Source organism: Pseudomonas sp. BW16M2, assembly GCF_014268865.1.
Lineage (GTDB): Bacteria > Pseudomonadota > Gammaproteobacteria > Pseudomonadales > Pseudomonadaceae > Aquipseudomonas > Aquipseudomonas peradeniyensis.
This window is the reverse complement of the sequence record NZ_JABWRI010000039.1, coordinates 1-50749: the sequence shown is the minus strand read 5'-3', so window position 1 is coordinate 50749 and position 50749 is coordinate 1. Positions and strand designations below refer to the sequence as shown.

Sequence of the window (50749 nt, the reverse complement as noted above, 5' to 3'; positions counted from 1 at the left end):
AAGTCGCGAAAGTACGGGCGGCGCCTGGGCTGACGCAGCTGTCGCTAGTTGGCTGTGGGGTTAATCTTCTGATCGCCGAAGCCGAAGCCGAAGCCGAAGCCGAAGCCGAAGCCGAAGCCGAAGCCGAAGCCGAAGCCGAAGCCGAAGCCGAAGCCAAAGCCAAAGCCAAAGCCGTCGGTCTGGTTTCAGGTCCTGGCGATCTGGGCACGCCTGCAAGGCTTAAAGATTGAACCGCCCCACCATGCCCCGCAACTGCTGCCCCAACTGCCCCAACTGCTCCAACTCCCCACTCGAAACCGCCGTCTGCTCACTGGCCGCCCGCGTCTGCTCCGACACATCCCGCACATTGATCACGCTACGGTTGATCTGCTCGGCCACCACGCTCTGCTGTTCACTGGCCGTGGCAATCTGCTGGTTCATCCCCTGGATCGTCGAAACCGTCTCGGTAATCTGCCCCAACGCGGCGCCGGCCTTGCGGCTGAGCTCGACGCTTTGCCCGGTCAGGCGCTTGCTGTCGTCCAACAGACCGGTCACCTCATCGGTGCCACGGTGCAGGTTGTCGATCAGCAACTCGATCTCCTCGGTCGACTGCTGCGTACGCTGGGCCAGGCCGCGCACCTCGTCGGCCACCACGGCGAAACCGCGCCCGGCCTCACCGGCCCGGGCCGCCTCGATGGCAGCGTTGAGCGCCAGCAGGTTGGTCTGCTCGGACACCGACTTGATCACATCGAGAATCGAACCGATGCGCTGGCTTTCACCGGCCAGGTGACCCATGGCCGCCAGGCAATGGTCCATCTGCCCGGCCAGCTGCTCGATGCGGGCAATCGCCTCGGCCACCACCTCGTCACCCAGCTGTGCCTGGCGGTCGGCGGTGGTGGCCGCCTGCGAGGCCTGCTCGGCGTTCTGCGCGACCTCCTGCACCGTGGCGCTCATCTGGTTCATGGCCGTGGCCACCTGGTCGGTCTCCTCTTGTTGCTGGCCAATGCGCTCGCGGGTGTCCACGCTGGCGCCGGCCAGCGCCGTCGCGGCCCGGGACAGGTGACCGACGCCCTGGTCGATGCCGCCGAGCAGCTCGCGCAAGCTCAAGGTCATCTCGCGCATGCTCGCCTGCAACTGGCCCATCTCGTCGCGGCGCTGCACCGTCTGTACTTGGCTGAGGTCGCCACGGGCGATGCGCTCCGCCTGGGCCAGCACCTGGCGCAGGGGCTGGGTGACCTGCCGGGTGATCAGCCAGGCGGCGAGGATGCCGAACAGCAGCGCCAGCACGGCCACGCTGGTCAGCAGCGAACGGTCGGCCAGGGCCTCGTTGTCGCGCTGCTCGACCTTGCGCTCGCTCAGTTCACGGCTCACGGCCTGCAGCTCGTCGCCCATTTTCTCCATGCCGTCCTGCAACTGCTCGACCTTGAGCGCGGTGTCGCGGTATTGGCGCAGGGTGTCGCTGTAGCGGTCCAGTTCCACCTGCGGGCGTTGGGTCAGCGTGCCGGGCAGCTCCAGCGGGGCGATAGCCCGCAGCAACTGACCCAGGCTGGTGTCCGCCGCCTGCAGCGCGGCATCGCCCATGCTGGCGAAGCTGTCCCGGGGCGAGAAGGCATAGGCCGGCACCAGGCTCTGCTGGCTGGCGGACTCGATATGGCGGCCCAGGGTATCCATGAGCCCGACCACGCTACCCTGCCGGCCATCGCCCGGCAGCTTCAGCAAGGCCTGGGTCTGCAGTTCGTCGATCACGCTTTCGAGCACGCCTGCCTGCGCCTGCATCGCCGCACGCAAGCCTTCGCGGCTGTCCACGGTGCCTTGCAGGATGGCGAAGTCGGCTTTCAGGCGCTGCAGCAACTGCAGTTTCTGGCTCAGCATCTGTCGCGACGAATCGACGCCGCTGCGTTGCTGCAGCAGGGTCAGGCGGTCGTGCAACTGCTCCAGGATAGTCGCGATGCGGGTCTTGCTGACGTCGTCGGCGAGTACCCGGTAGGTGATGCGCTCGGCGCGCAGGTCACGGGTCAGGTCGTTGAGTTGGCCGATGTCGCCGAGCTGCTCCGAGCGCTCGATGGCACCGTCCAGTGCGCTCCAGCCGCTAAGGGTGGTGGCCAGGGTGAGCAGCAGCACCACGGCGAAACCCAGGGCGAGCTTGAGCCCGACGCCGAGGTTGCCGAGCTGGCGGTCAAGGTATCCGAACATGGCAGGTCTCCGTCCAATTGAGAAAAGGCCGTGGCGGCAGAATGCCGCCATGGCCCTTGCTCATCGGCCGGAAGTCCGTCGGACTGGACCTGCAAATCGAGTAGGAAAATTCTCTGCGGGTTGAAGGGTAAGGCCTACAGCCCGCAAGCCGCGAATTAGAGCCTGAAACGCCCCACCAAACCCTGCAGATGCGTCCCCAGGCGGGCCAGCTCGACGCTGGAACTGGCGGTCTCCTCGCTCGCCGCCGAGGTCTGGTCGGAGATGTCGCGTACGTTCATCACGCTGCGGTTGATCTCTTCGGCCACGGCGCTCTGTTGCTCGGCGGCGGTGGCGATCTGCTGGTTCATCGACTGGATCGACGACACGGTGCGGGTGATGGTACCCAGCGAGTCGCCGGCGCGGCGGGTCAGTTCGACGCTGCTGTCGGTCAGGGCGCGGCTGCTGTCCATGACGCTGGCCACGCGCTCGGTGCCGTTCTGCAGGCTGGCGATCAGCTCCTCGATCTCCTCGGTGGACTGCTGGGTGCGCTGGGCCAGGCTGCGCACCTCGTCGGCGACCACGGCGAAGCCACGGCCCGCTTCGCCGGCGCGGGCGGCCTCGATGGCGGCGTTGAGCGCCAGCAGGTTGGTCTGCTGGGCCACCGACTTGATCACATCGAGCACGCTGCCGATCTTGTCGCTCTCGGCCTTGAGCTGGCTCATCGCTTCGCTGGAATTGACCACCTCGCCGGCCAGGCGCTCGATCTGGCTGATCGCCTCGCCCACCACCTTGTCGCCCTCGCGGGCCTGCTGGTCGGCCATCAGCGCCGCTTCCGAGGCCTGCTCGGCGTTGCGCGCCACTTCCTGGACGGTGGCGGTCATCTCGTTCATGGCGGTGGCAACCTGGTCGGTCTCGACCTTCTGGTTGTTGACCCCGGCGCTGGTCTGCTCGGTGACCGCCGACAGTTCCTCGGCGGCGCTGGCGATCTGCGTCACGCCGTCGCCGATGCCGCCGATCAGCTCGCGCAGGCCCTGGGTCATGCGCTGCATGCTGGCCTGCAACTGGCCCAGTTCGTCGCGTCGATCAGCCTTGAGGTCCTGGCGCAGGTCGCCGCCGGCCACGCGCTCGGCGGCGGCGAGGGTCTGGCGCAGCGGCACGATGATCTGCCGAGTGATGGCGAAGGCCGCCAGCACCCCCAGCAGCAGCGCCAGTGCGGTGGCGCCGGCCAGCAGGGTCTTGGCCTGCTGGGTGCCCTGGTCGCGCACGGTGGTTTGCGAAACGCTCATTTCCTGGCTGGTAACCAGCAGCAGTTGGCCTTGCGCGGACATGCGCGTCAGCGCCTGCTCGCTGGCGGCCTGGGCGTTGCCGAACTGGTTCACCGCGTCGCGGTAGGCGGCCAATGCGCTGGCGGCGTCGTCGAGGCTGGCGGCGAACTCGGCCGGAAGCTTGCCCGGCAGCGCCTTGAGCATGGTCATGGCCTGGTCGATGGCGCCGAGGGCGGTCTGCTGGAACTCGGCCTTGCCGCTGTAGGTGTAGCCGCGCACCTGGAAGCGTGCCTGCTGCAACAGGGCGGCGACCTGCACCACCTCCTGGTACTGCTGGATATCACCGCCCTGCAGCAGGCGCTGCTGGACCTTGCCGATCAGCTCGGCGGCCTTGTCGGCGCTGTCGCCCAGGGTGGCCCGGCTGGCCTCGCGGCGCTGGCCGGCCTGCTTGAGTTCGGCGAAGGCCTGCTGGTACTGGCGCACGGCGTCCTGCTGCTTGTCCAGGCGCTGGCGGTCGGCGGGGAGCTCGATCTGGCCGAGCATGAACTGAATCTGGCGCTCGAGATTGCCCAGGGCCTTTTCCAGTTCCGCCACGGCGGCGTCGTCACGGTTGCGCTCATAGCCCAGGCGGGCCAGGCGCAGGTCCTGGGTGTACTGGTGGATCACCGAGATGTTGCCGAGCTTGTCGCCACGGCTGGTGACGCTGTCGATGCCCAGCCAGCCGGTGAAGGTGATGCCGAGCGTGAGCAGCAGCACCAGGCCGAAGCCGATCCCCAACTTGCGATTGACGCTTACATTTCCCAGTGACTGGGCAAACCAACGGTACATAGACGACTCCCCGGCGCGTGGCAGTGCGGATTATTGTTCTGTTGCACAGGCCATCGGCGCGGGGCGGGGAAACTTGATGGTAAAAACCTGACCTTTGCGTCAGAAAATTCGCGAGAGCAGGGCGGTGACCGCCGTTTCCACCCGCAGGATACGATCGCCCAGTTGCACCGGGGCCAGGCCGGCCTTGCCGAGCAACTCGACCTCGTAGGGGATCCAGCCGCCTTCGGGGCCGATCGCCAGGGTCACCGGGCCTTCCACGGCGCGCGGGCAGGCAGGGTAGGGGCCGGGATGGCCGACCAGGCCCAGGGTGCCTTCGGCGATGGCGGGCAGGCGGTCTTCGACGAAGGGCTTGAAGCGCTTCTCGATGATCACTTCCGGCAGCACCGTGTCGCGGGCCTGCTCCAGGCCGAGAATGAGGTTTTCGCGGATGGTCTCGGGCTGCAGAAACGGCGTCTGCCAGAAGCTCTTCTCGACCTTGTAGCTGTTGACTAGGATCAGCCGCGGCACGCCCAGGGTGGCGACCGTCTGGAACAGCCGGCGCAGCATTTTCGGGCGGGGCACGGCCAGCACCAGGGTCAGCGGCAGCTTGGCGGGTGGCAGCTGGTCGAAGGCCACTTGCAGTTCGGCCTCATGGCCTTCGAGGCGGATGACCTCGGCCTTGCCCATCAGGCCGCCGATGCGCCCGACGCGCAGGCTGTCGCCCACCGCCACGCGGTGGATCTCCTGCATGTGGGTGAAGCGGCGATCGGCCAGGACGACACGGTCGGCCGACACGAAGTCGGCTTCTTCAAGAAGCAACAGGTTCACGGTTGGGTCGCTGGCGGCTGGTCGTTGTGGTCGTTGCTCGCTTCGTCCGGCTCGTGGCTGCGCTTGCGGATCAGGCTGCCGCACAGCACGCCGACCTCGAACAGCAGCCACATGGGCACGGCCAGCAGGGTCTGGGAGAAGATGTCCGGCGGGGTGAGGATCATGCCGACCACGAAGCAGCCGATGATCACGTACGGGCGGATCTTCTTCAGGTACTGCACGTCGACCACGCCGATCCACACCAGCAGCACCACCGCCACCGGGATCTCGAAGGCGACGCCGAAGGCGAAGAACAGGGTCATGACGAAGTCGAGGTAGCTGGAAATGTCAGTCATCATCGACACGCCCTCGGGGGTGGCGCTGGCGAAGAAGCCGAAGATCAGCGGGAACACCAGGAAGTAGGCGAAGGCCATGCCGGCATAGAACAGGAAAATGCTCGATACCAGCAGCGGGATGGCAATGCGCTTTTCGTGGCGGTACAGGCCCGGGGCGATGAACCCCCAGATCTGCTGCAGGATGAACGGGATCGCCAGGAACAGCGAGACGATCATGGTCAGCTTGAACGGCGTCAGGAACGGCGAGGCCACGTCGGTGGCGATCATCGTCGCGTTGGCCGGCAGGTGCGCGCGCAGCGGCGCCGAGACCAGGGTGTAGATCTGCTGGGCGAAGGAGAACAGCCCGGCGAAGATAAGGAAGATGGCGGCGACGCAGCGCAGCAGGCGGGTGCGCAGTTCGGTCAGGTGCGAGACCAGCGGCATCGGCTGGTCATGTTCCGGATTCTCGCTCATGGGGCTCGTGGCGGTTGGGGCGGCTCGGAGGGTGGCGTCGCGGTCGGCTGCGCGGGGGCGGCTTCGACGGCGGGTGTGGCGGGCGTTTCAGCGCTGGCCGTGGGCTGCGCCGGTGGCGTCAGCGGATTGAGGATGCGCTTGGCCTCCTGCTCCATCTGCAGGATGTGCTCGTTGTGCAGCTGGCGGCGGATGTCGTCGGCGCCGATCTCGCGCTCGACCTCCATCTTGATCGCGTTGAAGCTGCGCTTGAGGCGGCCGATCCACAGGCCCGCGGTGCGCGCGGCCCCCGGCAGGCGCTCGGGGCCGAGCACCAGCAGGGCGACCAGGCCGACGAGCAGCAGCTCGCTGAAACTGATGCCGAACATGGGTCAGTCTTTCCGCTGCGGCTCTTGGACCGGCTGGGCCTGGCCCTCGATGGTGTGGCCCTGGGCCTGCTGCGCGGTGTTCTGCACCGGCGGAACCGGTTGCGCCGGCGGCGGGGTCTGCTCGGCGGGCTTGGTTTCTTCTTCGTTCATGGCCTTGCGGAAGCCCTTGATCGATTCGCCCAGGTCGCTGCCGAAGTTCTTCAGTTTCTTGGTGCCGAACACCAGCACCACGACGACCAGCAGGACGATCCAGTGTTTCCAGTCAAAAATGCCCATTTCGTACTCCTGAAAAATGTGTGTCGGTCTATCGGGCCCCGGGGCTGCCTTGCAGCCCATCACAGGGTTCAGCGAATCGTTCAGGCGACGCGGCCCCCTGTAGGAGCGGCCTTGTGTCGCGAAAGGGGCGCAACGCGCCCCCGGCAATCTTCAGGCAGAAGGCTGACGCGCAGCCTTCTCGTCATGCCCGGACAACCCGAACCGACGCTCCAGCTCGTCAAGCACCGCCTGCGGATGCTGGCCCAGCGCGCTGAGCATGACCAGGCTATGAAACCACAGGTCTGCGGTTTCATAGATGACATCGCTGTAATCCTTGCTGGAGGCGGCATCCTTGGCGGCGATGATGGTCTCGATGGACTCTTCGCCGAGCTTCTCGAGAATCTTGTTCAGGCCCTTGTGATACAGGCTGGCCACGTAGCTGCTGTCCGGCGCCGCGTGCTTGCGTTCTTCCAGCACCTCGGCGAGGCGGTTCAGGGTGTCGCTCATGTCAGTGTCCTGCGCTGTAGATGGCGTCCGGATCCTTCAGGACCGGGTCGACGATTTTCCACTGGTCGTCCTCGAAGACGCGGTAGAAGCAGCTTTCGCGGCCGGTATGGCAGGCGATATGACCCAGTTGCTCGACCATCAGGATGATCACGTCGGCGTCGCAGTCCAGGCGCATTTCATGCAGTTTCTGCACATGGCCCGACTCTTCGCCCTTGCGCCACAGCTTGCCCCGCGAGCGCGACCAGTAGATGGCGCGATGCTCGGCGGCGGTCAGGGCGAGGGATTCACGGTTCATCCAGGCCATCATCAGCACGCGCCCGGTCTTGTGGTCCTGGGCGATCGCCGGCACCAGGCCATCGCTGTTCCACTTGATCTCGTCCAGCCAGTCTTTCATCGTCGACTCCAAACCGGGCCCGCTCCCGTACCGGGCCCCTTTGCGCTAGTGTGCCAGCCGGCGGCGCGGCTGGCTATCGGCGCACGATCAGGTACAGGCCGGCGGCCAGCATCAGCCACGCCGGCCAGGCGGCCGGGGCGCTGAGGCTGACGGCACCGGCGGCCAGGGTGGCGCCGCCGCCGAGCAGGCCGGCGCCGAGCAGGCGCAGCGCCCAGTTGTCGCCGGCGCGGCGCCGCTCGGGCAGTTGCGCATCGTGCAGGTGCGGTTGCGACAGGCGTTCGAGCAGGTCGCGGGTCATGTCGGCCAGGTGCGGCAGTTGCTCGGCCTGGCTGTACAGGTTGCCGATCACCGCCTTCGGGCTCATGCGCTCGCGCATCCAGCGCTCGAGGAACGGCTTGGCGGTGCTCCACAGGTCCAGGTCCGGATACAACTGACGGCCCAGGCCTTCGATGTTGAGCAGGGTCTTCTGCAGTAGCACCAGCTGCGGCTGGACTTCCATGTTGAAGCGCCGGGCGGTCTGGAACAGGCGCATCAGCACCTGGCCGAAGGAGATGTCCTTGAGCGGCTTCTCGAAGATCGGCTCGCACACGGTGCGGATCGCCGCCTCGAACTCGGTGACCTTGGTCTGCGCCGGCACCCAGCCCGAATCGATGTGCAGCTGGGCCACGCGGCGGTAATCGCGCTTGAAGAAGGCGATCAGGTTGCGGGCCAGGTAGTCCTGGTCCTCGGCCGTCAGGCTGCCGACGATGCCGCAGTCGATGGCGATGTACTGCGGGCTCCACGGCTTGACCGTGCTGACGAAGATGTTGCCCGGGTGCATGTCGGCGTGGAAGAAGCTGTCGCGGAACACCTGGGTGAAGAACACTTCCACCCCCCGCTCGGCGAGCATCTTCATGTCGGTGCGCTGGTCGGCCAGGGTGGCCATGTCAGTGACCGGCACGCCGTAGATGCGCTCCATCACCAGCACCTTGGGCCGGCAGAAGTCCCAGTACACCTGGGGTACGTACATCAGCTCGGAGCCTTCGAAGTTGCGTCGCAGCTGGCTGGCGTTGGCCGCCTCGCGCAGCAGGTCGAGCTCGTCGTAGATGGTCTTCTCGTAGTCGCCGACGATCTCCACCGGGTGCAGGCGGCGGGCATCGGCCGAGGCGCGCTCGGCGGCCTTGGCGATCAGGAACAGCCAGGCCAGGTCCTGGGCGATGACCGGCTTGAGGCCTGGGCGCACCACCTTGACCACCACTTCCTCGCCGCTCTTCAGGCGCGCGGCGTGGACCTGGGCCACCGAGGCCGAGGCCAGCGGCTCGACGTCGAAGCGGCTGAACACCTCGCCCACCTTCGCCCCGAGCTGTTCCTCGATCAGCGCCACGGCGTGCTGCGGGTCAAATGGCGGTACCCGGTCCTGCAGCAGCATCAGCTCGTCGGCGATGTCGGTGGGCAGCAGGTCGCGGCGGGTGGAGAGCAACTGGCCGAACTTGATGAAGATCGGCCCCAGGTCCTGCAGCGCCAGGCGCAGGCGCGCGCCGCGGCTCAGCTCCAGGGGCTTGCGCGGCAGCCAGCGCCAGGGCATCAGCAGGCGCAGGCTGGCCAGCCACCAGGGCAGCAGGGGCTGTTCGAACAGCAGGTCATCGAGGCGGTAGCGGATCACGACGCGCTGGATGCGCAACAGACGGCGGACGGCGAGCAGCTTCATGCGTTATCGCTGGTATCAAGAATGTGGGCGAGGCGGCGCAGGCGCGCCTCGAGACGTTCGATGTCGACCTTCAGCGCATCGAGCTCGCTGAACGCCGCTTCGGCTTCGCGTTTGCCGACCAGGGTGCGGGATTCCTCGGCCAGGTACTCGGAGAGGTTCTCGCCGAAGCGGGCCAGGCCCTGGCGGGTCCAGCGCGCGCGCAGGCGCAGGTGGCCGGCGATCAGCGCGGTGGGCACCGGGCCCAGCCAGCGCTGCAGCTCGTATTCCCAGTCCAGCTCCAGGTCCTGCACGATGCCGAACAGGTCGAGCAGCACGGCGCTGTCGCCATGCAGTTCGACCTGGGGGCTGTGCAGCACGGCGGTCTTGTCCTTGGCCAGGGCCAGCTGCGCCAGGCGCCCGGCGGGGGCGCGCAGGGTGCAGTCGACCTCGCCCTCCCAGTGGACGGCGAGCATCAGGCCTTCCTCGTCGGGCAGCACGAACAGCTTCAGGGCCGGCTGCACGCAGTCGATCTCGATCACCCGCCCTTCCAGCGCCGCCAGGCGCGGGAGGGCGGTGCTGTCCAGGCGCAGGACACGGTTGAGCCCGTGCTCGGCGCTGGCGAGCAGGCCGGCCAGGAGCATCAGGGCTTGATCCCCCGGTGCACGGCGACGATTCCGCTGGTCATGTTGTGGTAGGTGACGCGGTCGAAGCCGGCCTCGACCATCATGCTCTTGAGCGTTTCCTGGTCGGGGTGCATGCGGATCGATTCGGCCAGGTAACGGTAGCTTTCCGAGTCATTGGTGATCAGCTTGCCAGCCAGCGGCATGAAGGCGAACGAGTAGGCGTCGTAGGCCTTGGACATCAGCTTGTTGGTCGGCTTGGAGAACTCCAGGATCAACAGGCGGCCACCGGGCTTGAGCACCCGCAGCATGGAGCGGATGGCTTCGTCCTTGTGGGTCACGTTGCGCAGGCCGAAGGCGATGGTCACGCAGTCGAAGTGGTTGTCCGGGAACGGCAGCTTCTCGGCGTCGGCCTGGACGAACTCGATGTTGCCGGCCACGCCGCGGTCGAGCAGGCGGTCACGGCCGACCTTGAGCATCGAATCGTTGATGTCGGCCAGTACCACCTGGCCGGTCGGGCCGACCAGGCGCGAGAACTTGGCGGCCAGATCGCCCGTGCCACCGGCGATGTCCAGCACCCGGTTGCCGCTGCGCACGCCGGACAGCTCGATGGTGAAGCGCTTCCACAGGCGGTGCATGCCGCCGGACAGCACGTCGTTCATCAGGTCGTACTTGGCGGCCACCGAGTGGAACACCTCGGCGACTTTCTTCGCCTTCTGGCTCTCGGGCACGTCCTGGTAGCCGAAGTGGGTAGTGGGTTCGGCGTGGTCGCCTTTGCGCTGGTCGGTCATATCGCTTCACCAGAAAAAAATTACGGCCATTCTAGGGGCTGCGGGCGGATTTGTCTTGGCGGGGTGTGTCATGCAGAGGGGGCGGGCATAATGGCGATTATGTCTTCATATCCAGGATCACCCGCATGACCCAGATCAGCGTTGAACGCAAACACTCCCTCGGCCGTGACGCCGCCCGTGCCAAGGCCGAGGCGCTGGTCGACAGGCTCAGCCGCGAATACGACCTCAAGGCCACCTGGAATGGCGACCGCGTCGATGTGACGCGCAGCGGCGCCAACGGCAGCGTGCACATTGGCGAGGACACCATCCGCGTCGAGCTGAAGCTGGGCATGATGCTGTCGATGATGAGCGGTAGCATCAAGGGCGAGATCGAGCGGGCGCTGGACAAGGCCCTGGCCTGACACTGCGCGCTCATTGTTGTTTGCGGGCGCGGGCCTTGTGGGAGCAGGTATTGTGGGAGCGGGCTTGCCCCGCGATAGCGCCAGCCCGGGCAATAGCTATCGCGGGGCAAGCCCGCTCCCACGCAAACGCAAACGCTGCATGACCCCACCTTAGGGTGAGGATTCTAATTTTTCCGCCTACCTTCACGCTCAAGCCCTGCCTCCCAGGGCAGTTCCTCCCTCCCCTTGAACGAGCATGAGGTGCAGAGCATGGCCAAAGTGAATCTCAAGCAGAAAGACGACGCCCAAGGCAGTACCCTGGGCGAGGTGCGCGGCTACGCCCGCAAGATCTGGCTGGCGGGCATCGGTGCCTACGCCCGCGTCGGCCAGGAAGGTTCCGACTACTTCAAGGAGCTGGTGAAGGCCGGCGAAGGCGTCGAGAAACGCGGCAAGAAGCGCCTGGATAAAGAGATCGAGGCCGCCAACGGCCATCTCGATGAAGCCACCCAGGAAGTCAGCCGGGTACGCGGCAAGGTCGAGGTCCAACTGGACAAAATCGAGAAAGCCTTCGATGCCCGTGTCGGTCGCGCCTTGAATCGCCTCGGCATTCCGTCTAAACATGACGTTGAGGCGTTGTCCATCAAGCTTGAACAGCTGCACGAGCTGCTCGAGCGCGTCGCGCACAAACCATAAGGAGAGCAGGATGGCTGGCAAGAAGAACACCGAGAAAGAAGGCAGCTCCTGGATCGGCGGAATCGAGAAGTACTCCCGCAAGATCTGGTTGGCTGGCCTGGGTATCTACTCCAAGGTCGACCAGGATGGTCCGAAGCTGTTCGATTCGCTGGTGAAGGATGGCGAAAAGGCCGAGAAGCAGGCGAAGAAAACCGCCGAAGACGTGGCCGAAAGCGCCAAGTCGTCGACCAACTCCCGGGTATCTGGCGTGAAGGACCGTGCGCTGGGCAAGTGGAGCGAGCTGGAAGAGGCCTTCGACAAGCGCCTGAACAGCGCCATCTCGCGCCTGGGCGTGCCCAGCCGCAATGAGATCAAGGCCCTGCACCAGCAGGTCGACTCGCTGACCAAGCAGATCGAGAAACTGACCGGTGCGTCGGTGACTCCGATCTCCAAGGCCAGTGCCAGCAAGACCGCGGCCAAGCCCCTGGCCAAGGCGGCAGCCAAGCCTGCGGCCAAGACCGCCGCGGCAAAACCGGCGGCCAAGCCTGCGGCGAAAACCGCAGCGGCCAAACCGGCAGCCAAGCCAGCGGCGGCCAAACCAGCGGTCAAAACCGCTGCGGCCAAGAAACCGGCCGTGAAAAAAGCCGCCCCGGCCAAGCCTGTGGCAGCCAAGCCGGCAGCTCCAACGCCCGCCGCCACCGCGGCTCCGGCCCCGAGCGCGGCCCCGGCCAGCAGCACGCCGTCGGCACCGGTGAACGCGGCCACCCAGGCCTGACACCGCGTCGCCCTGATCGCGGGGCAAGCCCGCTCCCACGAAGCCTGTACAGGACGCGTGGGGGTGGGCTTGCCCCGTGATCGTTTCAGCCTTCCAGATACCGCATCGCCAACTGCTCCGCCGCGCTGCGCGCCGGTGCCTGCAGATGCGGCGCCACCAGCATCATCACCTGGTATACCACCACCCCCACGTCGCCCTCGCGCCCCAGCACCCGCTGGTAGTCCAGCGAGCACATCAGGGTCAGGGTGATCTGCTCCACCAGTTGCCCCAGCGCCTGGGTCTCACTGGTCACCTGGCCCTGGCCCTTGAGGCTGGCCAGCAACGCGGCCAAGGTGCGCTTGAGGGCGTTGATCAGGCTGCGCATGCCCCGCGCCAGCTTGGGCAGGCGCCCGGTGAGGTTGGACAGGTCCTGGAACAAAAAGCGGTACTGGGCCATGCGCTCGACGATCAGGTGCAGGAACAGCCAGTAGTCCTCGGCGTCCAGGCGCACATCCAGGGGCGGATCGAGCAGTGGCATCAGCTCCTCTTCGAAGCGCTCGAACAGGCCGATCACCAGTGGCTCCTTGCCGTGGAAGTGGTAGTACAGGTTGCCGGGGCTGATCCCCAGTTCGTTGGCGATCTCCAGGGTCGAGACGTTCGGTTCGCCCTGGCGGTTGAACAGCTGCAAGGCACATTCGAGGATACGGTCGCGGGTCTTCATCCGGTCAGCGCGCCAATACGTAGCTGCCCGGCGCGGGGCCCAGCGGCGGATAGGTGGCGTTGCCCAGTTCCTCGCGGGGTGTCTTCAGCGTACCCGAGCGCTCGGTGATCCATTCCAGCCACAGTGGCCACCAACTGCCGTCGCGGCGCTGGGCATCGTGGAACCAGGCCCGTGGGTCGCTGGAGAGCTTGGGGTTTTCCAGGTAGTAGGCCTTGGGGTTGCCGGGCGGGTTGATGATGCTCTGGATATGGCCGCTGTTGGCCAGGATGAATCGCCGATCGCCGCCGAGCAGCAGGGCCGAGCGGTAAACGGCGTCCCACGGGGTGATGTGGTCGTTGCTGCCGGCCACGGTGAAGCTGTCCAGCCCGACCTGCTTGAGGTCGATCGGCGTACCGCACACTTCCAGCCCTTCGGGGAAGGTCAGCGGGTTGAGTTTGAAGAAGTCCAGCAGGTCGCCGTGCAGGGCGGCGGGCAGGCGGGTGTTGTCGGCGTTCCAGTAGAGAATGTCGAACGCCGGCGGGGTCTTGCCCATCAGGTAGTTGTTGACCCAGTAGTTCCAGATCAGGTCGTTGGGGCGCATCCAGGCGAAGATCCGCGCCACTTCGCCGCCGTCGAGCACGCCGCGCTGGTACGAGCGGCGCTTGGCCGCCTCCACGGTCTGCTCGTCGGCGAACAGGCTGGCTGGGCTGTCGAACTGGCTGTCGAGCAGGCTCACCAGGTAAGTGGCGCTGCGCACCTTGCGCAGCTGTTTCTTGGCATGCAGGTGGCCTTGCAGGGCGGCCATGGTCAGGCCGCCGGCGCAGGCGCCCATCAGGTTGGGATCGCGGCTGCCGCTGATGCTGCGGCAGGCATTGAGCGCTTCCTCCAGGGCCTGCACGTAGCTGGACAGGCCCCATTCGCGGTGGCGCGGGTCAGGGTTGCGCCAGCTGACCATGAACACCTGCAGGCCCTGCTTGAGCATGTACTGGACGAAACTGTTGGTCGGGCCCAGGTCGAAGATGTAGAACTTGTTGATCTGCGGCGGTACCACCAGCAACGGCCGGGCGTACTGTTTCTCGCTCATGGGCTTGTACTGGATCAGCTCCAGCAGCTCGTTGCGAAACACCACCGCGCCGGGGGTGGCGGCCAGGTTGCCGCCGACCTCGAAGGCCCGTTCGTCCACCTGGCGCGGCAGGCCGTCGTTGTGGCGCAGGTCGTCGAGCAGGTGGCTGGCCCCGCGCAGCAGGCTCAGGCCGCCGGTGTTGAACAGCTCCTTGACCGCCAGGGGGTTGAGCAGCGAGTTGCTGGGGGCGAAGGCATCGCTGACCAGGTTGAACAGGAACTGTGCCCGGGCGCGATCATCGTCGGCCAGGCTGCTTTCCTCGATCCACAGGCGGGTCTGCTTCTGCCAGGCCAGGTAGGCCTGCAGGCCGCGACGGTAGAACGGGTTCTGGCTCCAGGTCGGGTCGCTGAATCGCGTGTCGCGGGGGTTAGGCTGATAGGGGCTGTCGCCGATCAACACGCGGCCCAGTTGGCCGCCCAGGCTCAGCAGGTGGTGGGCGGTGTGCAGCGGGTTGCGCAGGCTGATCCTGCCGACCTGGCGCAGGGTCGAAATGAGGTCGCGACCGCGCAGGCCGGTGATGGCGTTCTGCACGTTCATGCTGGTGACGGGCACCGGTTTGTCTTTCATGCCAACACTCCATCGTTTAGCAATCGGACCGATCGCGGGGCAAGCCCGCTCCCACGCCAGCTTTTCCGGGGCGGTGGGTGCGGGCTTGTCCCGCGATCGGCATCAGGTGCGCGCAGCGGGCCGGGGGTGCATGACCGCGCGTTGGCGTTCCTGCTCGAGGAATTTCATGATGATCGGCGCGACGGCCTCGGCCCGGGTGATCAGGAACAGGTGGCCGTCGTCGATTATGTGTAGCTGGGCATTGGGAATTCGCCAGGCCAGCAGGCGCATGTTGATCAGGGGGATCAACGGATCGTCGTCGCCGGCCAGCACCAGGGTGGGCTGGTGGATCTTGTGCAGCCAGTGGATGCTGGTCCAGCCGAGCCCGGCGAACAGCTGCCAGTAGTAGCCCAGCTTGCCGCCCGAGCGGACCTTGGCGGCATGCTGCATGGCCAGGTCCGGGTCGCGCCGGAAGCCGCCGCCGTAGATCAGCGGGGCGATGCGGATCACATGGGAGGGCTGCACGTAGCGCCGTGGGCTGGCCATCATCCACAGCACCTTGGGCTTGCCCGGTACCATCACCGCGCCGGCGGCGGTGGCGGCCAGTACCAGCTTCTTGCAGCGCTCGGGGTAGTCGTGGGCGAACTGCTGGGCCAGGGCGCCGCCCCAGGACACGCCGATGACATTGACCTGGCCGTAGTCCAGATAGTCGAGCATGCGCGCGGTCAGCTTGGCCAGGCCGGGAAAGCGGTAGGGGTGGCGGGGCGTCGACGAGCCGCCGACCCCGGGCACGTCGAAGGCGATGACCTCCAGGTCCGGGTCCAGCGCCTCGATGAACGGGAACACCAGCTCGAGGTTGGCGCCGATGCCGTTGAAGATCAGCAGCGGTGTCAGGTGTGGCTTGCCCGGGCGGACCGCGGTGCGGATGGACTGCTCGTCCAGCTCTACGGTCCTGAAGATGTACGGTTGCGGCATGCGCGTGACTCTGTGGTGAAGGTAGCGCCGCGATGCACCGACAGGCCCATCGCGGCGGTTCGGTTCAACGCTCGTGCACGTATGTTCCCGGTGCGGCCTCGCCTGCGGTATAGGTGCGGTTACCCAGCTTTGTAGGCGCCTTCTTGAGTTCGCCGGCGCGCTCGCCCAGCCAGGCCTGCCAGTGCAGCCACCAGGAGTCGGCATGCTTGATGGCGTTCTCCTGCCAGGCCACCGGATCGTCCGGGCGGTCCTCGCCGGTCATGAAGCGCGCCTTGGGGTTGCCCGGCGGGTTGAGAATGCTCTGGATATGGCCGCTGTTGGACAGCACGAACTCGATCTTGCCGCCGAACAGGTGCGCCGAGCGGTAGCACGACTGCCACGGGGTGATGTGGTCGGCGGTGCCGGCGACGCTGTAGATGTCGCAGTCGACCTTCTTCAGGTCGATGGCGGTGCCGCACACTTCGAGGGCGTCGGAGCGGGTCAGCGGGTTGTTCTTGAACATCTCGATCAGGTCGCCGTGGAAGGCGGCCGGCAGGCGGGTGGTGTCGTTGTTCCAGAACAGGATGTCGAACACCGGCGGCTCGTTGCCGAGCAGGTAGTTGTTGACCCAGTAGTTCCAGATCAGGTCGTTGGGGCGCATCCAGGCGAACACCTTGGCCATGTCGCTGCCTTCGAGCACCCCGGCCTGGTAGGAGTGGCGCTTGGCCGCCTCCAGCGTTTGCTCGTCGACGAACAGCGCGACCTGGGTGTCGACGGTGGTGTCGAGCACGCTCACCAGCAAGGTCAGGGCGTTGACCTTCTTCTCGCCGAGCGCGGCGTAGTGGCCTACCAGCGCGGTGCAGGTGATGCCGCCGGAGCAGGCGCCGAGCATGTTCAGGTCCTTGCTGCCGGTGATCGCCAGCACCGCGTCGACCGCCTCCTTGAGCGCGTCGATGTAGGTCGACAGGCCCCACTCGCGCTGGGCCTTGGTCGGGTTGCGCCAGCTGACGATGAAGGTCTGCTGCTGGGAGCGCAGGCAGAAGCGCGCCAGGCTCTTTTCCGGGCTCAGGTCGAAGACGTAGAACTTGTTGATCTGTGGCGGCACCACCAGCAGCGGACGGCTGTGCACCTGCTCGGTGATGGGGCTGTACTGGATGAGTTCCAGCACATCGTTGCGGTACACCACCGAGCCTTCGCTGGTGCCGAGGTTCTTGCCGACCTCGAAGGCCTCCATGTTCACCTGGCTGGGCATGCCGCCGTTGTTGACGATGTCCTTGGCCAGGTTGGACAGCCCGTCGAGCAGGCTCTTGCCGCCGGTCTCGAAGAAGCGCTTGACCGCGGCGGGGTTGGAGAGGGTGTTGGTGGGGGCCATGGCCTCGGTCACCAGGTTGATGACGAACTGCCCGCGGCTGATGTCCTGGGGCGACAGGTCGCTTTCGCCGATCCAGTCGTTGAGCTCCTTGCGCCAGGCCAGGTAGGTCTGCAGGTAGCGGCGGTACAGGGGGTTCTTGCTCCACGCCGGGTCGGCGAAGCGACGGTCGTCGCCTTCGGGCTGCAGGGCCGACTTGCCCAGCAGCACGTTTTTCAGCTCCAGGCCGAAATGCGCCACGTGCTTGGCGCTGTGCAGGGGCTGGCGTACCGCCTGGCGCAGCACAGTGCGCGCCGATGTCAGCAGATCCTTGCGGCGAATGCCGATGACCGGGTTCAGCCCCAGGGTGTTTTCCGAGGCCTGCCGCTGCAACTCATCGTTGTTCTTGTTACTCATCTACGACGCTCCGTTGTCCTGAGACGAGTACCGGCGTGCTGTGACAGCCCGGTACTGCTACTCGGGTGACCAGTGATAAGGAACAGCGGTGCTGCGACCGGATGCGTGCCGATGATGAGCTGCGTGGGTTTCTGCGTGTGAAGACAACCTGCTTTCGCTCGCGACCTCTACATACCGGCCTGGCCCTGCCTGCCATCAAGGCAATGCAGGGAACTTGCCAGCTCCATTGGTTACCCGACTTTCGTGTAATGCGCAAGACAGCCAATCTTTGGCAGTCATCAAGGCATTCAAGCAGATGAGATTAGAAAATGCGCTCTAAAGCTTGCGAGCCTTGAGCTAGAGCATCAATTTCACCACCGATTCGGACGGGTCGCGGGATTTGCCGGCCTTGTGCAATTCGTCGAGGTAATCGGTCCACAGCTGCTCCTGGCGCAGGCACAGCTGCTCGAGGTACTCCCAGGTGAACAATCCGGAGTCATGGCCGTCGTCGAAGGTCAGTTTCAGTGCATATTGACCGGCCGGTTCCAGGCCGCTGAGGCCGACGTTGATCTTGCCAAATTGCAGGATGGGATTGCCGTGGCCCTGGACCTCGGCGGAGGGGGAGTGCACGCGCAGGAATTCGGCGGGCAGGTGGTAGACCTCGCCGGGGGTGTAGGTGAGGGTGAGGGTCTTGGAGGCTTTGTGCAGGTTGATGGCGGTGGGCAGGCGGGCCATGGGCTTGGTCTCAGGGAAGCGGATGGAGCAAGCTTCGAGCTTCTAGCGCATGGATTCAAGGGGCATTCGCGGGGCAAGCCCGCTCCCACGCTGATCGTGGGAGCGGGCTTGCCCCGCGATGGTCTTACAGGATGTAACGCGACAGGTCTTCGTTCTGCGCCAGCTCACCCAAGTGGCTGTTCACATAGGCGGCGTCGATGTGGATCGGCGTCTCGTCGTGGGCGCTGGCCAGGTCGCCGGCGCTGAACGACACCTCTTCGAGCAGGCGCTCGAGCAGGGTATGCAGGCGGCGGGCACCGATGTTCTCGGTCTTCTCGTTGACCTGGTAGGCGATCTCGGCCAGGCGCTTGATGCCGTCGGCGGCGAACTCGATGTTCAGGCCCTCGGTCTTGAGCAGGGCGCTGTACTGTTCGGTCAGCGAGGCGTGCGGCTCCTTGAGGATGCGCTCGAAGTCTTCCGGGGTCAGCGCCTTGAGCTCGACACGGATCGGCAGGCGGCCCTGCAGCTCGGGTACCAGGTCGCTCGGCTTGCTCAGGTGGAACGCGCCGGAGGCGATGAACAGGATGTGGTCGGTCTTGACCATGCCCAGCTTGGTGTTGACGGTGCAGCCCTCGATCAGCGGCAGCAGGTCGCGCTGCACGCCTTCACGGGAGACATCGGCGCCGCCGACATTGCCACGCTTGGCCACCTTGTCGATCTCGTCGATGAACACGATGCCGTGCTGCTCGACCGCTTCCAGGGCCTTGGCCTTGAGCTCTTCCTCGTTGACCAGACGGCTCGCTTCTTCGTCGCGGACCATCTTCAGCGCTTCCTTGACCTTCAGCTTGCGGGTCTTGCGCTTGCCCTTGCCCATGTTGGCGAACAGGCTCTGCAGCTGGTTGGTCATCTCTTCCATGCCGGGCGGCGCGGCGATCTCGACGCCCATGTTCTCGGCGACTTCGATCTCGATTTCCTTGTCGTCCAGCTGGCCTTCGCGCAGGCGCTTGCGGAACAGCTGGCGGGTGTTGGAGTCGGTGCTGGACTGCTGGGCTTCCTCGCTGAAGCTGCTGACCCGCGCCTGTGGCAGCAGGGCGTCGAGAATGCGGTCTTCGGCGGCGTCCTCGGCGCGGTGGCGCACGCGGACGATTTCCTGCTCGCGCAGCATCTTCAGCGCGGCGTCGGCAAGATCGCGGATGATCGACTCGACGTCACGGCCAACGTAGCCGACTTCGGTGAACTTGGTCGCTTCGACCTTGATGAACGGCGCGTTGGCCAGCTTGGCCAGGCGACGGGCGATCTCGGTCTTGCCGACGCCGGTGGGGCCGATCATCAGGATGTTCTTGGGGGTCACTTCGGCACGCAGCTCGGCGGGGAGCTGCATGCGCCGCCAGCGGTTGCGCAGGGCAATGGCGACGGCGCGCTTGGCATCGTCCTGGCCGATGATGTGGCGGTTCAGTTCGTGAACGATTTCGCGGGGGGTCATGGACATGATCAATAGGGTCCTGGGGCGCAGTCATCAGTGTGGAAAAGTCCCGCTGTGGGCGGGACGCCAAAACAACTGATCACTCGGCCAGGTCCTGCTCCTCGATGGTCAGGTTGTGGTTGGTGAACACGCAGATGTCGCCGGCGATGTTCAGGGCGGCCTCGGTGATTTCACGGGCCGAGAGGTCGGTCTTGTTCAGCAGGGCGCGGGCAGCGGCCTGGGCGTAGCCGCCACCGGAACCCATGGCGATCAGGCCGTCCTCGGGTTCGACCACGTCGCCGTTGCCGGTGATGATCAGGGAGGCGTCCTTGTTGGCCACGGCCAGCATGGCTTCCAGGCGGCTCAGGGAGCGGTCGGTGCGCCATTCCTTGGCCAGCTCGACGGCAGCCCGCACCAGGTGGCCGGAGTGTTTCTGCAGCTGGGCTTCGAAGCGCTCGAACAGGGTGAAGGCATCGGCGGTGGCACCGGCGAAGCCGGCGATGACCTGGCCGTTGTACAGGCGACGGACTTTCTTGGCGTTGCCTTTCATCACGGTGTTGCCGAGGGAAACCTGGCCGTCGCCGCCCATGACGACTTTGCCGTTACGGCGGACAGAAACGATGGTAGTCAAGGGAGAGTCTCCACGCAGCGGGGCGAAAATGCCTGATGCAGACTCATATGGGGGGAGGGGGGAAGGATTTCAACCGCAGGGGATGAGCGGCGAGCAAGACAGGATGTTTCCGAAACGATCACGGGGCAAGCCCGCTCCCACGCGAGCGCGTGGGAGCGGGCTTGCCCCGTGATGGGCGTTACTCAGGCCTCAAAGCAGACGTGCCCGTCGACCAAGGTATAACGCACCGCGCCCGGCAGGCAGTGGCCGATGAACGGGCAGTTCGCGCCGCGAGAGAACCACTGCTCGCCGGCAACAGTGGACGCTTTCGGATCGAACAGCACCAGGTCCGCCGCGCCACCCACCTTCAGCTCGCCGGCTGGCAGGCGCATCGCAGCGGCCGGGCCGCTGCTCAGGCGCGCCAGCAGGGTCGGCAGGTCGAGCAGCCCGTCCTCGACCAGGGTCATGGCCAGCGGCAGCAGCAGTTCGACGCTGCTGATCCCCGGCTCGGTGGCACCGAACGGCGCCAGCTTGGCATCACGTTCGTGGGGCTGATGGTGGCTGGAAATCGCCTGGATCACCCCGGACTTCACCGCCTCGCGCAGGCCGTCGCGGTCGGCGGCGGTGCGCAGCGGCGGCTGCACGTGGTACAGGCTGGAGAAGTCGCGCAGCGCTTCGTCGGTGAGGATCAGCTGGTACAGCGCCACGTCGGCGGTGACCGGCAGCCCCAGCGCCTGGGCCTGGGCGATCAGCCGGGCGCCGCGGGCGCTGGTGATCTGGGTGAAGTGGGCGCGCACGCCAGTCTGCTCGACCAGCAGCAGGTTGCGGGCCAGGGCCACGGTTTCGGCGGTTTCCGGGATGCCCGGCAGGCCGAGGAAGCTGGCCATCGGGCCTTCGTGGGCCAGGCCGCCTTGCGAAAGATCGCGGTCCTGGGAGTGGAACACCACGGTCAGGTCGAAGGTCGCCGCGTATTCCAGGGCACGGGCCAGGGTGCGGTTGTTGGGGATTTCCTTGAGGCCGTTGCCGAAGGCCACGCAACCGGTGTCGCGCAGGGCCACCAGCTCGGCCAGTTGCTCGCCTTCCAGGCCCTTGGTCAGGGCGCCGATCGGGTAGACCTTGCTGTTGGCCGCCTCGCGGGCGCGGTCGAGGATCAGTTCGGCGACCGCCGAGGTGTCCAGCACCGGCTTGGTCTGCGGTGGGCAGCACAGGCTGGTGACACCGCCGGCCACGGCGGCACGGGTTTCGCTGGCGATGTTGCCCTTGCGGCTGTAGCCCGGCTCGCGCAGGGAAACACCGAGGTCGACCAGGCCCGGGGCGGCCACCAGGCCGTCGGCCTGGATCGTGCGGCTGGCGTTGAAGCCGGCCGGCGCCGCGCCGATGGCGGCTATACGGCCGCCGTCCAGGTGCAGGTCGGTGATGCGGTCCAGGCCGCTGGCAGGATCGATGACCCGGGCGCCGATAATGCTGATGGTCACTGGGCGTTCTCCTGGTCGAATTGACGTTGCGCGTTCTGCCCGCTCATGGCCATGGACAGTACGGCCATGCGCACGGCGATGCCGTAGGTGACCTGGTTGAGGATCACCGAGTGCTGGCCGTCGGCCACCGCCGATTCGATTTCCACGCCGCGGTTGATCGGGCCCGGGTGCATGACGATGGCATCCGGCTTGGCCCCGGCCAGGCGCGCGGTGGTCAGGCCGAACAGGCGGTAGAACTCGCCCTCGCTGGGCAGCAGGCCACCGGCCATGCGCTCGCGCTGCAGGCGCAGCATGATCACCACGTCGACGTCCTTGAGGCCTTCGGCGAGGTCGGTGTAGACCTTCACGCCATACTGCTCGATACCGATCGGGATCAGCGTTTTCGGGCCGATCACGCGGATGTCCGGGCAGCCCAGGGCCTTGAGCGCCAGCATGTCCGAGCGGGCCACCCGCGAGTGCAGGATGTCACCGACGATGGCCACGGAGAGGTTTTCGAAACCGCCCTTGTGCCGACGAATGGTGAGCATGTCGAGCATGCCCTGGGTCGGGTGGGCATGGCGGCCGTCACCGCCATTGATCACCGCCACGTCCGGGCACACATGCTCGGCGATGAAGTGGGCGGCGCCGGAATCGGAGTGGCGCACGACGAACATGTCGGCGGCCATGGCCTCCAGGTTGCGCAGGGTGTCGAACAGGGTCTCGCCCTTGCTGGTCGAGGAAGTCGACACGTTCAGGCTGATCACGTCGGCCGACAGGCGCTGGGCGGCCAGTTCGAAGGTGGTGCGGGTACGGGTGGAGTTCTCGAAGAACACGTTGCACACGGTCTTGCCGCGCAGCAACGGGACTTTCTTCACGGCCCGGGCGCCGACTTCGAGGAACGAGTCGGCGGTGTCGAGGATCTCGGTGAGCAGTTCGCGGGGCAAACCGTCGAGCGAGAGGAAGTGGCGCAGCTGGCCCTGGTCATTGAGCTGCAGCGGGCGCTTGGCGTCGAATGGCGTCATCGCGGGGGACTCTTAAAGGGCGGAAGCGGGAGCGAGGTCCTGGCGCTCGAGGGCGAGCGGCGTGGGTCCGGTCAATTTTACCCGTTCATGGGCAGCCAGGGACAGGGTGGCGCCGAGTACATTCGGCCGGATCGGCAGTTCGCCGGCATCCAGGTCGAGCAGGCAGGCCAGGGTCACGCTGGCCGGACGGCCATAGTCGAACAGTTCGTTGAGGGCGGCGCGGATGGTGCGCCCGCTCATCAGCACGTCGTCCACCAGCACCAGGTGCTGGCCTTCGATCTCGAACGGCAGCTCCGAGGGGCGCACCTGCGGGTGCAGGCCGTTCTGGCTGAAGTCGTCGCGGTAGAACGAGACATCCAGGGTGCCCAGCGGGCTGTCGTCGCCCAGTTCCGCTTGCAGGGCCTGGGCTACCCACACGCCGCCAGTGCGGATGCCGATGAAGCGTGGCTCGGTAATGCCACGGCGGGCCAGGTGGGCGCGAAGGTCGACGGCCATCTGCCGGATCAGGTCGGCGGGATTGGGTAGGCTCATTGCGTGCTCCTCGGAAGGCGGGCGCCGGATCGGCCCGGCGGCAAAGCGGATTTAAGTGTTGGCCTCCAGCCAGCCTTGCAGCAGCAGGGCGGCGGCGATGGCGTCGACCGGGTTGTCGCGGTAGCTGCCGTGGCGCCCGCCCCGGGCCATCTGCTCGCCCTTGGCCTCGAAGGTGGTCAGGCGTTCGTCATGGGTGTGCACTGGCAGGTTGTAGCGGCCGTGCAGGCGTCGGGCGAATTTCTCGGCGCGCTCGCTCATCTCGCTGGGCGTGCCGTCCATGTTCAGCGGCAGGCCGACGACGATGGCGTCGGGTTTCCATTCCTTGATCAGCTTCTCGACCTGGTTCCAGTCCGGCACGCCGTTCTGGGCCTTGAGCGTGCACAGCTCGCGGGCCTGGCCGGTGATCACCTGGCCGACGGCCACGCCGATCTGTCGGGTGCCATAGTCGAAGCCCAGCAGCAGACGCAGTTCGGCCATCAGGCGTGGCCCGCCTGGCTGGTCAGCAGGCTGAGGTTGATGCCCAGGCTCGCGGCGGCGGCGCCCAGGCGCTGGTCGCTGGCCAGGCCGAAGATGATCTCGGGGTCGAACGGGCAGTTGAGCCAGGCGTTGTCGGCCAGCTCCGCCTCCAGCTGGCCGGCTTCCCAACCTGCGTAGCCCAGGGTGATCAGGCTCTTGCGCGGGCCGTCGCCGGCGGCGATGGCGAACAGCACGTCCTGGGAGGTGGACAGCGACAGGCCCTCCAGCTCGACCGTGGCTTGGTAGCTGCGGTCGTTGCTGTGCAGCACGAAACCGCGGTCGGTCTGCACCGGACCGCCCTGGTAGATCGGGATGTGCAGGGTGCTGGCGGGCGGCTCGTCATTCGGGCGCAACTGCTCGAGGATGTCGGCCAGGTTCAGCTCCTGCGGGCGGTTGACCACCAGGCCCATGGCGCCGTGGGCATTGTGCTCGACGATGTAGGTGAGGGTCTGGGCAAAGTTCGGATCGGCCATGTGCGGCATGGCGATCAGGAACTGGTGCTTGAGGTAGCTGGGGGCGAGGGTCTTCATGTCCGCTAGTGTGGCGCCAGGTGGCGAGGCTGACAAGGTGCCATGGTCACCTTGTCAGCAGTGCGGCGGGTTACTGGAACAGCTTCACCACTTCGGGCGAGTACAGGCCATGGAATTTCTCGGCGGAGGCCAGCACGTCCTGGCGAACCGTTTGCTGTTCGGTGTCCGGGAAGTTCTTCATGTAAGTGGGCGAGTGGGCTGGCGCATCGGGATCGGCGCCGGCGGCAATCAGCGCAGCAACACAGTCCGGGTTGTGCGAGCGAGCAGCCTCCAGTAGCGGTGTGCCTACGGGAACAGCACCACTCTGTGGGTGGATCTCATCGGGGGAGCTGCCTTTCTTCAACAGTATCGCGATGCGCTGCGCGGCTTGCGGGTCTGGCTGATCCTGCAGTGCGAAGTTGCGTTCGCAGACAAAGTGCAGAGGGGTCGAGCCCGGCTTGGTGACCTGATACGGGTTGGCGCCCGCGTCGACCAGCAGCTTGATGACCTCCAGGCTGGTAGCGGCTCTGCCGGTCAGCGGATTGAAGTCGTTGCCCAATGTCGCCTTGGCGTCGGCCCCGGCATCCAGCAGCAGCTTGACCATCTGCGGTTGTGGCGGGGTTCTGCTGCCATCGCCCGCGGCGGCGATCTGCAGGGGAGAGGCAGTCCGTGCGCGTACGATGGCGTTCACGTCGGCCCCGGCCTTGATCAGGCTCTTGACCATGCGCACATCGGTTTGCGGATCGCCGTCCGGGCTGATGTTGCTCAGGGTATAGGTCAGCAGCGTCTCGCCGTTGCTGGAAACTGGAGCATTGATGTCGTCCACCTTGGCGATCAGCAGGTCCAGCACTTCAGGCTGGCGGCTGGAGACGGCGGCCATCATCGTCACGGCGGCAGGCTGGGCGCCCTGGGCCAGCAGCTGTTTAATCTCCGCCATGTACTCAGGCGTCTTGTAGAACCCATAGTTGCCCACGGCGTTGTACAGCGCCTTTGGCAGGTTGGGCGCTTCCTGCTGAGTTGCAGCGGCTGACAGGGAGAGCGCCGTCAGGGCGAAGGCGAGCAGGGGCGAGGTGAAGCGTTGGCGTGACATGCGAAGCGTCCTTACTTTGAGCGGGGCACGGCATCTGCGTAGACACCGTGCCTGGGGAAATCACTTGAACAGCTTGACGATCTCGGCGGGATACAGGTCCGGCTCGGCGTCGGCCTGGGACAGCACGTAGGCCTTGATCGTCTGTTGCCTGGCGGTCGGGTTCTGCGCCAGGTAGCTCGCCGGGTACACCGGGGCCTGGGGGCTGGCGCCGGCCTTGATCAGGGCGGCGATGCAGTCGGGGTTGTTGCTCATCAGCGCTTCCTTGAGCGGCGTGCCGACCGGGAAGGTGCCTTGCTGCTCGTGAATGGCATCGATGGAACTGCCCTTCTTCAGCAGCAATGCGATGCGCTGGGTCGCCTGCGGGTCCGGCTGGCCATTGAGTTCATAGGGGCGTTGGCAGACGAAGTGCAGCGGGGTGGATCCCGCGCCGGTCACCTGGTACGGGTTGGCGCCGGCCTCGACCAGCAGCTTGACCACCTCCAGGTTCGAGGCACCTTTGCCGGTCAGGGGCGTGAAGTCGTTGGCAAGGGTGGCCTTGGCATCGGCGCCGGCGGCCAGCAGCAGTTTGACCAGCTCTGGCGAGCCCTTTTCCGCCGCGGTGTTGAGGGGCGAGGCGGTGTCTTCCTGGGCCTGCACGTTCACATTGGCTTTTGCTGCGATCAGGGCCTTGACCATGCCCAGGTCGGCCTTGGAGGCCGGCTGTTCAGCCTGGTTGAGGGTGAGCAGCAGCAGGGTCTCGCCGCTTTCCTGAATCGGGGCATTGACGTTGACTTTCGGCAGGAACAGCTCGAAAGGTGCGGTTGCCTTGTAGGAGGCCGCCAGGAATACCGGTTGGCCATCAGGATCGGCGCCCTGGTCGAGCAGGGCCTTGATGGCGGCCAGGCGCTGCGGGGTTTCGTCGTAGTGGTATTCGTCCACTTCGTCGACCAGTTTCTGCGTCAGGGCGGCGGCATCGGCGCATGCCACGGCAGGCAGTGCGAAGGCGCCAAGGGCAAAGACAAAGGCAGCGGTATTGCGGGCGAAGGGGGAGCGCGCCATGGAAGAGTCCTTTCTCTGTTGGATCCAAAGGCGCGCATGATTACAGAATGGCTATTGTTTTGCCATCAGGTAAGTCCTGATATCAGTTGCTCTGCAAGCGGTCCCCGCGGGCGAAGCGCCAGGTGCGGATGATCTCCAGGCGGTCGAACTCCGCCAGGTCGCCAGTGAACGGCGCGAACGGCGCCGCCAGGCGCACGATGCGCTGGGCCGCCTGGTCCAGCACCGGCTGGCCCGAGGACTCCAGCACCAGTACTTCGTACAACGAGCCGTCGCGGTTGATCGACACCATCATCCGCAAGCTGCCATACATCTGCTGGCGCCGGGCCTCTTCGGGGTAGTTGAGGTTGCCGATGCGTTCGACCTTCTTGCGCCACTCTTCCTTGTACCAGGCGCCCTTGTCGCGCAGGGTCGAGGCGGCGTTCAGGCGATGGATGCGCGGGCGCTTGGCATACAGTTGCTGTTCATGGGACAGCTCGGCCTCGAGGCTGGCGATCTGGCTGGACAGCTGCGAGCTGTCGAAGTCCGGCACCTTGGCTTCGGGCTTGGGCTGCGGCTTGCTTTCCTTCGGCCTGGGCTCGACCTTCTGGGGTTTCGGCGCCTGGGTGGCGACCACCGACTTCGCTGGTGCAGGCGGCGTTTCCGGTTTCGCCGCCGGTGGCGGGGTGATCTTGTTGATCTTGCTGTCCTGGAACGGCGCGACCTCGGTGGTCTTGGGCACCGCCTTCTTTTCCAGGGTGCCGCTGCCCTGCTGGTTTTCCTGGGCCTGGAAATCGGCCTTCTCGGGCGCCTTCTCGCTCTTGAAGGTGGCCAGGGTGATGTCCATGGTGTGGCGGATATCAGCCGGCTTGACCACGGTGAAACCCACGCCCAGGATCAGCGCCAGGTGCACCAGGGCGGCCAGGAACAGGGTGAAGCCGAGCCGGTCCACCGGGCGAACGCGGGGTGGCAAGAGGTCGGCGGGGATGTCGGCAGGCAGCGTCATCAGGTATCCAGCAACCGCGAAACAGGGCGCAGGTCAGCGAAAAAGGACCGGCATCATACCCCACTCCGCGGGTTTGCCACGTGTCGGCGGTCAGCGCGCCTGCAACTGGCGATCAATGGCGTCCATCAAACGGCCGCCGATGTCGGTGTTGTAGGCCGCGTCGATTTCGCGGATGCAGGTCGGGCTGGTGACGTTGATCTCGGTGAGGTAGTCGCCGATCACGTCCAGGCCGACGAACAGCAGGCCCTTCTCGCGCAGGGTCGGGCCGACCTGGGCGGCGATCCAGCGGTCGCGCTCGCTCAACGGCCGGGCTTCGCCGCGTCCGCCGGCGGCCAGGTTGCCGCGGGTCTCGCCGCTGGCCGGGATGCGCGCCAGGCAGTAGTCCACCGGCTCGCCGTCGATCATCAGGATGCGCTTGTCGCCGTCCTTGATCGCCGGCAGGTAGGCCTGGGCCATGATCTGCTGGGCGCCGAGCGCGGTCAGGGTCTCGAGGATCACCGACAGGTTGGGATCACCGGCCCGGTGACGGAAGATCGAGGTGCCGCCCATGCCGTCCAGCGGCTTGAGGATCACGTCGCCATGTTCGGCGGCGAAGGCGCGGATGATGTCCGGGCGGCGGCTGACCAGGGTCGGCGGCGTGCACTGCGGGAACAGCGTGGCGAACAGCTTCTCGTTGCAGTCGCGCAGGCTCTGCGGGCGGTTGACCACCAGCACGCCTTCGGCCTCGGCCTGCTCCAGCAGGTAGGTGCTGTAGACGAACTCCATGTCGAAGGGCGGGTCCTTGCGCATCAGGATCACGTCCAGCTCGGCCAGCGGGCTGTCCTGCTCCTCGTCCAGCTCGAACCAGCGGGCCGGGTCGGCGAACACCTTGAGCGGGCGCATCCGCGCGCGGGCCTTGCCCTGGGCCTGGTACAGGTCGCGCTGTTCCATGTAGAACAGGCTCCAGCCACGGGCCTGGGCGGCCAGCAGCATGGCCAGCGAGCTGTCCTTTTTGTAGGAGATGGACGCGATGGGGTCCATGACAATCCCGAGGCGAACGCTCATGGGGTAGTTCCTCTTGGCGGCGGGTGGCCGCGATGGCACGAAAGAAAAGTGGCTCAGGGTGGCGCCGGGCGCGCCCACGGTCAAGGGGCGGGCGGATGGAATGGCCCTCGGGACTGTGTTAAAAAGGCCAGGCACATGGCCTGCACGGCCTTTTGGCGAATTCGCTCCCAGGCAGAAGCGCAACTATGGAACAACCCCTGAAGGTGATGGTGATCGACGACTCCCGCACGATCCGCCGCACCGCGCAGATGTTGCTCGGCGAGGCCGGCTGCGAGGTGATCACCGCCAGTGACGGCTTCGACGCCCTGGCCAAGATCGTCGACCACAAGCCCCGGATCATCTTCGTCGATGTGCTGATGCCGCGCCTTGACGGTTACCAGACCTGCGCCATCATCAAGCACAACAACGCATTCAAGGACACCCCGGTGATCCTGCTCTCTTCACGCGATGGCCTGTTCGACAAGGCCCGCGGCCGGGTGGTCGGCTCCGACCAGTTCCTGACCAAACCGTTCAGCAAGGAAGAACTGCTCGACGCGATCCGTGCCTGCGTGCCCGGTTTCGCCGCGCAGGACCCAAACGCACCCTGACGCCGCCCTCGCCGGACGGCGTCTCTATTTCCTGATGGGGAAACAGCATGGCCCGAATTCTGATTGTCGACGACTCGCCGACAGAGATGTACAGATTGACCGAATGGCTGGAGAAAAGCGGCTATGGGGTGCTCAAGGCCGACAATGGCGCCGACGGCGTGGCCCTGGCCCGCCAGGAAAAACCGGATGCCGTGCTGATGGACATCGTCATGCCCGGCATGAACGGCTTCCAGGCCACCCGGCAACTGAGCAAGGACCCGGAAACCAGCAGCATTCCGGTGATCGTGGTGACCACCAAGGACCAGGAAACCGACCGTATCTGGGCCCAGCGCCAGGGCGCCCGCGATTTCCTGACCAAGCCGGTGGAGGAAGAGGCGCTGATCGCCAAGCTGAAAGAAGTGCTCGGCGCTTGACCACCCGCCCCCAGGGTGCGTCGCTGACCGCCTTCGAGCTGTTGCTGGACATCGACCGGCGCTGCCGCCTGCTGGTGGCCGACCAGCCACCGCAGGACACCCGCCTGCAGCAGTGGAGCGGCATCGGCTTTCGCATTGCCGGGCAGTGGTTCGTCGCGCCCATGGGCGAGGTTGCCGAGGTGCTGCGCGAGCCCCGCAGCAGTCGGGTGCCGGGCGTGCAGCCGTGGGTTCGCGGGGTGGCCAACCTGCGTGGGCGGCTGTTGCCGGTGATGGACCTGTGCGCGTTCTTCGGCCTCGGCCCGGCGGCGACGGGCAAGCAACGGCGGGTGCTGGTGCTGGACCACGAGGAGCTGTTCGCCGGGCTGCTGGTGGACGAGGTGGTCGGCCTGCAGCACTTCGCCCTGAGCAGCCTCGAGCTGTCGCCGCCGCAGCCGCTGATTCGCGCGGCCGCGCCCTTCGTGCAGGGCCATTTCCCCCGTGAACGCAACTGGGCGATCTTCAGCCCGTTCGCCCTGGCCCAGGCCCCGGGTTTTCTCGATGTGGCGTTGTAGAGGATTTTCGACGTGAACAAGCCAGGACCTTCCGTTGCCACCGCCGGCGTCTCGCCGGCCGCCGTGGCCCAGCGCCCGCGCAGCACCGCGCAGATCACCGTGCTGTTCGTGGTGCTGATCCTGTCGATCGTCCTGCTGTTCGCCAACTTCGCCTACCTCAACACCCAGGCCAACCACGACAAGCAGTACATCGGCCATGCCGGCGAGCTGCGCGTGCTGTCCCAGCGCATCGCCAAGAACGCCACCGAGGCGGCGGCGGGCAAGGCGCTGGCGTTCAAGCTGCTCAGCGATGCGCGCAACGACTTCGAGCGGCGCTGGAGCTACCTGCGCGAGGGTGACAAGACCACCGGCCTGCCCGCCGCGCCGGTGACGGTGCGCGACGAGATGGACGCGGTGCGCCAGGATTGGGAGAACCTGCGCAAGAACACCGACACCATCCTTGCCAGCGAACAGACCGTGCTGTCGCTGCACCAGGTGGCGGCCACCCTGGCCGAAACCGTGCCGCAACTGCAGGTCGAGTACGAGAAGGTGGTGGAGATCCTGCTGCAGAGCGGCGCGCCGGCCAACCAGGTGGCCGTGGCCCAGCGCCAGTTGCTTTTGGCAGAACGCATTCTCGGCTCGGTCAACACCGTGCTCGCCGGCGACGAAACCTCGGTTCAGGCCGCCGATGCCTTTGGCCGCGATGCCAGCCGTTTCGGCCAGGTGCTTGAAGGTATGCTCGCCGGCAACCCGGCGATACAGGTCACCCGGGTCGAGGACGCCGATGCCCGGGCGCGGCTGGCCGAGATCGCCGAGCTGTTCCAGTTCGTCTCGGGCTCGGTGGACGAGATCCTCGAGACCTCGCCCGAGCTGTTCCGCGTGCGCGAGGCCGCCGGCAACATCTTCAGCCTGTCGCAGACCCTGCTCGACGAGGCCTCGCACCTGGCCAACGGCTTCGAGAACCTGGCCGGCGGGCGCACCCTGGACACCGTCGGTGGCTACGTGCTCGGCCTGCTGGCGCTGGCCTCGATCATCCTCATCGGCCTGGTGATGGTGCGTGCCACTCACCGCCAGTTGCGCGAGACCGCCGAGAAGAACGAACGCAACCAGCAGGCGATCATGCGCCTGCTCGACGAGATCGAGGAGCTGGCCGACGGCGACCTGACCGTCACCGTGTCGGTCACCGAGGACTTCACCGGTGCCATCGCCGACTCGATCAACTACTCGGTCGACCAGCTGCGCGACCTGGTCGCCACCATCAACCACAGCGCCGAGCAGGTCGCCGCCGCCGTGCAGGACACCCAGAACACCGCCCGCCAGTTGGCCAAGGCCTCCGAGCACCAGGCCGAGCAGATCAGCGAGGCCTCCGAGGCGGTGGGCGACATGGTCGAGTCGATCGACCGGGTCTCGGCCCACGCCTACGAGTCGGCCAAGGTGGCCGAGCGTTCGGTGGCCATCGCCAACAAGGGCAACGAGGTGGTGCACAACACCATCCACGGCATGGACAACATCCGCGAGCAGATCCAGGACACCGCCAAGCGGATCAAGCGCCTGGGTGAGTCCTCCCAGGAGATCGGCGACATCGTCAGCCTGATCGACGATATTGCCGAACAGACCAACATCCTCGCCCTCAACGCGGCGATCCAGGCCTCGCTGGCCGGCGAGGCCGGTCGCGGCTTCGCGGTGGTCGCCGACGAGGTGCAGCGCCTCGCCGAGCGATCCTCCTCGGCGACCCGGCAGATCGAGGCGCTGGTACGGACTATCCAGGTCGACACCAACGAGGCGGTGATTTCCATGGAACAGACCACCGCCGAAGTGGTGCGCGGCGCGCGCCTGGCGCAGGATGCCGGGGTGGCCCTGGCGGAAATCGAGGGCGTTTCGCAGACCATGGCCGAACTTATCCACAGCATCTCCGACGCCGCCCAGTTGCAGACCTCCTCGGCCGGGCAGATTTCCCACACCATGGCGGTGATCCAGCAGATCACTGCACAGACCTCCGCCGGCTCCGGCGCCACCGCCGACAGCATCCGCCACCTGGCGCGCATGGCCAGCGAGATGCGCCGCTCGGTGTCCGGCTTCACCTTGCCCAAACCGGTGGAGCGCTCGTGAACGAGGCGAACCTGAACGCGCCCGGCGAGCGTCACGACACGGTGGCCCTGGCCTGGACCAAGGCGCCGATTCTTGATTGCCTGGGTCAGGCGCGTCAGGCCCTGGAGCGCTTCTCGGCAGAGCCGGGCGACCTGTCGATGCTGGCGTTCTTCGTCGACAACCTGCACCAGGTCCACGGCTGCCTGCATATGCTCGCGCTGCCGGGCGCGATGCGCCTGGCCGAAGAGCTGGAGCTGCTCGGGCGGGCCATGGCCGACGGCCAGGTGAGCCCGCGTGGCGATTGCCTGGGCGCGCTGTTCCGCGGGCTCGAGCAATTGCCGCCGTACCTGGACCGCCTGCGCGGCGCGCGCCACGACCTGCCGCTGGTGGTCATGCCGCTGCTCAACCAGCTGCGGGTCTGCCGTGGCGCCGAACCCCTGGCCCAGGGCAGCCTGCTGGGTGACCTGGGGCAACGGCTGGCCGGTGCGGCGGACCTGGCCAACCTCGACCTGTCCCTGGGCAGCTGGCGCGAGCACATGCAGGCCGGCCCCGGGCGCGACGCGCTGCGCTCAGTGGTGATGGCCCTGTGCGACGACCTGATGCGCATCAAGGACCGCCTCGACCCCTTCGTCGGTGGCGAGCGCACGCCCAGCGAGCCACTGGAGGCGCTGCTGCCGCCCTTGCGGCACGTGGCCGATACCCTGGCGGTGCTGGGCTTCCAGCAGCCGCGACGGGTGATCATCGACCAGGTGCTGGCGTTGCAGGCACTGGTCGAAAAAGACGGCGGCGTGGACGAGGCGGTGCTGATGGATGTCGCCGGGGCACTGCTGTATGTCGAGGCCACCCTCAACGGCATGGTCGGTCCGCTGGAGGAAATCAGCCCCGGCAGCCTGCCCGGCTCGGACCTGGCCGAAATCCGCCAGCTGGTGCTCAACGAATCGCTCAACGTGCTGCAGCAGGCCAAGGACCTGATTGGCGATTGCCTGGAGTCCGACTGGTCACGCCAGCGTCTGCAAGCCCTGCCCGGGTTGCTGCAACAGGTGCGCGGGGCGCTGGCGATGCTGATGCTGCCGGCAGCCGCCGAGGTATTCGCCGGCTGCGCGGGCTATGTGCAAGGCTGGCTGGTGCACCTGGAGGATGAGCCGCAAGCGGACGAGCTGGCGCACCTGGCCGATGCCCTGAGTGCCGGCGAGGCCTGGTTGCAATGGCGGGTGGCCGATCCGCTGGCCGACGCCCAGCGCTTCATCGACATGGCCCACGCCAGCCTGGCCGCGCTGGGCGTGCAGTGCGCGCGCGACACGTCAGCCAAGGGCGGTGAGCAGGCGCTGGACGGTATCGACGATGAGTTGCGCGAGGTGTTCCTCGAAGAGGCTGGCGAGCTGCTGCCGGAAATCGAGCGCCAATGGCTGCGCTGGCGAGCCGACAACGGCCTGCGCGAGGCGTTGATCGAGGTGCGGCGGGCACTGCACACCCTCAAGGGCAGCGGGCGGATGGTCCATGCCGAAGCCGTGGCCGAGCTGGCCTGGGGCGCCGAGCACCTGCTCAATCGGGTGCTGGAAGGGCGCATCGTGCTCAGCGCCGAAGGCCTGGTGGCGCTGCAGCAGGTGTTCGTGCGCCTGCCCGACCTGCTGGCCGACTTCGCTGCCAGCCAGTTGCCGCCCACGGCCGAGATCGAGCAGCTGGCCGGGCACCTGCATGCGTTGGCGCTCAACGACACGCCGGTCAGCGCCAGTATCGATGGCCTCGATCCGCACTTGCTGGAGATCTTCCGCAACGAGGCCCAGGGCCATTTGGCCGGGCTCGATGGGTTCCTGCAGACGGCCGACGGCCGGGGCAGCGCGGTCAACGACAGCCTGCAACGCGCCCTGCACACCCTCAAGGGCAGCGCCGCCATGGCCGGCGTGATGCCGGTGGCGGAACTGGCCACCGCCCTCGACCGCCTGGTGCGTGAATACAAGGGGCACCAGTTGCCCCTGCAAGTGGCGGAGATCGAACTGCTGGAGGCGGCGCGTGCGCTGTTCCATCTGGGCCTGGCCCAGCTGGGCAGCACGCCGCTGGCGCCGATCCCAGGGGCCGCTGGGCTGATCGAACAGGTCGGGCAGACGGTTGACGCCCGGTTGGCCCAACTCCAGGCCGAGCCGCATCCGCCGCGCCGGCTCCGACGCGATCCGCAGCTGACGGCCACCTTCCTGACCATGGGCATGGATATCCTGCTCGATGCCGAGGCGCGTCTCGCCAACTGGCAGGGCGACCCCGCGCAACACCATGAGTTGCACCTGCTGCTCGAGGAGATGACCACCCTCGGTCACGGCGCGCACCAGGCCGAGTTGTGGCAGGTGGATGAGGTCTGCGAAGGGCTGCTCGACCTGTACGGTGCGGTGGAGGAGGGCAGCTTGGCGGTCACGCCGCGCTTCTTCGCCGTCGCCCGGCAAGCCCATGAGGCGCTGCTCGACCTGTTCGACGAGATAGCCGCCGGCCAGGACCCGAATCCCCGGCCCGAATGCCTGGCGGCCCTGCATGGCCTGCTCGATGATGCCCTCGACCCTGCAGCATTGGGTTTGGTCGGGGCGAACGGTGTCACGGTGCTTCCGGCGCCAGGCGAGTTGCCGGACCCGGCGGTGGTCGAGCTGTTCCTCGAAGAGGCCGGGGATATCCTTGACGGTGCCGACCAGGCCTTGCGGCAATGGAAGGCCGATCCGGACAGCCTGTCGCCGCTGTCGGCGCTGCAGCACGATGTGCTCACCCTCAAGGGCGGGGCACAGATGGCGGCGATCGGCGCCGTCGAGGTGCTGGCCCAGGAGCTGGCGCTGCTCTACGAAGGCTTGGTGGACCGCCGGCTGGGTGCCAGCCCGGCACTGTTCGAGCTGCTCCGGCGCAGCCATGACGCCCTGGCCGAAATGCTGCGCAGCCTGCGCGAGGGCCAGGCACCGCTGTCGGCGGTGGCGTTGCTGGGCGAATTGCGCGAGTTCCGCCACAGCGCCCCGCCTCCCGTCGCCTCCGAGCCGCAGGACGACAACGAAGAAACCGAGGGCGACAAGGAGCTGCTGGAGGTTTTCCTCGAAGAGAGCTCCGATATCCTCGAGAGCGCCGCCGAGTCCCTGGCGCGCTGGCAGGCCGACCCGCGCAACACGGTCGAGGTGGAGAACCTGCTGCGCGACCTGCACACGCTCAAGGGCGGCGCGCGCATGGTCGAGATCGCCGCTATCGGTGACCTTGCCCACGAACTGGAATTCCTCTACGAACTGCTGGCCGCCGGGCGCCTGCCGTCGACGCCGGCCCTGTTCAGCCTGCTGCAGAACTGCCATGACCGTCTGGCGCACATGCTCGATGCGGCGCGCCTGGGCGAGCCGCTGCATGCGGCCACGGCGCTGATCGACTACATCCGCAACTTTTCCAGCGCCGCCCTGACTGACAGCGCCGCTGGCCAGCCCCAAGCCGAAGTCGCTCCCGCCGAGACCCCGGCCGCCGCCCCCGAGCGGGCGGGTGACATGGTCAAGGTCGATGCCGAACTGCTCGATGACCTGGGCAACCTGGCCGGTGAGCACTCGGTGATCCGCGGGCGCATCGAGCAGCAGGTGAATGACGCCCAGTTTGCGCTGAACGAGATGGAAACCACGCTGGAGCGCATGCGCGACCAGCTGCTGCGCCTGGACATCGAGACCCAGGGGCGGATTTCCAGCCGTCACCAGTTCGAGGGTGACGCCTATGACGATTTCGACCCGCTGGAGATGGACCGCCATTCCCAGCTGCAGCAATTGTCGCGGGCGCTGTTCGAATCCACCTCGGACCTGCTCGACCTCAAGGAAACCCTGCTGCAGAGGGCCCAGGAAGCCTACAGCCTCCTGCAGCAGCAGGCGCGGGTCAACAGCCAGCTGCAGGAGGGCCTGACCGCCACCCTGATGGTGCCCTTCGAGCGCCTGGTGCCGCGTCTGCAGCGGGTGGTACGGCAGGTAGCCAGCGAGCTGGGCAAGCAGGTCGAACTGGTGGTTGGCAACGCCGAGGGCGAGCTCGACCGCAGCGTGCTCGAACGCATGGTCGCGCCACTGGAGCACATGCTGCGCAATGCCGTCGACCATGGCCTTGAGGCCCGCGAGGCGCGCCTGGCGGCTGGCAAGCCGGAGCAGGGCACCATTCACCTGAACCTGCTGCACGAGGGCGCCGACATCGTCATCGAGATGAGCGACGACGGCGCCGGGGTGCCGCTGGAGGCGGTGCGCAACAAGGCGATCAAGCGCGGCCTGCTCGATCCGCAGGCGCGCCTGAGCGACCATGAGATCCTGCAGTTCATCCTGCGCCCTGGCTTCTCCACGGCCGAGAAGATCACCCAGATCTCCGGGCGCGGCCTGGGCATGGACGTGGTCCACGAGGAGGTCAAGCAACTGGGCGGCTCGATGAGCATCGAGTCCAGCCCCGGCAAGGGCGCGCGTTTCCTGATCCGCCTGCCATTCACCGTGTCGGTGAACCGGGCGCTGATGGTGCATGTGGAGGAGGAGCAGTACGCCATCCCGCTGAACACCATCGAGGGCATCGTGCGTGTGCCACCGGCGGAGCTGGAGGCCTGCTACCGGCTCGACCCGCCACGCTACAGCTATGCCGGCCACGATTACGCGCTGCGCTACCTCGGCGACCTGTTGCAGGGTGGCGGCCAGCCCGGGCTGCTGGGCCAGAGCGTGCCGCTGCCGGTGCTGCTGACCCATTCCCACGAACAGTCGTTCGCCATCCATGTGGATAGCCTGTCGCCCAGCCGCGAGATCGTGGTCAAGAGCCTCGGCCCGCAGTTCGCCGCGGTGCCGGGACTGTCCGGCGCCACCCTGCTGGGGGACGGGCGGGTGGTGCTGATTCTCGACCTGCTCGGCCAGTTGCGTGGCCAGCAACGGCGCCTGGCGCGGCTGCCGGGCGTGGCCGAGGCGGCGCATGGGCTGACTGGCCCGGTGCCCCGGCGGCCATTGCTGGTGATGGTGGTGGACGACTCGGTGACCGTGCGCAAGGTCACCAGTCGCCTGCTCGAGCGGCACGGCATGAGCGTGCTGACGGCCAAGGACGGCGTCGATGCCATGGCGCTGCTCGAAGAGCACCGTCCGGATGTGTTGTTGCTGGATATCGAGATGCCGCGCATGGACGGCTTCGAGGTGGCCACGCGGATCCGTCGCGATGAGCGCCTGAGCCAGCTGCCGATCATCATGATCACCTCGCGTACCGGCCAGAAGCACCGCGACCGGGCCATGGCCATCGGCGTCAACGACTACCTCGGCAAGCCGTACCAGGAATCGGTGCTGCTGCAAAGTATCGCCCACTGGAGCCGACCCCATGCTTGAACATATTGCCGGCCAGCGCAGCAGCCTGACCGGGTTGCTGCTGCCCTTGGGCGACCGCACCCTGGTGTTGCCCAACGTGGCGGTGGCCGAACTGATCGGTCACCGTGTCATCGCCTGTGAACCGGGGGAGCCGGCCTGGCACTTGGGCTGGGTGGACTGGCGCCAGCAACGGCTGCCGCTGATCGGCTTCGAGGCGGCCTGCGGCGGGCAGACGCCCTGCGGCGAGCGGGCGCGGGTGGTGGTGCTCAACGCCCTGGGGGATACCGGGCTGCGTTACCTGGCGCTGCTGCTGCAGGGTATTCCGCGCTCGTGCAAGCTCGACAGCCAGCTCAACTACGTGGATGTGCCGCTGGCCGAGTTCGAGCTGGCGGCGGTGCAGGTGGGCGAACAGGTGGCGCGAGTGCCTGATCTGGCGGGGTTGGAAAGATTGGTGCGTGACGCGCAACTGCAACCTGTAGCCGATTAGGATGGTGTCTGGGCGGGCCCTATCGCGGGGCAAGCCCGCTCCCACGACAAGGTGTGGGAACGGCCTTTCAGGAACCCGAGCGGCGTAGCGAGGTCTTTGCTTGCATGTACCATGGTGAACGTTTCAACGCCTGGACCCACCTGGTCGGTGCGGTCCTGGCCTGCATTGGCGCGGTCTGGCTGATTGTCGTGGCCGGCCTGCAGGGTGATCCCTGGAAGATCGTCAGCTTTTCCATCTACGGCTTCACGCTGCTGTTGCTCTACAGCATTTCCACCCTCTATCACAGCACGCGAGGACGAGCGAAGCGCATCATGCGCAAGCTCGACCACCTATCGATCTACCTGCTGATCGCCGGCAGCTACACGCCATTCTGCCTGGTGAGCCTGCGTGGGCCTTGGGGCTGGAGCCTGTTCGGGGTGGTCTGGGGGCTGGCGCTGATCGGCATGCTGCAGGAGATCAAGCCGCGCTCGGAGGCGAGGATCCTGTCAATCGTCATCTATGCGCTGATGGGCTGGATCGTGCTGGTGGCGGTCAAGCCGCTGCTGCACAGCCTGGGCGGCGCCGGCTTTGCCTGGCTGGCGGCCGGCGGCGTGTTCTACACCGTCGGCATCATTTTCTTCGCCTTCGACAGCCGGTTCCGCCATTGGCATGGCATCTGGCACCTGTTCGTCATCGCCGGCAGCCTGATGCACTTCGTCGCGGTGTTCTTCTACGTGCGTTAGAAATCGCCCCACAGCTGCTGGGCCACCGACAACGCCACCACCGGCGCTGTCTCGGTGCGCAGCACCCGTGGACCGAGGCGGGCAGCGTGGTAACCGCTGGCTTTGGCCTGTTCGACTTCCGCGTCGCTGAGGCCCCCCTCCGGGCCGATCAGGAAGGCCAGCTTCGCTGGTTTTTCATGGCTGGTCAGCGGCTCGGCCACCGGGTGCAGCACCAGCTTGAGGTCGGCCTCGGTGCCCTTGAGCCATTCGACCAGGGTGACCGGCGGGTGGATCACTGGCAGGGTCGAGCGACCGCACTGTTCGCAGGCACTGATCGCCACCTGGCGCCAGTGGGCCAGGCGCTTGTCGGCGCGCTCGTCCTTCAGGCGCACTTCGCAGCGCTCGCTGACGATCGGGGTGATTTCGTTGACGCCCAGTTCGGTGGCCTTCTGGATCGCCCAGTCCATGCGCTCGCCGCGGGACAGGCCCTGGCCGAGGTGAATGTGCAGCGGCGAGTCGGCCTGGCCGGGGAGGGCCTGGTCGAGGCTGACGCGCACGCTTTTCTTGCCCACCTCGAGCAGTTGGCCGAGGTATTCCTGGCCGCTGCCGTCGAACAGCTGTACGGCGTCGCCGGCGGCCATGCGCAGCACACGGCCGATGTAGTGGGCCTGGGCTTCGGGGAGTTCATGCTCGCCAAGGCCAAGCGGGGCGTCGATGAAGAAGCGGGAGAGTCTCATGGTTCTACTCGGAATCTGAATGGGGGCAGTGTGAAGGCATGGGCCTAGCCCGGATCGCGAAAATCCGGATGGAAGTCGGCCGGCACCGCCACGCTGACGCGGTCACGGGTGGCGATGTCGATCCCTTCGCTGGCCACCTCGGCCAGGAAGTCGATCTGCTCCGGGGTGATCACGTAGGGCGGCAGGAAGTACACCACGCTGCCCAGCGGGCGCAGCAGCGCGCCACGACTCAGGGCATGCTCGAAGACCTTCAGGCCACGACGCTCCTGCCAGGGGTAGGCAGTCTTGGTGGCCTTGTCCTGGACCATCTCGATGGCCAGGGCCATGCCGGTCTGGCGGATCTCGGCGACATGGGCGTGGTCGGCCAGGTGCGCGGTGGCGCTGGCCATGCGCGCCGACAGGGCCTTGTTGGCCTCGATGACATTGTCCTGCGCGAAGATGTCCAAGGTCGCCAGGGCCGCGGCGCAGGCCAGCGGGTTGCCGGTGTAGCTGTGCGAGTGGAGGAACGCGCGCAGGGTCGGGTAGTCGTCGTAGAAGGCCTGGTACACCTTGTCGGTGGTCAGGCAGGCGGCCAGGGGCAGGTAGCCGCCGGTCAGGGCCTTGGACAGGCACAGGAAGTCCGGGCGGATGCCGGCCTGCTCGCAGGCGAACATCGTGCCGGTGCGGCCGAAGCCCACGGCGATTTCGTCGTGGATCAGGTGCACGTCGTAGCGGTCGCAGGCTTCGCGCAGCAGCTTGAGGTATACCGGGTGGTACATGCGCATGCCGCCGGCGCCCTGGATCAGCGGCTCGACGATCACCGCGGCGATGCTGGCGTGATGTTCGGCCAAGGTCTGCTCCATGGCCGCGAACATGTTCCGTGAGTGCTCCTCCCAGCCCATGCCTTCGGGGCGCAGGTAGCAGTCCGGGCTCGGCACCTTGATGGTGTCCAGCAGCAGGGCCTTGTAGGTCTCGGTGAACAGCGGCACGTCGCCCACCGACATCGCCGCGATGGTCTCGCCGTGGTAGCTGTTGGTCAGGGTGACGAAGCGTTTTTTCTGCGGTTTGCCGATGTTCTGCCAGTAGTGGAAGCTCATCTTCAGCGCCACTTCGATGCACGACGAGCCATTGTCGGCGTAGAACACCCGGTCGAGACCGGCCGGTGTCATCGCCACCAGGCGCTCGGACAGCTCGATCGCCGGCTGGTGGCTGAAGCCGGCCAGGATCACGTGCTCGAGCTGGTCGACCTGGTCCTTGATGCGCTGGTTGATGCGCGGGTTGGCATGGCCGAACACATTGACCCACCAGGAGCTGACCGCGTCCAGGTAGCGCTTGCCCTCGAAGTCCTCGAGCCATACGCCCTCGCCGCGGCGGATCGGGATCAGCGGCAGCTGCTCGTGGTCTTTCATCTGGGTGCAGGGATGCCACAGGACCTTGAGGTCGCGTTGCATCCACTGATCGTTGAGGCCCATGGGCACTTCTCCTGGCGTTACGGCTTGGTTTGACCGCGTAAGCCTAAGCAATGCCGCAGGGCAGGACAACCGCTCAGTGACGCCAGGCGGGGCGCCATTCCAGCTGGCGTATATGCACTGTGCACAGCGGCAGGGTGGAGAGGACCAGACGATCGAGGGGGCCGGGTACCTCGTGCCAGAAGGTGCCGAGCGTGGCGGGGCCAGGCATGAACTCGGTGTAGTCATGGTCGCGCAGGGTCAGCCAGTAGGCGGTCGAGGTTGCGCTGCCCAGCGCATTGATCTCTACCTCGAGCAGCAGGCAATCGACCGTCTGGCCGAAGATGATCTCGATATCGGATTGGCCCAGGACGATCAGTTCCGTGCCGCTACGCCCTTCGTCGGTCTGGTAGCGTGAACTGTAGGCGATGCCATTGGAGATGATGCTCAGGCCCGTGGGAGTGCGCCAGGTGATTTCCGGCATCGGCGCCGACGGCTGCCACCTGGCGAAGTCTTCCGTGTAGATCACCGCTGTTTCTCCGGCCTGATTCTGGTGTGCGAGCCAAGCCTGCCTGCCCTTGCGACATACGGCTACTGATAAAAATACCAGTTGCCAAAAGCACTTGATGTCACTGCGGTGGCAGGGTGGGCAGAGGTGACGTATTCTTAACGCATCTCTCCCGGGGCATTCTTCCCCGTCTCTTCTATCGCTTCTCTAACCGGAGTTCGCCATCATGGCTGCTGCTTGGGTGCGCCTGTGCGCGTTGGTATTGATCGGGGTGTCCAGCGGTGCCGCGCTGGCCAAGGACAAGACGGCGATCGTCGTCGGTGGTGGCCTGGCAGGCCTGACCGCAGCCTATGAGCTGCAGGCCAAGGGCTGGCAGGTCACCCTGCTGGAAGCCAAATCTGGCATGGGTGGGCGTTCGGGGCTGGCCACCAGCGAGTGGATTGGCAACAGCAAGACCCAGCCAGTGCTCAACCAGTACCTGGAGCGGTTCAAGGTCGGTACCCTGGCGGCGCCGGAGTTCGTGCGCACCCCGGGCTACCTGATCGATGGCGAGTACTTCAGCGCAACCGATCTGGTTGCCAAGCAACCGGCCACCGCCGAGGCCCTCAAGCGCTATGAGAAGACCCTCGACGACCTGGCCCGCTCCATCGAGGACCCGTTGAATCCGGCGGCCAACAGCACCCTGTTCGCCCTCGACCAGATGAACGTCTCCACCTGGCTGGACAAGCTGCAACTGCCGGCGACCGCCCGTCAGCTGGTCAACCAGCAGATCCGTACCCGATACGACGAACCTTCGCGCCTGTCGCTGCTGTATTTCGCCCAGCAGAGCCGCGTCTACCGCAACGTCAGCGATCGCGACCTGCGCGCCGCACGCCTGCCGGGTGGTAGCCCGGTGCTGGCCCAGGCCTTCGTCAAGCAGCTCAAGACCATCAAGACCAGCTCGCCGGTTACCGCCATCGTCCAGGACAAGGATGGTGTGACGGTGAAGGTCGGCGCCGTGGGCTACCAGGCCGATTACCTGGTCATGGCCGTGCCGCTGCGGGCCCTGGCCAAGATCCAGATGACCCCGGGCCTGGACAACCAGCACCTGGCAGCCCTCAAGGGCACCAACTACGGCTGGCGCGACCAGCTGATGCTCAAGTTCAAGAACCCGGTATGGGAAAGCCGCGCGCGCATGTCCGGCGAGATCTTCTCCAACACCGGCCTGGGCATGCTGTGGATCGAACCGGCGCTCAAGGGCGGCGCCAACGTGGTGATCAACCTGTCCGGCGACAACGCTCGCCTGCTGCAGGCCTTCGGTGACAAGCAGATGGTCGACCAGGTGCTGATCCGCCTGCACGCCTTCTACCCGCAGGCCCGTGGCGCCTTCACCGGCTACGAAGTACGTCGTTACAGCACCGATGCCGGCATGGGGGGCGCCTACCTGGCCTATGGCCCAGGGCAAATCAGCAAGTATTGGCGTCTGTGGGAGCGTCCGGTCCAGCGCATCGCCTTTGCCGGCGAGCATACCGACGCACTCTACCCGGGCACCCTCGAAGGCGCCCTGCGCAGCGGCCAACGCGCCGCGGGCCAGGTCCAGGACCTGGCTGCGGGTAAGTCCTTCGACCCGGCCAAGGCCGCGCCGGTTGCCGCCGCAGCCGCCGCCGGAGCGGCGGGCGCCGTGGCGGCAAAGGACAAGGGCGGGTTCTTCTCCAACCTGTTCGGTGGCGGCTCCGACAAGGCTCCGGCCAAGGCCGAGCCTGTGAAGGTCGAGGAAGCCAAGCAGGACAAGCCGGGCTTCTTCTCGCGCCTGTTCGGTGGTGCTGACAAGCCAGAGGTCAAGACCGCGCCGATCGCCAAGGCCGAGGAGATTGCCCCGGCGCCTGCACCCGCCCCCGCCCCGGTCGCCCCGGCGCCTGTGGCCAAGGAGGAAGCGGTTAAACCTGCCGCCACCAAGGCTGCTCCAGCCAAGCCTGCGGCCAAGCAGGCACACAAGCCTGCAGCCAAATCGGCGCCGGTGAAGAAGGCCACCGCCAAGTCGGAACCGGCCAAGAAGCCGGTGGTCAACAGCCAGGCCAAGGCCGGCTGATCCCGCTATAGCCGCCATCGCGGATCTCCGCGATGGCGTCGGCACATCCAAACGACTATCGTTAATGTTTCCTTAATAGGAACCTTGCAGACTAAATATCGGATTATTAGATAATCCGAAGCAATTTTTTACGCTTTTATTCGATGCGTTACGCGCTAGTCTTGTGCGCAGCTTTCACGGGGAATACGCCAACATGCAACTGCGCAACTCATCTTCCCGCTATGGCCTGGTCAGCATCGTCCTGCACTGGGGCGTGGCGCTGGCGGTCTTCGGCCTGTTCGGCCTGGGCCTGTGGATGGTCGGCCTCGACTACTACAGCCCGTGGCGCAAGTCCGGCCCCGACCTGCACAAGAGCATCGGCCTGGTGCTGTTGGCCGCCATGCTGCTACGCGTGCTCTGGCGTTTCATCAGCCCGCCACCGCCGGCCCCGGCCAACCATGGCAAGGTCACCCGCCTGGCCGCCAAGCTGGGCCACCTGGCGCTGTACCTGGGCCTGTTCGCGGTGATGGTCGCCGGCTACCTGATTTCCACCGCCGACGGTGTCGGCATTCCGGTGTTCGGCCTGTTCGAGGTGCCGGCGCTGATCAGCGACCTGCCTGACCAGGCCGATACCGCCGGGGTGATCCACCTCTGGCTGGCCTGGGGCCTGGTGATTTTCGCGGTGTTGCATGCCCTGGCGGCACTCAAGCACCATTTCATCGACCGTGACGCGACCCTGACCCGCATGCTGGGCCGCAAAGCTTGACTCTCAACCTCAATTGCAAAGGAAGGAAGTAAGGATGTTGAAAAAGACTTTTGCCGCTCTGGCGCTCGGTACCGCCCTGATCTCCGCCGGCCAGGCCATGGCCGCCGAATACAAGATCGACAAGGAAGGCCAGCACGCGTTCGTTGACTGGAAGATCAGCCACCTGGGCTACAGCTTCATCCACGGCACCTTCAAGGACTTCGACGGCAACTTCACCTGGGACAGCGCCAAGCCCGAGGCCAGCAAGATCAGCGTCGACCTGAAGACCGCCAGCCTGTGGTCGAACCACGCCGAGCGTGACAAGCACATCGCCAGCGCCGACTTCCTCGATGTGAAGAAGTACCCGCAGGCCAAGTTCGTCTCCACCGCCGTAAAGTCGACCGGTGAGAAGACTGCCGACGTTACCGGCGACCTGACCCTGCACGGCGTGACCAAGCCGGTCACCTTCAAGGCCGTGTTCAACGGTGAAGGCAAGGACCCGTGGGGCGGCGAGCGTGCCGGCTTCAACGCCAAGACCACGCTGAACCTGAACGACTTCGGGATCAAAGGGCCAGGTCCGACCTCCCAGACCCTGGACCTGGATATCAGCGTCGAAGGTGTGAAGCAGAAGTAATTCGCTGCGCCGGAAACAAAAACGCCGCCCAATGGGCGGCGTTTTTGTTTGGCCTTCATTCGGTCCTCATCGCGGGGCGCCGATGCGACCTGCCCCGCGATTGCACTCTCAACCCTTGCGGGTCAGCAGCGCCGGACGCTCACCGCGTGGGCGGCTCGGCAGGTCGTCCAGTTGCTCGGGCGTCGGGTAACGGTCGAGCTTGGATTCCTTGCGAATGATCACCGGCGCACTCTGCGACTCGCGCGGGTTGCGCACGGCTGGTTCCTGGCGAGCCGATTCGTCACGACGGTTACGGCCGCCGTTGTTGTCACGACGAGCACCGCCATTGCTGCCACCACCGTTGCGCGGGCGTTTTTCACCCGAGCCCTGGCCTTGGCGCTGTTGGCCATTGCCACGACCTTGACCTTGCGCCTGACCACCGCCGCTGCGTTGGCCTTGTCCTTGACCTTGTCCGCCATTGCCACCCGGGCGACGGTTGCGGCCCTGGTTCTTGGCGTTCTGGTAAGGGCTGACGTAGTCGGCGCGGTTGCCGAAGTTATCCACATCGTCGTCCAGGAACTCTTCCGGGTCACGATCGGCGGGAGCCGAAGGGATGGCCTTCTGGCCCTGCGCAGCTTGCTGCTGACGTGGTTTCTTGTCACGCGGCTTGCGCTGCTGCTGGCCTTGCTGCTGCTTGTCGCCGGCCTTTTCCTTGTCGGCCTGCTTCTCGGCCGCAGGTTTGTTGCGGCCTTTGTCCTTGCCCTTGTCCTTGCGTCCGCCACTGCCTTCCTTGCCGCCTTCGCCGCGAGGTTGCTGGTTGCGGCCACCGCGGCCAGTGTTCTGCTGGCGCTCGCGGACTTCCGGCTTCTCGGCCTCGACCTGGGAGGCGTCGAAGCCCATCAGGTCGCCATCCGGGATCTTTTGCTTGGTGACGCGCTCGATGCTCTTGAGCAGCTTCTCTTCGTCCGGGGCGACCATCGAGATGGCCTCGCCCGAGCGACCGGCACGGCCGGTGCGGCCGATGCGGTGAACGTAGTCTTCCTCGACGTTGGGCAGCTCGAAGTTGACCACGTGAGGCAACTGGTCGATGTCCAGGCCGCGGGCGGCGATGTCGGTGGCGACCAGCACGCGCACGGTGTTGGCCTTGAAGTCGGCCAGGGCCTTGGTACGGGCGTTCTGGCTCTTGTTGCCGTGGATCGCCGCGGCAGTCAGGCCGTGCTTCTCGAGGTACTCGGCCAGGCGGTTGGCGCCGTGCTTGGTGCGGGTGAACACCAGTACCTGTTCCCAGGCACCCAGGGTGATCAGGTGCGCCAGCAGGGCGCGCTTGTGGCTGGCCGGCAGGCGGTAGACGCGCTGCTCGATGCGCTCGACGGTGGTGTTCGGCGGCGTGACCTCGATGCGCTCGGGGTTGTGCAGCAGCTTGTCGGCGAGGTCGGTGATGTCCTTGGAGAACGTCGCCGAGAACAGCAGGTTCTGGCGCTTGGCCGGCAGGCGTGCCAGCACTTTCTTGACGTCGTGGATGAAGCCCATGTCGAGCATGCGGTCGGCTTCGTCCAGCACCAGGATCTCGACCCGCGAGAGGTCGACGCTGCCCTGGCCGGCCAGGTCGAGCAAACGACCCGGGCAGGCGACCAGGACGTCGACGCCCTTGGCCATGGCCTGGACCTGCGGGTTCATGCCGACGCCGCCGAAGATGCAGGCGCTGATGAAGTTCAGGTCGCGGGCATAGACCTTGAAGCTGTCATGCACCTGGGCGGCCAGCTCGCGGGTCGGAGTCAGCACCAGCACGCGCGGCTGGCGCGGGCCGTGACGTTGCGATTTGTCGGGGTGGCCACCCGGGAACAGGCGCTCGAGGATGGGGAGCGCGAAGCCGCCGGTTTTACCAGTACCTGTCTGGGCGGCGACCATCAGGTCGCGACCTTGCAACACGGCGGGAATGGCCCGCTGTTGCACCGGAGTGGGCTGGGTGTAGCCCGCTGCCTCGATAGCGCGGACAAGAGCCTCGGAGAGACCGAGGGAAGCAAAGGACATGGGCAATCCTGTTCTCGTGGGGGCTGGGCCCGATGGGGTGTTCTGCCTGGCGCGACGGGCATCGGAGGGATGCGATCGCGTCCGGTCCAGCTGGGCGTTCACGGCGCATCCTGGAGCCTGCGGGCGGCGCGCAAGGTGCGCTGCTGCGGGTCGAGATGCCTGTTGCGAGGCCGAGCGTCCGGGCGTGAGCCTGGCGGGAAGGCCCGAGTATAACAGAGCAATCAGGGTGTGCTGCGTTCCTGCTGCTCAACGGCGAAAGGAAAATCCCGATTGCCCAGGTAGCGGGCGTTGATCGCCGCATAGGCCGGCTCCTGCTTGAAGCGTCGCAGTTCATCGCTGAACGCCTGTGCCAGCTGCTCGCGGCCGGGCTTGCGGGCCAGCCCCAGGTACTGCGGGCGGCGGCTGATCACCAGGGGCAGCGCCTCGACGGTCTGTTCCAGGCCCAGCTGGCGGCTGACATAGCGGCCAACCCGGCGGTCGGTCACCAGCAGGTCGATGCGCCCGAGCGCCAGCTTGCCGAAATTGGCTTCGTGGCTGGGCGCAGGCTCCCGGCGGAACAGCGGCGATTCGGCGAAAACGCCGTCGTAGACATAGCCGGGCGAGGTACCCACGGTCAGCCCTGCCAGGTCTTCGAGGCGCTCTACCGGGTGGGGGCGTGAGCGGGCCTGGTAGAGGACGAACTCGACCTCTGACATGGGCTCGTCCGGGTAGACCAGGTAACCCTGGCGCGAGTCGACCCGGAAAATATCCATCACCGCGTCCGCCAGGCCCTGCTCGATCATGGCCAGGCAGCGCCGCCAGGGTAGGAACTGCCATTGCACCTCGACGCCCAGGCGCTTGAACACCTCGTTGGTGACTTCGTAGTCGATGCCTTTGGGCTGACCGTTTTCCTGGTAGAGGTACGGCGCCCAGTCGTCGCTGACGATGCGCAGGCGTTCGGCATGGGCCAACGGGCTCAGGCCGGCGAGCAGCAACAGCAGGAGAGGGAGGATGAGCGTGCGCATGGCGGGAGAGTACGCTGCGAACCCGGGCAAGGCCAGTGAACACTGGTCGCGGGGGCCTGCGGCACAAGCACGAATGAACAAGGCTTTGACCTGCGCCAAAGCCCTGTTCACAACCATCAGCGTGGCAGCTTCAGGTTGTTCCAGATCGCCAGGCTCGGTTCGGCCTGGTTGAGGGTGTAGAAGTGCAGGCCCGGTGCGCCGCCTTGCAGCAGTTGTTCGCACATGCGGGTGATCACTTCCTCGCCGAAGGCCTGGATGCTGGCGGTGTCGTCGGCATAGGCTTCCAGCTGCTTGCGGATCCAGCGCGGGATCTCGGCGCCGCAGGCGTCGGAGAAGCGTGCCAGCTTGCTGTAGTTGGTGATCGGCATGATGCCGGGCACCACCGGGATCTCCACGCCCAGTTGCTGCGCGCGCTCGACGAAGTAGAAGTAGCTGTCGGCGTTGAAGAAGTACTGGGTGATGGCGCTGTCGGCACCAGTCTTGACCTTGTGCACGAAGTTGGCGAGATCCGTCTCGAAGTTGCGCGCCTGGGGGTGCATCTCCGGGTAGGCGGCCACTTCCAGGTGGAAGTGGTCGCCGGTTTCCTGGCGGATGAACTCGACCAGGTCGCTGGCGTAGCGCAGCTCGCCGCTGGCCATGCCCATGCCCGACGGCAAGTCGCCGCGCAGGGCGACGATGCGCTTGATGCCGGCGGCCTGGTACTCGGCGAGCAGGGCGCGCAGGTCGTCCTTGCTGTCACCCACGCAGGACAGGTGTGGGGCGGCCGGGACCTTCACTTCGCTTTCCAGCTGCAGCACGGTGTTCAGCGTGCGGTCGCGGGTCGAGCCCCCGGCACCGTAGGTGCAGGAGAAGAAGTCCGGGTTGTAGCTGGCCAGCTGGCGGGCGACGCCCATCAGCTTCTCGTGGCCGGCGTCGGTCTTGGTGGGGAAGAACTCGAAACTGTAGCGGCGTTCTTGTGACATCTCTCGTTCCTTCGGCGGCGCGCCCGGGGCGGCTACCTGCAAATAAAAGCCAGGACGGTTGGGGCCGGCCTGGCTCGGACATCGGTTCGACGCGTTGCCAGCCAGCGCCAGGGCGATTGCCTAGCGCTGGCGCCGCTGCTTAGTAGCGGTAGGCGTCCGGCTTGAACGGACCTTCTACGGTCACGCCGATGTACTCGGCCTGCTGCGGGGTCAGCTGGGTGACCACGCCGCCGAAGCCGCGGACCATCTCCAGGGCCACTTCTTCGTCCAGCTTCTTCGGCAGCACTTCCACGGTCAGGCGCTCGGCCTTCTTGGCGGCTGGCAGTTCGGCGAACTTCTGCTCGAACAGGAAGATCTGCGCCAGGACCTGGTTGGCGAACGAGCCGTCCATGATGCGGCTTGGGTGGCCGGTGGCGTTGCCCAGGTTCACCAGGCGGCCTTCGGCCAGCAGGATCAGGTAGTCGTCGTTCTGCGGGTCGAACACGCCAGCACCGGTGCGGTGGATCTTGTGCACCTGTGGCTTGACCTCTTCCCATGCCCAGTTCTTGCGCATGAAGGCGGTGTCGATCTCGTTGTCGAAGTGGCCGATGTTGCAGACCACGGCGCGCTTCTTCAGGGCCTTGAGCATGTTGGCGTCGCAGACGTTGACGTTACCGGTGGTGGTGACGATCAGGTCGATGCGGCCCAGCAGGTCCTTGTTGATGCCGGCTTCGGTACCGGTGTTGATGCCGTCCTTGAACGGCGAGACCACTTCGAAGCCGTCCATGCAGGCCTGCATGGCGCAGATCGGGTCGACTTCGGTGACCTTGACGATCATGCCTTCCTGACGCAGGGACTGGGCCGAGCCCTTGCCCACGTCGCCGTAGCCGATCACCAGGGCCTGCTTGCCCGACAGCAGGTGGTCGGTACCGCGCTTGATGGCGTCGTTCAGGCTGTGACGGCAGCCGTACTTGTTGTCGTTCTTGCTCTTGGTGACCGAGTCGTTGACGTTGATTGCCGGGACTTTCAGCTCGCCCTTGGCCAGCATGTCCAGCAGGCGGTGCACGCCGGTGGTGGTCTCTTCGGTCACGCCGTGGATCTTGTCCAGCATGGCCGGGTATTTCTTGTGCAGGATTTCGGTCAGGTCACCGCCGTCGTCCAGAACCATGTTGGCGTCCCATGGCTGACCGTCTTTCAGGATGGTCTGCTCGATGCACCACTCGTACTCTTGCTCGGTTTCGCCTTTCCAGGCGAACACCGGGATGCCGGCGGCGGCGATGGCGGCGGCGGCCTGGTCCTGGGTGGAGAAGATGTTGCACGACGACCAGCGCACTTCGGCGCCCAGGGCGACCAGGGTCTCGATCAGCACGGCGGTCTGGATGGTCATGTGGATGCAGCCGATGATCTTCGCACCCTTGAGCGGTTGCTCGGCTTGGTACTTGCGGCGCAGGCCCATCAGTGCCGGCATTTCCGATTCGGCGATGATGACTTCCTTGCGGCCCCAGTCGGCCAGGGAGATGTCGGCGACCTTGAAGTCGGAAAAACCAGCAGGCGTGTTTACAGCGCTCATTGAGAGCCTCCATTCGTAGTGTGCGAATGGGCGCCGTTGTGCGTTGAGCGTTCGCTTGCGCGAACAACGCCCCAACCGAGCCTGACAGGCCGAGCCTGCTGCAGCGCCCCTCGGATGGGTGGCGGGATGGCCACCACTGTGGGGGACCATGTGAAACGGCAGGGATTATAGCCGCGGGCGTGTGACACACCCAAGACTTTCTGTCGATTAATCGAGACGATAGTCGATGTTCAATGGAGGGTGACCGAGTGGTCTGCCATGATTAGCGCATGTGAGCCAGGCAGGTCAGGAGTACAGATGAACTTTCACACCCGCAAATGGGTAAAACCCGAAGACCTCAACCCCAACGGCACCTTGTTCGGCGGCAGCCTGCTGCGCTGGATCGACGAGGAGGCGGCAATCTACGCCATCGTCCAGCTGGGCAACCAGCGCGTGGTGACCAAGTACATTTCCGAGATCAACTTCGTCAGCGCCTCGCGCCAGGGCGACATCATCGAGCTGGGCATCACCGCCACCGAGTTCGGCCGCACCTCGATCACCCTCAAGTGCGAAGTGCGCAACAAGATCACCCGCAGGGCGATCCTGACCGTCGACAAGATGGTCTTCGTCAATCTGGGCGAGGATGGTCAGCCGGCGCCGCACGGGCGGACCGAGATCAAGTACATCCAGGATCAGTTCCCGGACAGCGCGGTCGAGTAAGCGCTGGAGCGTTGGGGGGGGGGGGGGGCCCCCCCCCCCCCCCCC

Annotated in this window: 49 protein-coding genes and 1 riboswitch; of the genes, 15 read left to right on the top strand and 34 right to left on the bottom strand. The window is 66.2% G+C overall.

Annotation, left to right across the window (positions count from 1 at the left end; translation table 11 throughout):
* On the top strand, positions 1-230 hold a 230-nt coding region (locus HU735_RS27335; protein ID WP_186715992.1), incomplete at its 5' end, for a hypothetical protein.
* Here HU735_RS27335 and HU735_RS24590 read toward each other — a convergent pair.
* The 11 genes from HU735_RS24590 to ubiE all read right to left on the bottom strand — a co-directional run bounded on the left by HU735_RS24590 (position 220) and on the right by ubiE (position 10437).
* Complete coding sequence (locus HU735_RS24590; protein WP_186715991.1) at positions 220-2172, bottom strand: methyl-accepting chemotaxis protein; 1953 nt, start codon at positions 2170-2172, stop codon at positions 220-222. The two genes, HU735_RS27335 and HU735_RS24590, sit on opposite strands and share 11 nt — an antisense overlap.
* A 155-nt stretch (positions 2173-2327) precedes the next feature.
* The gene (locus HU735_RS24585) at positions 2328-4244 is read right to left on the bottom strand and encodes a methyl-accepting chemotaxis protein (RefSeq protein WP_186715988.1); all 1917 of its coding nucleotides are present in this window, start codon (positions 4242-4244) and stop codon (positions 2328-2330) included.
* Between the two features lie 99 nt (positions 4245-4343).
* Positions 4344-5051 carry a 16S rRNA (uracil(1498)-N(3))-methyltransferase gene (locus HU735_RS24580; protein ID WP_186715983.1) on the bottom strand — a complete coding sequence of 236 codons (708 nt, stop codon included), beginning with the start codon at positions 5049-5051 and terminating at the stop codon, positions 4344-4346.
* Positions 5048-5839 carry a twin-arginine translocase subunit TatC gene (gene tatC / locus HU735_RS24575; protein ID WP_186715981.1) on the bottom strand — a complete coding sequence of 264 codons (792 nt, stop codon included), beginning with the start codon at positions 5837-5839 and terminating at the stop codon, positions 5048-5050. The genes HU735_RS24580 and tatC overlap by 4 nt, the downstream gene beginning before the upstream one ends.
* Positions 5836-6204 carry a Sec-independent protein translocase protein TatB gene (gene tatB, locus HU735_RS24570; RefSeq protein WP_186715979.1) on the bottom strand — a complete coding sequence of 123 codons (369 nt, stop codon included), beginning with the start codon at positions 6202-6204 and terminating at the stop codon, positions 5836-5838. Before tatB ends, tatC begins: the two co-directional genes overlap by 4 nt.
* A 3-nt stretch (positions 6205-6207) precedes the next feature.
* Positions 6208-6480 (bottom strand): twin-arginine translocase TatA/TatE family subunit, encoded by a 273-nt coding sequence (locus tag HU735_RS24565; protein WP_028688374.1) that lies wholly within the window; start codon positions 6478-6480, stop codon positions 6208-6210.
* 150 nt (positions 6481-6630) lie between these two features.
* Positions 6631-6966 (bottom strand): phosphoribosyl-ATP diphosphatase, encoded by a 336-nt coding sequence (locus HU735_RS24560; protein WP_186715977.1) that lies wholly within the window; start codon positions 6964-6966, stop codon positions 6631-6633.
* A 1-nt stretch (position 6967) separates the two neighbouring features.
* Positions 6968-7360 (bottom strand): phosphoribosyl-AMP cyclohydrolase, encoded by a 393-nt coding sequence (hisI, locus tag HU735_RS24555; RefSeq protein ID WP_186715975.1) that lies wholly within the window; start codon positions 7358-7360, stop codon positions 6968-6970.
* A gap of 73 nt (positions 7361-7433) precedes the next feature.
* Positions 7434-9047 (bottom strand): ubiquinone biosynthesis regulatory protein kinase UbiB, encoded by a 1614-nt coding sequence (gene ubiB / locus HU735_RS24550; protein ID WP_186715973.1) that lies wholly within the window; start codon positions 9045-9047, stop codon positions 7434-7436.
* The gene (locus HU735_RS24545) at positions 9044-9667 is read right to left on the bottom strand and encodes an SCP2 sterol-binding domain-containing protein (RefSeq protein WP_186715965.1); all 624 of its coding nucleotides are present in this window, start codon (positions 9665-9667) and stop codon (positions 9044-9046) included. Before HU735_RS24545 ends, ubiB begins: the two co-directional genes overlap by 4 nt.
* The gene (gene ubiE / locus HU735_RS24540; RefSeq protein WP_050707258.1) at positions 9667-10437 is read right to left on the bottom strand and encodes a bifunctional demethylmenaquinone methyltransferase/2-methoxy-6-polyprenyl-1,4-benzoquinol methylase UbiE; all 771 of its coding nucleotides are present in this window, start codon (positions 10435-10437) and stop codon (positions 9667-9669) included. The genes HU735_RS24545 and ubiE overlap by 1 nt, the downstream gene beginning before the upstream one ends.
* A gap of 125 nt (positions 10438-10562) precedes the next feature.
* Between ubiE and HU735_RS24535 the strand changes: the two genes are divergently transcribed.
* The 3 genes from HU735_RS24535 (at position 10563) to HU735_RS24525 (ending at position 12264) form a co-directional block, all read left to right on the top strand.
* Positions 10563-10838 (top strand): polyhydroxyalkanoic acid system family protein, encoded by a 276-nt coding sequence (locus HU735_RS24535; protein WP_050707257.1) that lies wholly within the window; start codon positions 10563-10565, stop codon positions 10836-10838.
* Positions 10839-11087: 249 nt separating this feature from the next.
* Positions 11088-11510, top strand: coding sequence for a phasin family protein (locus HU735_RS24530; protein ID WP_050707256.1), 423 nt, complete (start codon positions 11088-11090; stop codon positions 11508-11510).
* A 10-nt stretch (positions 11511-11520) separates the two neighbouring features.
* Positions 11521-12264, top strand: coding sequence for a phasin family protein (locus HU735_RS24525; RefSeq protein WP_186715963.1), 744 nt, complete (start codon positions 11521-11523; stop codon positions 12262-12264).
* Between the two features lie 85 nt (positions 12265-12349).
* On the opposite strand, the gene HU735_RS24520 is transcribed toward HU735_RS24525, so the two are convergent.
* The 16 genes from HU735_RS24520 to gshB all read right to left on the bottom strand — a co-directional run bounded on the left by HU735_RS24520 (position 12350) and on the right by gshB (position 28282).
* Positions 12350-12964 carry a TetR/AcrR family transcriptional regulator gene (locus tag HU735_RS24520; protein ID WP_050707254.1) on the bottom strand — a complete coding sequence of 205 codons (615 nt, stop codon included), beginning with the start codon at positions 12962-12964 and terminating at the stop codon, positions 12350-12352.
* Between the two features lie 4 nt (positions 12965-12968).
* Entirely contained in the window at positions 12969-14633 is a 1665-nt protein-coding gene (gene phaC / locus HU735_RS24515) for a class II poly(R)-hydroxyalkanoic acid synthase (protein ID WP_186715961.1), read from the bottom strand.
* A 102-nt stretch (positions 14634-14735) separates the two neighbouring features.
* Positions 14736-15587, bottom strand: a complete 852-nt coding sequence (gene phaZ, locus HU735_RS24510; RefSeq protein ID WP_186715959.1) for a poly(3-hydroxyalkanoate) depolymerase — start codon at positions 15585-15587, stop codon at positions 14736-14738.
* A gap of 64 nt (positions 15588-15651) precedes the next feature.
* Positions 15652-17331 carry a class II poly(R)-hydroxyalkanoic acid synthase gene (gene phaC / locus HU735_RS24505; protein WP_050707251.1) on the bottom strand — a complete coding sequence of 560 codons (1680 nt, stop codon included), beginning with the start codon at positions 17329-17331 and terminating at the stop codon, positions 15652-15654.
* A 336-nt stretch (positions 17332-17667) separates the two neighbouring features.
* Positions 17668-18045 carry a DUF971 domain-containing protein gene (locus HU735_RS24500; RefSeq protein ID WP_186715957.1) on the bottom strand — a complete coding sequence of 126 codons (378 nt, stop codon included), beginning with the start codon at positions 18043-18045 and terminating at the stop codon, positions 17668-17670.
* A gap of 124 nt (positions 18046-18169) precedes the next feature.
* Complete coding sequence (gene hslU / locus HU735_RS24495; RefSeq protein ID WP_186715956.1) at positions 18170-19513, bottom strand: ATP-dependent protease ATPase subunit HslU; 1344 nt, start codon at positions 19511-19513, stop codon at positions 18170-18172.
* Positions 19514-19586: 73 nt separating this feature from the next.
* Positions 19587-20117, bottom strand: coding sequence for an ATP-dependent protease subunit HslV (gene hslV, locus HU735_RS24490; protein WP_011536056.1), 531 nt, complete (start codon positions 20115-20117; stop codon positions 19587-19589).
* Between the two features lie 182 nt (positions 20118-20299).
* Positions 20300-21571: a dihydroorotase gene (locus HU735_RS24485; RefSeq protein WP_186715955.1), complete on the bottom strand. Its 1272-nt coding sequence runs from the start codon at positions 21569-21571 to the stop codon at positions 20300-20302.
* Positions 21568-22572: an aspartate carbamoyltransferase catalytic subunit gene (locus HU735_RS24480; protein ID WP_050707248.1), complete on the bottom strand. Its 1005-nt coding sequence runs from the start codon at positions 22570-22572 to the stop codon at positions 21568-21570. Before HU735_RS24480 ends, HU735_RS24485 begins: the two co-directional genes overlap by 4 nt.
* Before the next feature lie 12 nt (positions 22573-22584).
* Positions 22585-23103 (bottom strand): bifunctional pyr operon transcriptional regulator/uracil phosphoribosyltransferase PyrR, encoded by a 519-nt coding sequence (pyrR, locus tag HU735_RS24475; RefSeq protein ID WP_186715954.1) that lies wholly within the window; start codon positions 23101-23103, stop codon positions 22585-22587.
* A gap of 51 nt (positions 23104-23154) precedes the next feature.
* Positions 23155-23580 carry a Holliday junction resolvase RuvX gene (gene ruvX / locus HU735_RS24470; RefSeq protein ID WP_028688357.1) on the bottom strand — a complete coding sequence of 142 codons (426 nt, stop codon included), beginning with the start codon at positions 23578-23580 and terminating at the stop codon, positions 23155-23157.
* Positions 23580-24149, bottom strand: coding sequence for a YqgE/AlgH family protein (locus tag HU735_RS24465; protein ID WP_186715953.1), 570 nt, complete (start codon positions 24147-24149; stop codon positions 23580-23582). The genes ruvX and HU735_RS24465 overlap by 1 nt, the downstream gene beginning before the upstream one ends.
* Before the next feature lie 70 nt (positions 24150-24219).
* Positions 24220-25218 (bottom strand): ankyrin repeat domain-containing protein, encoded by a 999-nt coding sequence (locus HU735_RS24460; protein WP_186715952.1) that lies wholly within the window; start codon positions 25216-25218, stop codon positions 24220-24222.
* 60 nt (positions 25219-25278) lie between these two features.
* Complete coding sequence (locus tag HU735_RS24455) at positions 25279-26256, bottom strand: ankyrin repeat domain-containing protein (protein ID WP_186715950.1); 978 nt, start codon at positions 26254-26256, stop codon at positions 25279-25281.
* A gap of 82 nt (positions 26257-26338) precedes the next feature.
* Positions 26339-27238, bottom strand: a complete 900-nt coding sequence (locus tag HU735_RS24450) for an energy transducer TonB (protein ID WP_186715948.1) — start codon at positions 27236-27238, stop codon at positions 26339-26341.
* Positions 27239-27328: 90 nt separating this feature from the next.
* On the bottom strand, positions 27329-28282 hold the full coding sequence (gene gshB, locus HU735_RS24445; RefSeq protein WP_050707244.1) for a glutathione synthase: 954 nt from the start codon (positions 28280-28282) through the stop codon (positions 27329-27331).
* Between the two features lie 185 nt (positions 28283-28467).
* On the opposite strand from gshB, the gene pilG reads away from it, so the two are divergent.
* From pilG to HU735_RS24410, 7 genes are all read left to right on the top strand, one after another.
* Positions 28468-28869 (top strand): twitching motility response regulator PilG, encoded by a 402-nt coding sequence (gene pilG, locus HU735_RS24440; protein WP_186715946.1) that lies wholly within the window; start codon positions 28468-28470, stop codon positions 28867-28869.
* A gap of 47 nt (positions 28870-28916) precedes the next feature.
* Entirely contained in the window at positions 28917-29282 is a 366-nt protein-coding gene (gene pilH / locus HU735_RS24435; RefSeq protein WP_186715938.1) for a twitching motility response regulator PilH, read from the top strand.
* Positions 29279-29833, top strand: coding sequence for a chemotaxis protein CheW (locus HU735_RS24430; RefSeq protein WP_186715929.1), 555 nt, complete (start codon positions 29279-29281; stop codon positions 29831-29833). The genes pilH and HU735_RS24430 overlap by 4 nt, the downstream gene beginning before the upstream one ends.
* Before the next feature lie 63 nt (positions 29834-29896).
* A complete protein-coding gene (locus HU735_RS24425) occupies positions 29897-31921 on the top strand; it encodes a methyl-accepting chemotaxis protein (protein WP_186715997.1) in 2025 nt (674 codons plus the stop codon).
* On the top strand, positions 31918-37215 hold the full coding sequence (locus tag HU735_RS24420) for an Hpt domain-containing protein (protein ID WP_346655380.1): 5298 nt from the start codon (positions 31918-31920) through the stop codon (positions 37213-37215). Before HU735_RS24425 ends, HU735_RS24420 begins: the two co-directional genes overlap by 4 nt.
* Entirely contained in the window at positions 37208-37681 is a 474-nt protein-coding gene (locus tag HU735_RS24415) for a chemotaxis protein CheW (protein ID WP_186715927.1), read from the top strand. The genes HU735_RS24420 and HU735_RS24415 overlap by 8 nt, the downstream gene beginning before the upstream one ends.
* 104 nt (positions 37682-37785) lie before the next feature.
* Positions 37786-38403, top strand: a complete 618-nt coding sequence (locus HU735_RS24410; protein ID WP_186715925.1) for a hemolysin III family protein — start codon at positions 37786-37788, stop codon at positions 38401-38403.
* Here HU735_RS24410 and HU735_RS24405 read toward each other — a convergent pair.
* The 3 genes from HU735_RS24405 to HU735_RS24395 all read right to left on the bottom strand — a co-directional run bounded on the left by HU735_RS24405 (position 38400) and on the right by HU735_RS24395 (position 41075).
* The gene (locus HU735_RS24405) at positions 38400-39119 is read right to left on the bottom strand and encodes a 16S rRNA (uracil(1498)-N(3))-methyltransferase (RefSeq protein ID WP_050707238.1); all 720 of its coding nucleotides are present in this window, start codon (positions 39117-39119) and stop codon (positions 38400-38402) included. The two genes, HU735_RS24410 and HU735_RS24405, sit on opposite strands and share 4 nt — an antisense overlap.
* Before the next feature lie 44 nt (positions 39120-39163).
* A complete protein-coding gene (locus tag HU735_RS24400) occupies positions 39164-40570 on the bottom strand; it encodes an adenosylmethionine--8-amino-7-oxononanoate transaminase (protein ID WP_186715923.1) in 1407 nt (468 codons plus the stop codon).
* Between the two features lie 73 nt (positions 40571-40643).
* Positions 40644-41075: a hypothetical protein gene (locus tag HU735_RS24395; protein WP_186715921.1), complete on the bottom strand. Its 432-nt coding sequence runs from the start codon at positions 41073-41075 to the stop codon at positions 40644-40646.
* A 205-nt stretch (positions 41076-41280) separates the two neighbouring features.
* Here HU735_RS24395 and HU735_RS24390 point away from each other — a divergent pair, with 205 nt between their 5' ends.
* The 3 genes from HU735_RS24390 (at position 41281) to HU735_RS24380 (ending at position 44480) form a co-directional block, all read left to right on the top strand.
* Positions 41281-43122 (top strand): flavin monoamine oxidase family protein, encoded by a 1842-nt coding sequence (locus HU735_RS24390; RefSeq protein WP_186715919.1) that lies wholly within the window; start codon positions 41281-41283, stop codon positions 43120-43122.
* Positions 43123-43315: 193 nt separating this feature from the next.
* On the top strand, positions 43316-43867 hold the full coding sequence (locus HU735_RS24385; RefSeq protein WP_050707234.1) for a cytochrome b: 552 nt from the start codon (positions 43316-43318) through the stop codon (positions 43865-43867).
* 34 nt (positions 43868-43901) lie between these two features.
* Entirely contained in the window at positions 43902-44480 is a 579-nt protein-coding gene (locus tag HU735_RS24380) for a YceI family protein (RefSeq protein ID WP_050707233.1), read from the top strand.
* Positions 44481-44588: 108 nt separating this feature from the next.
* Here the strand turns inward: HU735_RS24380 and HU735_RS24375 are convergent, their stop codons facing one another.
* From HU735_RS24375 to ahcY, 4 genes are all read right to left on the bottom strand, one after another.
* Positions 44589-46490 carry a DEAD/DEAH box helicase gene (locus HU735_RS24375; RefSeq protein ID WP_186715914.1) on the bottom strand — a complete coding sequence of 634 codons (1902 nt, stop codon included), beginning with the start codon at positions 46488-46490 and terminating at the stop codon, positions 44589-44591.
* Positions 46491-46711: 221 nt separating this feature from the next.
* Positions 46712-47494: a transporter substrate-binding domain-containing protein gene (locus HU735_RS24370; RefSeq protein WP_186715909.1), complete on the bottom strand. Its 783-nt coding sequence runs from the start codon at positions 47492-47494 to the stop codon at positions 46712-46714.
* 116 nt (positions 47495-47610) lie between these two features.
* Complete coding sequence (gene metF, locus HU735_RS24365; RefSeq protein ID WP_186715907.1) at positions 47611-48456, bottom strand: methylenetetrahydrofolate reductase [NAD(P)H]; 846 nt, start codon at positions 48454-48456, stop codon at positions 47611-47613.
* A 139-nt stretch (positions 48457-48595) separates the two neighbouring features.
* On the bottom strand, positions 48596-50005 hold the full coding sequence (ahcY, locus tag HU735_RS24360; RefSeq protein WP_028688336.1) for an adenosylhomocysteinase: 1410 nt from the start codon (positions 50003-50005) through the stop codon (positions 48596-48598).
* A 21-nt stretch (positions 50006-50026) separates the two neighbouring features.
* Positions 50027-50123: riboswitch (S-adenosyl-L-homocysteine riboswitch) on the bottom strand.
* Positions 50124-50302: 179 nt separating this feature from the next.
* Here ahcY and HU735_RS24355 point away from each other — a divergent pair.
* On the top strand, positions 50303-50704 hold the full coding sequence (locus HU735_RS24355) for a hotdog domain-containing protein (RefSeq protein ID WP_186715898.1): 402 nt from the start codon (positions 50303-50305) through the stop codon (positions 50702-50704).
* Positions 50705-50749 lie beyond the last annotated feature (45 nt).

Coding starts and splice junctions, on each gene's coding strand:
- ruvX (WP_028688357.1), bottom strand. CDS start 23,580: ATGGCCGAACTGCGTCTGCTGCTGGGCTTCGACTATGGCACCCGACAG.
- HU735_RS24455 (WP_186715950.1), bottom strand. CDS start 26,256: ATGGCGCGCTCCCCCTTCGCCCGCAATACCGCTGCCTTTGTCTTTGCC.
- HU735_RS24520 (WP_050707254.1), bottom strand. CDS start 12,964: ATGAAGACCCGCGACCGTATCCTCGAATGTGCCTTGCAGCTGTTCAAC.
- tatB (WP_186715979.1), bottom strand. CDS start 6,204: ATGTTCGGCATCAGTTTCAGCGAGCTGCTGCTCGTCGGCCTGGTCGCC.
- gshB (WP_050707244.1), bottom strand. CDS start 28,282: ATGAGCGTTCGCCTCGGGATTGTCATGGACCCCATCGCGTCCATCTCC.
- metF (WP_186715907.1), bottom strand. CDS start 48,456: ATGTCACAAGAACGCCGCTACAGTTTCGAGTTCTTCCCCACCAAGACC.
- ubiB (WP_186715973.1), bottom strand. CDS start 9,047: ATGAAGCTGCTCGCCGTCCGCCGTCTGTTGCGCATCCAGCGCGTCGTG.
- HU735_RS24565 (WP_028688374.1), bottom strand. CDS start 6,480: ATGGGCATTTTTGACTGGAAACACTGGATCGTCCTGCTGGTCGTCGTG.
- HU735_RS24530 (WP_050707256.1), top strand. CDS start 11,088: ATGGCCAAAGTGAATCTCAAGCAGAAAGACGACGCCCAAGGCAGTACC.
- HU735_RS24590 (WP_186715991.1), bottom strand. CDS start 2,172: ATGTTCGGATACCTTGACCGCCAGCTCGGCAACCTCGGCGTCGGGCTC.
- phaC (WP_186715961.1), bottom strand. CDS start 14,633: ATGAAAGACAAACCGGTGCCCGTCACCAGCATGAACGTGCAGAACGCC.
- HU735_RS24525 (WP_186715963.1), top strand. CDS start 11,521: ATGGCTGGCAAGAAGAACACCGAGAAAGAAGGCAGCTCCTGGATCGGC.
- ahcY (WP_028688336.1), bottom strand. CDS start 50,005: ATGAGCGCTGTAAACACGCCTGCTGGTTTTTCCGACTTCAAGGTCGCC.
- HU735_RS24410 (WP_186715925.1), top strand. CDS start 37,786: ATGTACCATGGTGAACGTTTCAACGCCTGGACCCACCTGGTCGGTGCG.
- phaC (WP_050707251.1), bottom strand. CDS start 17,331: ATGAGTAACAAGAACAACGATGAGTTGCAGCGGCAGGCCTCGGAAAAC.
- HU735_RS24480 (WP_050707248.1), bottom strand. CDS start 22,572: ATGACGCCATTCGACGCCAAGCGCCCGCTGCAGCTCAATGACCAGGGC.
- HU735_RS24385 (WP_050707234.1), top strand. CDS start 43,316: ATGCAACTGCGCAACTCATCTTCCCGCTATGGCCTGGTCAGCATCGTC.
- HU735_RS24500 (WP_186715957.1), bottom strand. CDS start 18,045: ATGGCCCGCCTGCCCACCGCCATCAACCTGCACAAAGCCTCCAAGACC.
- HU735_RS24465 (WP_186715953.1), bottom strand. CDS start 24,149: ATGAAGACCCTCGCCCCCAGCTACCTCAAGCACCAGTTCCTGATCGCC.
- hisI (WP_186715975.1), bottom strand. CDS start 7,360: ATGAAAGACTGGCTGGACGAGATCAAGTGGAACAGCGATGGCCTGGTG.
- HU735_RS24535 (WP_050707257.1), top strand. CDS start 10,563: ATGACCCAGATCAGCGTTGAACGCAAACACTCCCTCGGCCGTGACGCC.
- HU735_RS24375 (WP_186715914.1), bottom strand. CDS start 46,490: ATGTCCTTTGCTTCCCTCGGTCTCTCCGAGGCTCTTGTCCGCGCTATC.
- pyrR (WP_186715954.1), bottom strand. CDS start 23,103: ATGAGCCTACCCAATCCCGCCGACCTGATCCGGCAGATGGCCGTCGAC.
- HU735_RS24370 (WP_186715909.1), bottom strand. CDS start 47,494: ATGCGCACGCTCATCCTCCCTCTCCTGCTGTTGCTGCTCGCCGGCCTG.
- HU735_RS24390 (WP_186715919.1), top strand. CDS start 41,281: ATGGCTGCTGCTTGGGTGCGCCTGTGCGCGTTGGTATTGATCGGGGTG.
- HU735_RS24585 (WP_186715988.1), bottom strand. CDS start 4,244: ATGTACCGTTGGTTTGCCCAGTCACTGGGAAATGTAAGCGTCAATCGC.
- hslU (WP_186715956.1), bottom strand. CDS start 19,513: ATGTCCATGACCCCCCGCGAAATCGTTCACGAACTGAACCGCCACATC.
- HU735_RS24400 (WP_186715923.1), bottom strand. CDS start 40,570: ATGGGCCTCAACGATCAGTGGATGCAACGCGACCTCAAGGTCCTGTGG.
- HU735_RS24380 (WP_050707233.1), top strand. CDS start 43,902: ATGTTGAAAAAGACTTTTGCCGCTCTGGCGCTCGGTACCGCCCTGATC.
- HU735_RS24415 (WP_186715927.1), top strand. CDS start 37,208: ATGCTTGAACATATTGCCGGCCAGCGCAGCAGCCTGACCGGGTTGCTG.
- phaZ (WP_186715959.1), bottom strand. CDS start 15,587: ATGCCGCAACCGTACATCTTCAGGACCGTAGAGCTGGACGAGCAGTCC.
- HU735_RS24355 (WP_186715898.1), top strand. CDS start 50,303: ATGAACTTTCACACCCGCAAATGGGTAAAACCCGAAGACCTCAACCCC.
- pilH (WP_186715938.1), top strand. CDS start 28,917: ATGGCCCGAATTCTGATTGTCGACGACTCGCCGACAGAGATGTACAGA.
- pilG (WP_186715946.1), top strand. CDS start 28,468: ATGGAACAACCCCTGAAGGTGATGGTGATCGACGACTCCCGCACGATC.
- HU735_RS24460 (WP_186715952.1), bottom strand. CDS start 25,218: ATGTCACGCCAACGCTTCACCTCGCCCCTGCTCGCCTTCGCCCTGACG.
- HU735_RS24560 (WP_186715977.1), bottom strand. CDS start 6,966: ATGAGCGACACCCTGAACCGCCTCGCCGAGGTGCTGGAAGAACGCAAG.
- ubiE (WP_050707258.1), bottom strand. CDS start 10,437: ATGACCGACCAGCGCAAAGGCGACCACGCCGAACCCACTACCCACTTC.
- HU735_RS24450 (WP_186715948.1), bottom strand. CDS start 27,238: ATGACGCTGCCTGCCGACATCCCCGCCGACCTCTTGCCACCCCGCGTT.
- HU735_RS24545 (WP_186715965.1), bottom strand. CDS start 9,667: ATGCTCCTGGCCGGCCTGCTCGCCAGCGCCGAGCACGGGCTCAACCGT.
- tatC (WP_186715981.1), bottom strand. CDS start 5,839: ATGAGCGAGAATCCGGAACATGACCAGCCGATGCCGCTGGTCTCGCAC.
- HU735_RS24405 (WP_050707238.1), bottom strand. CDS start 39,119: ATGAGACTCTCCCGCTTCTTCATCGACGCCCCGCTTGGCCTTGGCGAG.